At 42.8% G+C, this 57,671-nt stretch carries 48 protein-coding genes, 1 tRNA gene and 1 pseudogene (1 of these 50 running past the window's edge); 25 read left to right on the forward strand and 25 right to left on the reverse strand.

Going from position 1 to position 57,671, the window contains the following annotated elements:
* Positions 1–79 precede the first annotated feature (79 nt).
* Positions 80–565, forward strand: coding sequence for a ribosomal protein S18-alanine N-acetyltransferase (gene rimI / locus H2245_RS00005; protein ID WP_182404985.1), 486 nt, complete (start codon positions 80–82; stop codon positions 563–565).
* Between the two features lie 249 nt (positions 566–814).
* Here rimI and H2245_RS00010 read toward each other — a convergent pair whose 3' ends face one another.
* The 3 genes from H2245_RS00010 to trxB form a co-directional block, all read right to left on the reverse strand.
* Positions 815–1,258, reverse strand: coding sequence for a MerR family transcriptional regulator (locus H2245_RS00010; protein WP_182404986.1), 444 nt, complete (start codon positions 1,256–1,258; stop codon positions 815–817).
* Between the two features lie 66 nt (positions 1,259–1,324).
* The gene (gene aat / locus H2245_RS00015; protein WP_182405638.1) at positions 1,325–2,107 is read right to left on the reverse strand and encodes a leucyl/phenylalanyl-tRNA--protein transferase; all 783 of its coding nucleotides are present in this window, start codon (positions 2,105–2,107) and stop codon (positions 1,325–1,327) included.
* Positions 2,108–2,140: 33 nt separating this feature from the next.
* The gene (gene trxB, locus H2245_RS00020; RefSeq protein ID WP_182404987.1) at positions 2,141–3,169 is read right to left on the reverse strand and encodes a thioredoxin-disulfide reductase; all 1,029 of its coding nucleotides are present in this window, start codon (positions 3,167–3,169) and stop codon (positions 2,141–2,143) included.
* A gap of 822 nt (positions 3,170–3,991) precedes the next feature.
* On the opposite strand from trxB, the gene H2245_RS00025 reads away from it, so the two are divergent.
* Both H2245_RS00025 and H2245_RS00030 read left to right on the forward strand, forming a co-directional pair.
* Complete coding sequence (locus H2245_RS00025) at positions 3,992–7,381, forward strand: DNA translocase FtsK (RefSeq protein ID WP_182404988.1); 3,390 nt, start codon at positions 3,992–3,994, stop codon at positions 7,379–7,381.
* A 150-nt stretch (positions 7,382–7,531) separates the two neighbouring features.
* The gene (locus tag H2245_RS00030) at positions 7,532–9,028 is read left to right on the forward strand and encodes an amidase (RefSeq protein ID WP_259365013.1); all 1,497 of its coding nucleotides are present in this window, start codon (positions 7,532–7,534) and stop codon (positions 9,026–9,028) included.
* 61 nt (positions 9,029–9,089) lie between these two features.
* Here H2245_RS00030 and H2245_RS00035 read toward each other — a convergent pair whose 3' ends face one another.
* The 8 genes from H2245_RS00035 to dapC form a co-directional block, all read right to left on the reverse strand.
* Complete coding sequence (locus tag H2245_RS00035) at positions 9,090–9,992, reverse strand: DODA-type extradiol aromatic ring-opening family dioxygenase (protein WP_404944636.1); 903 nt, start codon at positions 9,990–9,992, stop codon at positions 9,090–9,092.
* Between the two features lie 100 nt (positions 9,993–10,092).
* A complete protein-coding gene (gene rlmH, locus H2245_RS00040) occupies positions 10,093–10,581 on the reverse strand; it encodes a 23S rRNA (pseudouridine(1915)-N(3))-methyltransferase RlmH (RefSeq protein WP_182404989.1) in 489 nt (162 codons plus the stop codon).
* 129 nt (positions 10,582–10,710) lie between these two features.
* Positions 10,711–11,244, reverse strand: coding sequence for a DUF421 domain-containing protein (locus tag H2245_RS00045; RefSeq protein ID WP_182404990.1), 534 nt, complete (start codon positions 11,242–11,244; stop codon positions 10,711–10,713).
* A 191-nt stretch (positions 11,245–11,435) separates the two neighbouring features.
* The gene (locus H2245_RS00050) at positions 11,436–11,933 is read right to left on the reverse strand and encodes an ABZJ_00895 family protein (protein WP_182404991.1); all 498 of its coding nucleotides are present in this window, start codon (positions 11,931–11,933) and stop codon (positions 11,436–11,438) included.
* A gap of 118 nt (positions 11,934–12,051) precedes the next feature.
* Positions 12,052–14,064: a D-alanyl-D-alanine carboxypeptidase/D-alanyl-D-alanine-endopeptidase gene (locus tag H2245_RS00055; protein WP_182404992.1), complete on the reverse strand. Its 2,013-nt coding sequence runs from the start codon at positions 14,062–14,064 to the stop codon at positions 12,052–12,054.
* An 88-nt stretch (positions 14,065–14,152) separates the two neighbouring features.
* Positions 14,153–14,758 carry a 3'-5' exonuclease gene (locus H2245_RS00060; RefSeq protein WP_182404993.1) on the reverse strand — a complete coding sequence of 202 codons (606 nt, stop codon included), beginning with the start codon at positions 14,756–14,758 and terminating at the stop codon, positions 14,153–14,155.
* 112 nt (positions 14,759–14,870) lie between these two features.
* Positions 14,871–16,850 (reverse strand): DUF294 nucleotidyltransferase-like domain-containing protein, encoded by a 1,980-nt coding sequence (locus H2245_RS00065; protein ID WP_182404994.1) that lies wholly within the window; start codon positions 16,848–16,850, stop codon positions 14,871–14,873.
* A 186-nt stretch (positions 16,851–17,036) separates the two neighbouring features.
* Complete coding sequence (gene dapC, locus H2245_RS00070; protein ID WP_182404995.1) at positions 17,037–18,284, reverse strand: succinyldiaminopimelate transaminase; 1,248 nt, start codon at positions 18,282–18,284, stop codon at positions 17,037–17,039.
* A gap of 361 nt (positions 18,285–18,645) precedes the next feature.
* Between dapC and H2245_RS00075 the strand changes: the two genes are divergently transcribed.
* Positions 18,646–19,281 (forward strand): hypothetical protein, encoded by a 636-nt coding sequence (locus H2245_RS00075; protein WP_182404996.1) that lies wholly within the window; start codon positions 18,646–18,648, stop codon positions 19,279–19,281.
* Positions 19,282–19,314: 33 nt separating this feature from the next.
* Here H2245_RS00075 and glnD read toward each other — a convergent pair whose 3' ends face one another.
* Both glnD and map read right to left on the reverse strand, forming a co-directional pair.
* Positions 19,315–22,089 carry a [protein-PII] uridylyltransferase gene (glnD, locus tag H2245_RS00080; protein WP_182404997.1) on the reverse strand — a complete coding sequence of 925 codons (2,775 nt, stop codon included), beginning with the start codon at positions 22,087–22,089 and terminating at the stop codon, positions 19,315–19,317.
* Between the two features lie 234 nt (positions 22,090–22,323).
* Positions 22,324–23,115 carry a type I methionyl aminopeptidase gene (gene map, locus H2245_RS00085; RefSeq protein WP_182404998.1) on the reverse strand — a complete coding sequence of 264 codons (792 nt, stop codon included), beginning with the start codon at positions 23,113–23,115 and terminating at the stop codon, positions 22,324–22,326.
* Positions 23,116–23,838: 723 nt separating this feature from the next.
* Between map and H2245_RS00090 the strand changes: the two genes are divergently transcribed.
* The 5 genes from H2245_RS00090 (at position 23,839) to H2245_RS00110 (ending at position 26,537) form a co-directional block, all read left to right on the forward strand.
* Positions 23,839–24,345, forward strand: a complete 507-nt coding sequence (locus H2245_RS00090) for an META domain-containing protein (RefSeq protein WP_182404999.1) — start codon at positions 23,839–23,841, stop codon at positions 24,343–24,345.
* A 276-nt stretch (positions 24,346–24,621) separates the two neighbouring features.
* Complete coding sequence (locus H2245_RS00095) at positions 24,622–25,593, forward strand: PD40 domain-containing protein (protein WP_182405000.1); 972 nt, start codon at positions 24,622–24,624, stop codon at positions 25,591–25,593.
* Between the two features lie 47 nt (positions 25,594–25,640).
* Positions 25,641–25,811, forward strand: a complete 171-nt coding sequence (locus H2245_RS00100) for a DUF2256 domain-containing protein (protein WP_182405001.1) — start codon at positions 25,641–25,643, stop codon at positions 25,809–25,811.
* Between the two features lie 50 nt (positions 25,812–25,861).
* Positions 25,862–26,038: a DUF2256 domain-containing protein gene (locus tag H2245_RS00105; protein WP_182405002.1), complete on the forward strand. Its 177-nt coding sequence runs from the start codon at positions 25,862–25,864 to the stop codon at positions 26,036–26,038.
* Positions 26,031–26,537 carry a hypothetical protein gene (locus H2245_RS00110; RefSeq protein ID WP_182405003.1) on the forward strand — a complete coding sequence of 169 codons (507 nt, stop codon included), beginning with the start codon at positions 26,031–26,033 and terminating at the stop codon, positions 26,535–26,537. Before H2245_RS00105 ends, H2245_RS00110 begins: the two co-directional genes overlap by 8 nt.
* 42 nt (positions 26,538–26,579) lie before the next feature.
* On the opposite strand, the pseudogene H2245_RS12195 reads toward H2245_RS00110, so the two are convergent.
* The 3 genes and pseudogenes from H2245_RS12195 to metH all read right to left on the reverse strand — a co-directional run.
* A pseudogene (locus H2245_RS12195) lies at positions 26,580–26,768 on the reverse strand (vitamin B12 dependent-methionine synthase activation domain-containing protein); the annotation flags it as partial.
* Between the two features lie 2 nt (positions 26,769–26,770).
* On the reverse strand, positions 26,771–27,700 hold the full coding sequence (locus tag H2245_RS00120) for a bile acid:sodium symporter family protein (RefSeq protein WP_182405004.1): 930 nt from the start codon (positions 27,698–27,700) through the stop codon (positions 26,771–26,773).
* Between the two features lie 199 nt (positions 27,701–27,899).
* Positions 27,900–31,586 carry a methionine synthase gene (gene metH, locus H2245_RS00125; RefSeq protein WP_220464352.1) on the reverse strand — a complete coding sequence of 1,229 codons (3,687 nt, stop codon included), beginning with the start codon at positions 31,584–31,586 and terminating at the stop codon, positions 27,900–27,902.
* 706 nt (positions 31,587–32,292) lie between these two features.
* On the opposite strand from metH, the gene H2245_RS00130 reads away from it, so the two are divergent.
* Together H2245_RS00130 and H2245_RS00135 are read left to right on the forward strand one after the other, a co-directional pair.
* Entirely contained in the window at positions 32,293–32,847 is a 555-nt protein-coding gene (locus H2245_RS00130) for a fasciclin domain-containing protein (protein ID WP_182405006.1), read from the forward strand.
* 366 nt (positions 32,848–33,213) lie between these two features.
* Entirely contained in the window at positions 33,214–33,831 is a 618-nt protein-coding gene (locus tag H2245_RS00135; protein ID WP_182405007.1) for a fasciclin domain-containing protein, read from the forward strand.
* A 256-nt stretch (positions 33,832–34,087) separates the two neighbouring features.
* Here the strand turns inward: H2245_RS00135 and H2245_RS00140 are convergent, their stop codons facing one another.
* Positions 34,088–35,638: a sodium:alanine symporter family protein gene (locus H2245_RS00140; RefSeq protein WP_182405008.1), complete on the reverse strand. Its 1,551-nt coding sequence runs from the start codon at positions 35,636–35,638 to the stop codon at positions 34,088–34,090.
* An 852-nt stretch (positions 35,639–36,490) separates the two neighbouring features.
* Between H2245_RS00140 and H2245_RS00145 the strand changes: the two genes are divergently transcribed.
* The 4 genes from H2245_RS00145 to H2245_RS00160 all read left to right on the forward strand — a co-directional run bounded on the left by H2245_RS00145 (position 36,491) and on the right by H2245_RS00160 (position 40,243).
* Positions 36,491–37,108 (forward strand): LemA family protein, encoded by a 618-nt coding sequence (locus H2245_RS00145; RefSeq protein WP_182405009.1) that lies wholly within the window; start codon positions 36,491–36,493, stop codon positions 37,106–37,108.
* A 143-nt stretch (positions 37,109–37,251) separates the two neighbouring features.
* Positions 37,252–38,472, forward strand: coding sequence for a YgcG family protein (locus H2245_RS00150; RefSeq protein ID WP_182405010.1), 1,221 nt, complete (start codon positions 37,252–37,254; stop codon positions 38,470–38,472).
* 169 nt (positions 38,473–38,641) lie between these two features.
* Complete coding sequence (locus tag H2245_RS00155) at positions 38,642–39,172, forward strand: TPM domain-containing protein (RefSeq protein ID WP_182405011.1); 531 nt, start codon at positions 38,642–38,644, stop codon at positions 39,170–39,172.
* 66 nt (positions 39,173–39,238) lie between these two features.
* Positions 39,239–40,243, forward strand: a complete 1,005-nt coding sequence (locus tag H2245_RS00160; protein WP_182405012.1) for an adenosine deaminase — start codon at positions 39,239–39,241, stop codon at positions 40,241–40,243.
* A gap of 68 nt (positions 40,244–40,311) precedes the next feature.
* Here the strand turns inward: H2245_RS00160 and H2245_RS00165 are convergent, their stop codons facing one another.
* A complete protein-coding gene (locus H2245_RS00165; RefSeq protein WP_182405013.1) occupies positions 40,312–41,127 on the reverse strand; it encodes an NAD-dependent deacylase in 816 nt (271 codons plus the stop codon).
* 35 nt (positions 41,128–41,162) lie between these two features.
* Between H2245_RS00165 and H2245_RS00170 the strand changes: the two genes are divergently transcribed.
* From H2245_RS00170 to H2245_RS00180, 3 genes are all read left to right on the forward strand, one after another.
* Positions 41,163–41,633 carry a hypothetical protein gene (locus H2245_RS00170; RefSeq protein ID WP_182405014.1) on the forward strand — a complete coding sequence of 157 codons (471 nt, stop codon included), beginning with the start codon at positions 41,163–41,165 and terminating at the stop codon, positions 41,631–41,633.
* Between the two features lie 292 nt (positions 41,634–41,925).
* Complete coding sequence (gene nhaC / locus H2245_RS00175; RefSeq protein ID WP_182405015.1) at positions 41,926–43,392, forward strand: Na+/H+ antiporter NhaC; 1,467 nt, start codon at positions 41,926–41,928, stop codon at positions 43,390–43,392.
* Between the two features lie 96 nt (positions 43,393–43,488).
* Positions 43,489–44,247, forward strand: a complete 759-nt coding sequence (locus H2245_RS00180) for a YggS family pyridoxal phosphate-dependent enzyme (RefSeq protein ID WP_182405016.1) — start codon at positions 43,489–43,491, stop codon at positions 44,245–44,247.
* Positions 44,248–44,495: 248 nt separating this feature from the next.
* Here H2245_RS00180 and H2245_RS00185 read toward each other — a convergent pair.
* Positions 44,496–44,572: transfer RNA gene (locus tag H2245_RS00185), tRNA-Arg, on the reverse strand.
* 384 nt (positions 44,573–44,956) lie between these two features.
* Here H2245_RS00185 and H2245_RS00190 point away from each other — a divergent pair.
* From H2245_RS00190 to queF, 4 genes are all read left to right on the forward strand, one after another.
* Positions 44,957–45,589: a cytochrome c5 family protein gene (locus tag H2245_RS00190; protein WP_182405017.1), complete on the forward strand. Its 633-nt coding sequence runs from the start codon at positions 44,957–44,959 to the stop codon at positions 45,587–45,589.
* Between the two features lie 321 nt (positions 45,590–45,910).
* Positions 45,911–46,873, forward strand: coding sequence for an ABC transporter ATP-binding protein (locus H2245_RS00195; protein ID WP_182405018.1), 963 nt, complete (start codon positions 45,911–45,913; stop codon positions 46,871–46,873).
* Between the two features lie 32 nt (positions 46,874–46,905).
* Entirely contained in the window at positions 46,906–47,679 is a 774-nt protein-coding gene (locus H2245_RS00200; RefSeq protein WP_182405641.1) for an ABC transporter permease, read from the forward strand.
* Between the two features lie 65 nt (positions 47,680–47,744).
* Positions 47,745–48,611, forward strand: a complete 867-nt coding sequence (gene queF / locus H2245_RS00205; protein WP_182405019.1) for an NADPH-dependent 7-cyano-7-deazaguanine reductase QueF — start codon at positions 47,745–47,747, stop codon at positions 48,609–48,611.
* A 121-nt stretch (positions 48,612–48,732) separates the two neighbouring features.
* Here queF and H2245_RS00210 read toward each other — a convergent pair whose 3' ends face one another.
* On the reverse strand, positions 48,733–50,451 hold the full coding sequence (locus tag H2245_RS00210; protein ID WP_182405020.1) for a proline--tRNA ligase: 1,719 nt from the start codon (positions 50,449–50,451) through the stop codon (positions 48,733–48,735).
* Positions 50,452–50,868: 417 nt separating this feature from the next.
* Here H2245_RS00210 and H2245_RS00215 point away from each other — a divergent pair, with 417 nt between their 5' ends.
* Positions 50,869–51,720: a DUF4230 domain-containing protein gene (locus H2245_RS00215; RefSeq protein WP_182405021.1), complete on the forward strand. Its 852-nt coding sequence runs from the start codon at positions 50,869–50,871 to the stop codon at positions 51,718–51,720.
* Positions 51,721–51,739: 19 nt separating this feature from the next.
* Here the strand turns inward: H2245_RS00215 and H2245_RS00220 are convergent, their stop codons facing one another.
* From H2245_RS00220 to ispZ, 5 genes are all read right to left on the reverse strand, one after another.
* Entirely contained in the window at positions 51,740–52,411 is a 672-nt protein-coding gene (locus H2245_RS00220; RefSeq protein WP_182405022.1) for a hypothetical protein, read from the reverse strand.
* Between the two features lie 83 nt (positions 52,412–52,494).
* Positions 52,495–54,510, reverse strand: coding sequence for a tRNA (5-methylaminomethyl-2-thiouridine)(34)-methyltransferase MnmD (gene mnmD, locus H2245_RS00225; RefSeq protein ID WP_404944639.1), 2,016 nt, complete (start codon positions 54,508–54,510; stop codon positions 52,495–52,497).
* Positions 54,511–54,792: 282 nt separating this feature from the next.
* Positions 54,793–55,236, reverse strand: coding sequence for a hypothetical protein (locus tag H2245_RS00230; protein WP_310734102.1), 444 nt, complete (start codon positions 55,234–55,236; stop codon positions 54,793–54,795).
* Complete coding sequence (locus H2245_RS00235; RefSeq protein WP_182405024.1) at positions 55,233–55,583, reverse strand: YciI family protein; 351 nt, start codon at positions 55,581–55,583, stop codon at positions 55,233–55,235. Before H2245_RS00235 ends, H2245_RS00230 begins: the two co-directional genes overlap by 4 nt.
* Positions 55,584–55,651: 68 nt before the next feature.
* Entirely contained in the window at positions 55,652–56,203 is a 552-nt protein-coding gene (gene ispZ, locus H2245_RS00240) for a septation protein IspZ (RefSeq protein WP_182405025.1), read from the reverse strand.
* Between the two features lie 189 nt (positions 56,204–56,392).
* Between ispZ and H2245_RS00245 the strand changes: the two genes are divergently transcribed.
* Positions 56,393–57,262, forward strand: coding sequence for a PHP domain-containing protein (locus H2245_RS00245; protein ID WP_182405026.1), 870 nt, complete (start codon positions 56,393–56,395; stop codon positions 57,260–57,262).
* A gap of 258 nt (positions 57,263–57,520) precedes the next feature.
* Positions 57,521–57,671, forward strand: the 5' portion of a protein-coding gene (locus tag H2245_RS00250; protein WP_182405027.1) for a diguanylate cyclase. It continues 1,382 nt past the right edge of the window; the window shows 151 of its 1,533 coding nt (coding positions 1–151); the start codon lies at positions 57,521–57,523; the stop codon falls past the right edge of the window.

A 57,671-nucleotide genomic window follows, 5' to 3' on the forward strand; every position in this document is an offset into this window, starting at 1 on the left:
AGTTTATATAAATAATAAAGCAAAGATAGCTCCCATTATAAAAATACGGTTAAGTAATTTTAAAAATAGAGGCAAGCTTATGTTAAGTGTAAAACACTTATCGAATGATGTAGCTGAACGTCAACAAGATATTCAGTCGGTGGCTGATATTGAAGCTATTATTCACCAGCAAGATATATGGACTTATGAGTCGCTTACTGGTTTGTTAACGCAAGACAGTGTAAAACTGCTCGTTGCTATTCATAAGACTAGTGAGAATCCAGGCGCAGTTGTTGGCTACTGTTTATATCAAGTAGTATTTGAGCAAGCAGAGATATTGCGTATCGGTACGCACCCTAACTATCAGCGTCAAGGTATCGCCTCGCAGTTATTCGCAACGCTTAATAATGAGTTGCAAGCTGATAAGATTGAGAGTTTGTTGTTAGAAGTACGTGCTGATAATGCGCCAGCAATAGCACTTTATCAGCAGCAAGGATTTGATGAGATTCACCGTCGCAAAGACTATTATCAACATTCACATAAACCAGCAATGGATGCACTTATTATGCAGCTTAGTTATGTTTAATAGCATTTGTTTAATGAGAATAATTTAGCAATAATAGGCTCATAATATTATAAATATTAAGTTATTAAGATTAGAGTGTTTATTGTGTTTATTGTGATGACTGTGATGACTGTGATGACTGTGATGACTGTGATGACTGTGATGACTGTGATGACTGTGATGACTGTGATGACTGTGATGACTGTGATGACTGTGATGACTGTGATGACTGTGATGACTGTGAATGACAGGATATATGAAAAAGGGCGATTAAAGGGGGGGCATGGAAGAGGAAGAAGGTTTGCAATCCTCAACGTTATGGATATAAGAGCTGTCTGTTTTCATACGTTTAAGAATATCAATACGCTGAGTTAATAACTCAACCATAAGGTTGATATTGGCTTGCTGTTTTTTAACTTGTTCTAGTTTTTGCTCAGTGACATAAAGCTGCTCACTAATATCGAGCTGCCCATCGTAATAATCATTCAAGCTGTCTTTAATTTCAGTTAACGTAAAGCCGATCGCCTGAGCACTCTTAATCAACTCAATGCGTTCGATACATTCTGGATGAAATTCAGTATATAGACGCGAACCCGCTTGGCGTTTACGAGATTTTAGCAGCCCAAGCTGATCATAATGGCGCACTGTATCTTTAGTAGTATTGGCTTGGTTTGCAAGTGCACCGATGAGCAAAAATGATGTATCTGGTATCATACAATAACCTCATAATTGCAAAAAAAATTTAAATTCGATAAAAATTGAGGTTGGTGGTAGTTTATTTTAAAGCTTATCGTTCTTTAGCTTCCAAGGCGCTAGTGTGTCTAAAAGGGCAACTGCCAGTGACTGATGAGAATTAGCCCGCCACTTTTCTGAACTGCTACCAATCAAAAGGTTTAGTTGCGCTAGAAAGTCCGCACGCAGTAAGGTAGTCGCGCCTAAGCTCATTAAATGCTCGTTAGGCAATTGACAATCCACTAACGCAACCTTACTTTGTTCGCATAAATGCATCAGACCCCAAAATGCTAATTTTGACGCATTGGAAGCACGATGAAACATCGACTCGCCAAAATAAATTTGACCTATTTTAAGCCCATATAAACCGCCTATGAGCTGCTTGTTCTCATCCCAGACTTCAATGCTATGAGCAAACCCGTAAGCATGCAGTTGAGTATAAGCATCGATCATCTCATCATGAATCCATGTATGTTCGCCTTCAGGTAGCTCATTGCTACGTGGCAAGCTACAGGCATGGATGACTTCATTGAACGCTTGGTCAAGTGTCAATTGCCAGCGTTCGCGTTTGGCTTGACGACGGAGCGATTTGCTTGGCAGATAGTCAGCTGGGACTATGACACACCGTGGTTCAGGGCACCACCATGCGATAGGCTCATCTTCATTAAACCATGGGAAGAGCCCTTGCGCATAGGCTGAAATCAAAGTTTCAGGCGATAAATCACCACCGACAGCCACCACACCGATACCATCGGGATCGACGGTATCAGGGTTCGGGAATTGATAGTGCCCAAGACTTCTCAACGTATTGCGAGCTGTCTCAGGCGCCATATCAGTAGTTAGAATGTCAGATAAGTTGTGCACCTATGCTTCTTTATCAGCAGTCAATGTTGAAGCGTAAGTATGATCTTGAGCAATGGTTTCGCCGATAGCATCCAAATATTTTTCAGCGTCGAGCGCTGCCATACAGCCCGTACCGGCAGAAGTAATGGCTTGGCGGTATACGTGGTCGGCGACGTCACCTGCAGCAAATACGCCTTCGATACTGGTCTGGGTAGCGTTACCGTTAAGACCACTATTGACGACGAGATAACCATCTTTCATTTCTAGTTGACCATCAAACAACGCAGTATTGGGTTTATGACCGATCGCGACAAACATACCAAATACGTCTAATTGCTTAGTGCTGCCATCAATCATAGATTCGATAACAACGCCATTAACGCCCATGTCGTCGCCAACCACTTCTTTCACGCTGTGGTTCCACTCAATTTTAACATTACCATTTTTGGCTTTTTCAAACAGTTTGTCTTGCAGGATTTTTTCAGAGCGTAAGCTGTCGCGGCGATGGACTAAGGTGACTTCGGCTGCGATATTAGACAAGTAAAGTGCTTCTTCAACAGCGGTATTGCCGCCGCCGATAACCGCCACTTTTTGGTCTTTATAAAAGAAGCCATCACAAGTTGCACAAGCAGAAACGCCCAAACCTCTAAATTTGGTCTCTGACTCTAATCCTAAATACTGGGCTGATGCGCCTGTTGAGATAATTAGGGCATCACAAGTATAGCTGCCATTATTACCCGTTAATTCAAAAGGACGCACATTTAAATTAACCGCATTGATATGATCATAAACGAGTTCTGTACCAAAGCGCTCAGCATGGGCTTTCATGCGATCCATTAATGCTGGACCCGTTAAATCATGCGCATCGCCCGGCCAGTTGTCCACTTCAGTGGTGGTGGTGAGCTGTCCGCCTACTTCCATACCGGTGACCATAACAGGTTTGAGGTTGGCGCGCGCCGCATAGACAGCTGCTGAATACCCAGCAGGTCCTGAGCCTAAGATAATAAGTTTTTCGTGACGTGGAGTAGCATTTGTAGTTACAGTGCTCATGGAGCTTCCTTATTAACAAGCAAAAGGTAAAGGGAAAAAGATCAGTGCTAGAATAATTAGTGCTAAAACAATCTGCGCTAAAATAAATTAATATTTGCTATTAATGACATCGCTGTTATAAATGCGAATATTATTGTAATACAGCGATAAATAGGGCAGTTGCTCATGCTAAGTGATACTAACATAAGGGCTTGGGGCAAAAAGTACAAGTTTGCTAAAATAAACATGGGTATCACTAGAACTAAAGTACGAGCGTCCATATGGTGGTATTAGGCAATAACGTGAGGGTTTCAATATGATGGTTTCAACGTTTTATCGCTTCAATGTATCAGTGTTTGAGTGCTGTTTTGGTCAATTTAAAGCGGTCTATATACGCCCATACCATTAACTGACTTGTTAACGTGTTTATTCAAAACACAGTCGCCACTTTCGCTGGGTATTTGTTATCATAAGTCGCGCAAGCGCTAGGCAGTGTCAATATCTATTATCCGCTGTCATATAACAGGTTAATGATGATAATAGTGATGTAGTATGACAGCGATATTAGCAAAGTATCGTTAGGAATTAATGTTCGTAAACTGTAGTGTGCTGCCGATGATTTTAAAACGACAATCTGTGCCGTGCGGTTGCTATATTTTACGCTATAATCCGCTGGCGATATACCTTGATGTTCGCTTAATAAGAGCTGGATAGCTATGTCATAATAGGCACATTCCCACCCTTGTAAAACAAGCATGTTATGTTGGCATGATTGGGCTTAATCATGCCCTGATGACCATTAAGTATTGATAATTTAGTGTTAAATAATGAGGCAGATCTTACGTGATATCAGCACCGCTTATTGAGTATTTAAAAAAGGGCGTATTTACCATCTTAGGGTTAATGCTGGCCGTCTATTTGTTTGTGATTTTGCTGACCTATACCAGTAATGATCCCAGTTGGTCGCATATCAGCAGCGATATGACCACAGTTAATAATACCGGTGGGGCAATGGGCGCGTGGCTGTCGGATTTACTCTATAGCTTTTTTGGCTTTGGCGCATGGTGGTTGCTGGCGTTTTTGATTTATGAGTCTATCTTAATATGGTGGGATAATAAACCGGCATTTTGGGTGTTACGTTTGGTGGCTTATGTATTTTTATTATTAAGTGCCAGCGCGCTTATTGCTCAGTTTATGACCGTCTTGCAACCGAGTGCAGAGACCGTCAGCACAGGAATTAAGGGTTTGACGGGTGGCGTGATTGGCACTGAGTTACAAGTGCGCTTGGCTCAACTCTTGACTGCGTGGGGAAGCTTGTTGTTTTTAACGCTATTTGTGGTGATTACGGCAACTTTTGCCTTTAACATCCATTGGACAATTTTTTATCAAAAACTCACCACCTTGTCATGGCTGGGTTCTGGGATTAAAAATGATGCACAAGATGTGCTCAGTACTGGTGCAAAATCTAGCCGTCAGCCAAGTGCTAAAAGCAGACGCTCACGGGTGCAAGATGGTAAAGATTTAATCATTAGTAAAATAACTCAAAAACGCCCTGACTATGGACAGTTGCCGTTAGAGCTACAGCCTGATGCAAATGGTTCATCCCAAGGTAGCTTACTTCATGACAGCAATAATGGTCAATCAGCGGACAGTCAAGCGCGATTTAGTGGTGTGCTTACTGACTTTTTAACCCAGTCTGGACTGGGTGAGAGTGTAAAGGCGTCTGTACAACAGGCCTCAGACCGAGCAAAAGCCGCGATAAATCAGGAATCGGCAGAAGCCCTCAAGCCTAGTTACAATAGTAATCGCGCTGCTAATAACCAGAACGCGCATAACGCGGACAACTATACGGTGAATGCTGGTGTTAAAACTAATCCTAACACTAGCCACAATACTGTCTCTAGCACCAGCGTCGCCCGTAAGGTTGAGCCCAGCTTTGCGTGGAATGATGCCAGTACTGTTGAGGACTTATTAGCCCAAGAAGCTGTTGTTGCCCATGGTCACTCCCATCCGCTTCCTGCCTCTAGCGATGAGGAAAAACTTGCTCAATCCATAACTGATAAGCCTGCAACGACTGAGCCTAGAGCCACAGAACCTAAAGCTACCGCGCCTATTAATAGTACAGTGGTAGCGCCTAAACCATCAAATGACTTATCAGCGGCTATAGAAACGCCCGTTGTTGAAAGCCGTACTGAGTTTACAAATACGACGACAGATAACACAAAGCCGCCGAGCAAAAATGTTGATGGTTTAGCAGCAACAGGGCTTACAGAGCATGAGTCAGTTTCAGCACCAACTACATTAGAAACGTCGTTTACAGCTGATACACCGCGCTCTAGGGTCAAAGCTGCTGAACCAACAGCGCCAGTAGTTAATGAACGTTTAACGCATGAGCCAGCAGATACCGAAGCGGATACACCAGATGTCTTTGCGGCTATGGTATCGCAAACCTCTATTCCACAAGATATGACACCGACCAATACGCCACCTGCCAATCCAAAAGCAACACTAACGGCAACGGATGCGCTTGTTAATGACGCTCTTATTAATGAGAACAAAGATAATTCATTGGTAACTTCAAAACCTAGCATCAGCTTTGCCGTGCCAGAGGGCAACAGTAGCAATCATATTACCGATATGATGCCTGACGAGACAGATGATGAGTTAGATGCCCCAGTCATGCCGGAGATCCATGATGATACCGCATTTTCTCAGCGCTCCCGTTCCATGCAAACGGCAGCGTACCGCGCGCAGTTAACGCCGATTCCTGCCTTATCTATCTTAGATAAGCCTGACCCCAATCATCAGCCAAGCTATACTACCGTTGAACTTGAGCAGTTATCAGAATTACTGGAAATTAAACTACAAGAATTTAACGTTAAAGCAAACGTGGTCAATGCGATTCCTGGGCCAGTGGTTACAAGATTTGAAGTTGAGCTTGCGCCTGGGGTAAAAGCCAGTAAGGTTACTGGTATCTCACGTGATTTGGCGCGCTCCTTGTCGATGGCGTCTTTGCGCGTGGTTGAGGTCATTCCCGGTAAGCCGTATATTGGTATTGAAGTGCCGAACAAACAGCGTGAAATGGTGCGCTTAATTGAGCTGCTGGATACCGAGAAATTCAAAGATACTAAATCGCAAATTAGTATCGCCATGGGTAAAGATATCGGTGGCAAGCCCATCATTAGTGACCTTGCCCGCGCGCCACATATGTTGGTTGCCGGAACGACCGGTTCTGGTAAGTCGGTACTGGTCAATTCCATGTTGTTATCCATGTTACTAAAATACACGCCTGAACAACTGCGTCTTATTTTGATTGACCCTAAGCAGCTTGAGTTGGCGAATTATAACGACATTCCGCATTTGCTCACGCCTGTGGTCACCGATATGACCGAGGCTGCAAGTAGTTTGTCGTGGTGTGTGGCAGAGATGGAGCGTCGTTATTTTCTGATGAGTGTGCTCAAAGTGCGTAAATTGAGCGACTTTAATAGAAAAGTACGCGCCGCTGAAAAATCCGGTAATCCAATACTCGACCCATTATGGAAACCCAATGACAGCGTTAGTATCAGCCAAGCGCCCAAGATGAAAACCTTACCGATGATTGTGATTGTCGCTGACGAATTTGCCGATATGATTATGCAAGTCGGTAAGCAGGCAGAGGAGTTAATCACCCGCCTTGCACAAAAATCACGAGCGGCAGGGATTCATTTAATATTAGCCACTCAGCGTCCCTCAGTTGATGTGATTACCGGATTAATTAAAGCCAATATCCCTGTCCGTGCCGCGCTACGCGTGAACTCAAAAGTTGACTCGCGCACGATTTTGGACAGTGGCGGTGCCGAAGATATGCTGGGCAATGGCGATATGCTGTTCTTAGGACCGGGACAAATTGAACCGGACCGTGTGCATGGCGCGTATGTTAGCGATGAAGAAGTGAATAGCGTGTGTGATGCGTGGCGAGAGCGTGGCGCGCCCGATTATATTGACAATATGGCAGGTAATTTTGAGCTGTCCAGTATCGGCAGCGGCAGTACGGGCAGTCCGTCTGGTGAAGACGATGATCTTTATAACGAAGCGGTTGGCTTTATTATGGAAACCCGTAAAGTCTCCGCATCAAGCATTCAGCGCAAATTTAGCATTGGTTACAACCGTGCAGCGCGTATTGTTGACTCAATGGAAGAAGCAGGAATCGTCAGTCCGATGGGAAAAAGTGGCAAGCGTGAGTTGCTGATGTGATGTAAAGAGCGATTGCTTATTGTTGTAAAAGCGAATCATGAGAGTGGTTCGCTTTTTTATGAGAGTTTAAAAAGCTATTTATAAATATTTAAAGAGTTATGATAATGCTAAACGCTAAACTATGAATATCGCTAAATATAAAAGGAAATTATGGCTATGTTTAAAGAATATACGCATTATGATGCGCTAGGATTAGCAGAATTAGTCAAGTCAAAACAAGTCAGCGCTAAAGAGTTGTTGGACGCTGCCATTCATCAAGCCAATAAAATTAATCCAACATTAAACGCTATTATCCACCGTTTCGATGAGCGCGCTTATCTGGCAGCGCAACAAGGATTGCCACAAGGAGCATTTACTGGCGTCCCTTATTTACTCAAAGACTTGTCGTTCTATTTTGCAGACGAGCCGTTAACCATGGGCAGCCGCAGTATTCATATTGTCCCAAGTCAAGACAGCGAAATTGTCAAACGTATGAAAGCCACAGGATTGAACACCTTTGGCAAAACCAATACGCCGGAATTTGGGTTAATCATTACCACGGAACCCAAAGCGCATGGCGCAACGCAAAACCCGTTTAAAAAGGGCTATAGCTCTGGCGGGTCATCTGGTGGTAGTGCTGCTGCTGTGGCAAGTGGTATTGTACCGATGGCAGGTGCGGGTGATGGTGGCGGCTCAATTCGCTTTCCTGCGGCGTGGTGCGGGGAATTTGGATTTAAGCCCAGTCGTGGGCGCAATCCTATAGGACCATCATTTGGTGAAGGCTGGGATGGCGCGATTGCCGACCATGTGATTAGTCGCAGTGTGCGTGACAGCGCTGCCATGCTGGATGCCACAAGCGGTTCTGAAGTGGGTGCGCCTTATGTAATAGCTCCGCCTGAAGGCACCTTTTTACAGGCAGCCATGCGCGCACCACGGCGGTTGACTATTGCCTTACATCAACAGCCATTGGTTGCCGATACGCTCGTAGATAAAGAAGTGCTTGCTGTGCTTGAGCGAACCGCTGCGCAACTCGAAGCCATGGGTCATCGTGTAATTCCTGCTGAACCGGCTATTAATATTGACAAATTTTGGCATGATTTTATGGTGGTTATCTGTGCCCATACTGCCTTTACCATTGATAATATTGAACGCTGTTTTGGCACTGCACATATCAGTAATCTCGAACCGCAAACTTATAATATGGCGTTGCTTGGACGCTCATTATCAGCCGTTGACTTGGTGCATGCTAAGCAAGGCTGGCATGATAGTCAGTATCAAACGGGCAAATTGCTTGAGCAATACGATATGATTTTGTGCCCGACTATACCAACGCCTGCGGTTAAACATGGTGTCTTGCCACCCAGCTATTTGGACGAGTTATTAATGCGTAGTGCTGGCGTGGTTAATAAAGGATTTAGTATTGGCAAATACGCTTTTAGTTCAGGATTGATTGAACAGTTAAGTCATCCCGTTTTTAGTAAAATGGCATTTACCTTATTAGGCAATGTTACTGGATTGCCAGCCATGTCTGTGCCAGTCGGTATGAGTAAAAAAGGCTTGCCCATTGGGATGCAGCTGATTGGAAGAATGAATGATGAGACCACATTATTTAGCGTAGCAGGAGAGATGGAGCGCGCCGGAATGTTTACCAAACCAGCTTTTAGTTGATAACAAAGTAAAAAACAACAAGATAACAATTAAAAATAATGGGATGCTTAATTAAGCATTCCTAATCAAAACGATAAATATCCATACCCAAGCTATGATGTGCCATGCTTTCATGAATGACAGATACGCGCTGACCAGCACCTAATGCAAAAAATAGCGGTAATAAGTGTTCATCACTTGGATGGATATGTTGATAATTGGGATATTGCTGCCAATCTAAAGCCGTTGGAATATCAGTTTTGAGCTGTCGTAGTAGCCATACTTTAAACTCTTTTGCTGCTTCATCAATGCTCTCTGCTTGCCAACGTAATGCTTGTAAATTATGAGTGATATTCCCTGAGCCAATAATCAAAATCTGCTGTTCACGAAGCTGTGCAAGTTGCGCCCCCAACTGATAACAGGCAACACTGTCATAATGCTGTGGCAAGGATATCTGCACGATAGGAATGTCAGCGTCTGGATAGACATGCCGAAGGGGTGCCCACACTCCATGATCACAGACCCGTACCGGATTGATACTGCAACGAATACCGCGCGCGCTTAGCTGCTGCGCCAAGGATTCGGCAAGGGCTGGTTGCCCTGATACAGGATATTGTAATTGATACAGCTCGCTATCAAAGCCTGAAAAATCATGCCAAGTCTTCGGTTTAGGGTTACTACTGACTTCAAGCTTGGCAGATAACCAATGTGCGGACATGATGACGATTGCCTTTGGTTTGGGCAAATTATATCCGATTCGGGTAAGGGCATGAGTGGTTGCGGAGTCTTCTATAGCCAGCGTTGGCGCGCCATGCGAGATAAAAATCGCGGGTAGCCGCGCAGCATTGGTCAGCCCAATGGGCATATCTGCCCATGCAACTGCGCCAGTAATAGGTGCATCAGTTTTTGCCGTATCATGATGGTTGTCATGATAAGAATCACGATACTGGGAAAGAATAGATTTTATTGGTTTTGAATGGCTCATATGCCCTGTATTAGGGCATAGGCTGGTTTTTCAATCTCTTTTACGCGCGATATTTTATGAATGTTTACTTGCCACATATTTTATCTAATAGTGCTATTTATCAATTGCCACGGTGATAAGGGTGGTTGTGATTGATACTCATGGCTCGATATAATTGTTCCATTAATACCACGCGCACTAACGGATGCGGTAACGTCAGCGCAGACAACGACCATTTTACATCTGCCGCTGCCAACACTTCGGGCGACACGCCATCGGCACCGCCAATTACCAAGGCAATATCATCGCCTTGCTGCATCGCATCGGCAAGCTTTTCTGCCAAGCCTTCAGTCGATAGCATTTTACCTTTAACATCCAATACCCACAGCTGCTCCCGTCCAGCGGTCGCATGAGCGGCAAGTATTACTTGACCTTCCTGTTCGCGGTATTGGGCTAAATTTGCATCCGATGGATTCTTGGCGCGTTTGGCTGCGGTAAGCTCCACAATCTCAGTACTAAGCATCGGCTGGATACGTTTATAATATTCATTAAAGCCAGTTTGCACCCAGCTTGGCATCTTATTACCAACGGTTAAGAGACGTACTTTCATGACCAATTATCCTTGCTATTTATTCTTAGAAGCTTTTACTTATCATCAATATTATGATGAAAATGGCACTTATTCTACGTAAATAAAGTCAATACGTCTCACTTTTTTCTTGTCTTGCAAAAGCATTAGTTATGAATCCGTTAATGGCAATAGCGTTTCGGAAACCGTATCGTTATAAGCGGCTTTTGCATTTTTGGTAATAATGGTCAAAGTTGCATCTGACTCAAAAACAATGGCTTCAATCTCGTTTAAATTGCGGATACCTTCTGCTCGCATAGCGCTTTCAAGCTCTTGTTGGGTCAAGCGTTCTGCACGCATGGCATCAGACAAGTATTGCCCTTGATAAAACACAATACGCGGTTCAGATAAAATCACACTGCTAAATGGCGCTGAGATAGAGGCATATTTAGTCACTAAAAACTGTAAGACATACAGCACCACAATGGCTGAACCGCCTTCGACAAAAGGAATATCCTCGAGCAAAATAGTGCTGGCACCCAATGAGCCAATCATGACGGTCACAATCCAATCAAAATTATTGAGCTGTGAGGTCGAGCGCTTGCCAGAAATCTTGGTGATAAGGACGATAAGAATATAGACCATCACCGCAGTAATGATGATGCGTCCAAGGTTGTCGATATTGTCAAAAAATAACATATCCATAATACTGTCTCCTCATAATCATGTCGCGCTATGAATACAGTCTGTTCTTATGTTGCTAGTTTTTATACGGTCAATTTTTATACTGCGAGTTTTAGACTATAACAACAGCGTAACGGATTTTTGGAAACAATGGTGCAACAAATTTGTAGCGTGTCTGGCGAAAAAAGCATAATGAGTCGCTGAGCTTTTATCTATGAAGCAGTACTGGGCGCTAATACGCGATTAAATATCCAAATGCCCAAACGCGCGCTTACCAGAGTCAGCACCACGATCATCATTAGCGCACCCAGTAATGGTAAAGGCTGCTGTTGAGTCATCTCCAAAAGTACCTCACGGCTAACCGCATCAAAGAGCCAAAACCACAGTATCAATAAATAAATCCCAGTCAGTAACCAGACAACGCCGACACTCGCCACGGTCAGTCGGTTGATTTCACTACGATTTAAAGCGCGGTGCTGATGCTTCGTAAACTTAAGAACGGCGATATATGCTCCGACCAAAATAGACAGCACGGTGACCAGTTGGGCGCTAAGAGCAATTTTGCTCTGTATTAACATAAATATAGAGGTAGCAAGAATATAACCAATGGCAAAAAAACGCACAGAAGGCGTTAATGTAGGCATTTTTGACGCTGTATGAGACTCTGAGGTTGTACTAGATTTATTAATATTAAGTGGTGTGCGTGACATAAGCTAACCTGTGTTGGGATTAAATATAATAAATGTTAAGGCAATGAAAGCGCGTTTTACTAATGTAGACATTTACTAATGAAGCAGTTTGACCGTTAAGTGGTGTATAAACAATGCATCACTGCTGCGCCGTCCAATCAAGGAGCGCGTCTAATACCGGTCTGGCGGTATAGGCATTTAAAGACTGTTCAGTATTAATAATACCAACTACCGCATAATCTTGCCCCGATTGACCTTTGACATACCCTGCCATTGAAGTAACGTTATCTAATGTACCTGTTTTTATCCACGCGCGTCCAATCGCTGCTGACTCAGGCAAGCGCTCGCTATGAGCTGCAATGGTTCCGCTAACCCCAGCGAGACCTAGCGAGCTGACGTAAGCGCCAAAGCTTGGATGATCGTAAGCGTAGGTTAATAACTCGTTAAGGTTAGCAGCGGTAACGGTGCACTCGCGGCACAGCCCTGAGCCATTGGTCATTATCGGTGGCGCAGTGGTTAAATGGGTTTGCCACCAGTCATTTAGGGTGGCTAGTGCTTGAGAATAATCCGTAGATTTTGGCATACCAAATTGATATAAGCTGGTAGATTTATCAGCGACATTATTTGGCGTATTGGTTGATTTTGGCGTATCAGCTTTGATGGTTGCGGCTTTACGATACGCATCTATTGATAGGGCTACTTGCTCGGTCATAACATTATTGGAAAAATGGTTGATATCATAAATTTGTTCAGTCAGCGTTAATGATGGGTAGCTGACAATCGGTAATGGTGATACGGGCAAGGCGGCTAAGCCACGCTTCGCTTGTGCATTATTGGCAGTTTTTAGAGTATTGCGTGCCTGATAGGGTTTCTCTTGAGCAATCACATTGCCGCTTAACGTATTGCCAATTGCTTGCCATTTTTCAGCAATAACACGGACGGCGAAGTCTTTGGCGTCAGGATAGGCAACATAAAAGATATGCTCACCGCAGCTTTCAGGCAAATTGGCATTAAAAGTTAATTTATCGGTCTGCCATTGCGGTGCTAAGCTGTAGCTGGCTTGTGAACAGGCAGCCGTTCGAGTATCAATCACGCTAGGCATCTGATAATTTGCCAGTTTTGGGGTATAAGTCAGCTGTGCTTGCCCGCTATCCAGTGGATAACTGTGAATACCCATACTGCTAAAATTGACTAAAAAGCCGTCAGGACTGGCGTTATAGGGTCGTAGCGGCGCGTTGTCAAAAGCAGCAGGATTTTTGCTGACACTATGGAAAATAGCGCTATCGACAATAATATTACCCTCAATATGTTGAATACCGGCTTTTTGTACACGGTAAAGCAGTTGCTGCACGCGCTCATGGGTCATTTTTGGGTCACCACTGCCTTGAATAATCAGGTCACCAAGCAACTTGTTACCAATAATCATACCTGAATGATATACCCGCGTTTGCCAGACAAAATCAGCACCTAGCGTATCAAGTGCAATGAAACTGGGAATAAGTTTCATAGTGCTGGCAGGTGTTCGGGAAACATCAGGCTGATATTTAATAAGCGATTTTAGATTGGCTTTAGGGGCAGGCTTGGTATCATTTGGACTGGTTTGATGGGGGATAACAAGTGTTGGTAAAACAGGCGGTGGGTTTTCAATACTTTGATAAGTATAAGTATCATCGGTATAACTATGAAGTTTGCGCTCTTGCTTGACGATGTCTTTTTTATCAATAACGATGGCTGTTGGCTGAGTGATTTTGTTATTATTTTGCTTGTCATTACTCGATGCATTACTTTTAGGCACTGCGTTTTTATGAGTTGCATTGGTAGCTGGGGTAATAGTTGTATCTGCTTGCAAATCAGTACTACTGATTTGAGTTGCGCCATCATTTTTAGTATCAATTACTTTAATAATGGGCGGTAAACGACTGGCAGTTTTTTCACCCACTGGAGTGACAATAATACTGATATCCGTAGGTTTCAAAGCCGCGCGGGTTAATGCCGCTTGAATGGTATCGGGCAAAACTGCATGCGCACTCACAGAGGCGAGAGTCGTCACAGCGCCTAATAAGCTGAGCTTGAATAACTGCCCGTGCTGAGCCTGCAAAGATGATACAAGGTTTAGTGAACGCGAATAAAGGGTCGTAGAAAGGATACGCATAGAATATCTGTCGTCAGCTGGCAAAAAGCATCTATAGTACCATGAGAGACATAGTTGGCGTAGTGGATAGACCAAACCTTCCTAGACATTAGCGCAAATGCAAAAACGCCATAGCAGTCATTACCGCATCATTATAAGCATCATGTGTGCCCAGCTCAGGGATGTCATAATGCGCTAAAATATTGGTCAAATGCTGCGATGGATTGGGTGCGCTTTGGTCAGGATTGCCCATACGCCGACTATATAATTCGCGTACATCAATCACGTCATTAGGTAGCGACGTGCCCATATAGCGCTTAACTAAAGGGTTTAAAAAAGCGGTATCTATCTGCGGACAAAATCCAACGATAGGTCGATTATTGATAAAAGGCAGTAGTATCGCAAGCATCTCATCGTAACTCATACCATGCTCAACGTCAGCGGTTCGCAGACCATGAATGACAATGGTATCGCGATTCGGCATAACGGGTGGTCGGCAGACCAAATGCAGACCATTACCTGTGTCAATCGTATCGCCATTTACATGAATGGCGGCAACAGACAGTAGGTGATGTTTACGCGGATTTAAGCCGGTCATTTCACAGTCGATTGCAACCCATTGCCCAGGCAGTGGCAGTGCAAACATTGATGCCAGCTCTGGACGCTGCAATTGCGTCTTTTGCCATGAAGACGATAACTGTTTTAGCCAGCTCATAAGTAATCTCCCCTTATGTTTATTGACTTTTAACCATACATTTTAAAATATTATTTTTAAAAGAGAGCCTTTAAAGCACAGTCTTTAAAATAGAGCCTTTAGAATATAGCTTTTAAATTACCTCAAGCCGATAATGGTGAAGCAACTGGTTTTTAAAGCTTTTTACTACGGACAGACACTCTTTTAATGCATCGCGTTCAAGAGCAGATAAAGTCGTGGGGTTCACTTGCCGTGCGTGTTTATCTTCTGTCACCAGCGCCACAGTTAAGCGCTGAGCCATAAAAAATTCTAACGCTTCACCTAAGGTATCGGCGCGCTCTTGGCTTAAGGCATGCGCTTGTACCAATCCTTTTAGCCGATTTTTAGTACTGGGCACTTGCAAAATATTATGCTCCAATGCTAGCGCTCGAATTCCATGAACGATGGGAAATATACCGGCTTTTTTAAGGTCGATATCAGACGAGCTGGTCTTACCTAATAGTGGGACAAATTTTTGCCACCATTGATTTATATCACCAAATTGTAAAGCGGCACGAACAAAGTGACGCACGAACATAGGCTCTGCCAGCTGATGGGAAATGATAAGATGCGCGCGTAACTGAGAGAGTAATTGCTTATCACCACACACATAGTCGCCATCTAATATTGCAGAGATGTATATGCTATGCATGGGGTCAGTATTTTTAAACCATAGACTAATTTGCGCGTTGAACTGCTGGAGTGGTTGTCGCCACATCGGATTGGTCATCATCATATTGCCATCGCACAATGGATAACCGAGCGTTGCCAGATGTTGATTAAAGGTTTCTGCGAACTGTGCTAAATCTGGATGCGAAAAACCATCTTTAATAATAAGCGCATTGTCTTGATCGGTACGCATGATTTGCTCACCGCGACCCTCTGACCCCATCACAATGACGCAGGTATTTTTCATTACCTCATCTGGCACGATCAGTTGCCAAAGTTTAGTAAAAACTTGCGCATTTAGCATTTGTACCATACGGCTAATAATACTGATTTTTACACCATTTTGATGCTGTGCGCGGATATAACGTCCTATTAAATCGACTGCCTTATGTAGGCTAATCAAGTCGTCTGCTTGCTCAATTTGGAGACTAATCAGCTGGGAATGATGCCCAATATGAGCAAGCAAATCGCTTTGTGCCAATATACCAGTCACTTTCCCCGTATCATCGATGACAGGCAGCCGATGAATGCGGTAGCGAGTCATGGTTAGTAGCGCCTCGCCAATGTCATCCTTACTATCAATGGTGTGCAAATTAAAGCTAGCATAATGCTGGCATGGTGTAGTAGCAGAGTTTTGCGCTTCACTCACTGCGCGGCAAATGTCATTATCCGTTAAAATGCCAAGTGTACTTGCTACCGTATCTTGCTCTGCAATGGCAGTTGGGCGTACCAAGACATGTTTTAGCCCAGCATCGGTCATGAGGCGCGCGGCTTGCTGTAAACTGCTATCAGCATCAATCATCCGAACGGGTAACAAGGCAACATCGGTCACCGGTTGCAGCATAATTTGCTGCACTTCTTGCTGAGCCGTATACTGAGTAAGTCCTAAAGAGGGATTTGGAGAATGGCGTCGCTGCTCTAACGCTTTTAGACGCTCTGATAAATTATCGGATAATAATTGACGGAGCAAATGGTTTTGGGCGCTGACTTTATTCAGCGCGCTGCCATCGACTTGTAATAACAACGTGTCTTCTATCGCGTGATAGTGATACGTTGCTCCATTTAGCTCATCAGCGTTACTTATAGGGGAGTGTGACAAATCAGCATCTACTGCACTAGTAGTGCTTAACTGAATATCAGAAGTTTTAGGCAACCGCCGACTGTCGAACCAATCATTATTATTGAGTTGTTCAGAATGATTGCCACCCAAATAAGAAGCAACAAATTCACCATTAAGGGTTTGCTGAATATGACCTTTTAATACCACAAAAAAATATTGAAAATCTTCGATAGGCAACGTTTCATTGGTGGCAAGATAGCGCACCTGGGTATGTTTTTTAAGGCTTAGGCGCTCAGCAGGGGTTAAGATATCAAAAGGTGGCTGAGCAAAATCAAGATGGGGCATGGCATCATCCTTGATAACTGTATAAGACGTAAATGGCGACTATTAATATAGCAATATCTCACTATAGCACTATCTGCGCCTTGCTTAGGCCTTTATCCCTAATCAAAGAAAGGTTATTGCTTTAGTTATGGTTTTTTGTAGATAAAGTTACTTTGTCGATTGGATTGATGGCATTTCTTAAGTTAATTAGATGTTTTGGGCATTTAGCATCTTACGTATGCGGCTAATTGCCTCGCGGCTCTCCTCAACACTAGCGACAAGAGCAACACGTATGTAGCCTTTACCCGGATTATCACCATTCACTTCACGAGATAAATAGCGACCGGCCAAGGCATGAATATTGGCTTGCTCATATAAAGCTTTGACAAAAACCTCATCATCGCCATCAAACTGCTCTGGCACTTTTATCCAAAAATAAAATCCTGCTTCCGGCATCCGTAAGTCTAGTAGGTCGCCAAGCTCGGTCATCCATAAGGCAAACTTTTCTTGATACAGCGTACGATTTTGCGCCACATGCTTTTCATCTTGCCATGCAGCAATAGAGGCAAGTTGGTGTGGGACGGGCATCGCACAGCCTTGATAGGTACGATATTGCAGATAAGATTTTAAAATAGACGCATCACCAGCAACGAATCCTGAGCGTAGCCCCGGTAGGTTTGAGCGTTTTGATAATGAATGAAAGACCACACAATTTTTAAAGTCATGACGACCTAGGTTGGCACATGCTTGTAACAAGCCAATCGGTGGTTCTTTAAAATACAGCTCGCTATAACATTCGTCACTGGCGATAATAAAATTGTATTTATCAGACAGGCGAATGAGCATTTCCCAATCGTCCATAGTCATGACTGCGCCCGTTGGATTATTTGGGCTACAGATAAATAACAGCTGCGTTTGTGCCCAAATCTCGTTGGGTACAGCGCGGTAATCACCTTTAAATCCATTAGTTGCAGTACAGGGTACAAAGTAAGGCATGGCTTGTGCCAATATTGCCGCGCCTTCATAGATTTGATAAAACGGATTGGGCATGACAACAAATGGTGGCTGCTTATCTTTTAAGGTATTTATAGATGTGCTTTGCTCCACCGTATCGTCATGATTGACTACTGCTTGTACAAAGCTAAAAATCGCCTCGCGAGTGCCCATAACTGGCAGTACTTCGGTATTAGCATTGACATGATGCAGGAAAAATCGACGCTCTAGCCAATGGGCTATGGTTTGGCGCAGCTCAAACAGACCGTTGGTAGTTGGATATTGGCATAATTTGTCCAAGTTTTCTCGTAGTACGTCCAGAGCAAATTCAGGCGGCGCGTGTTTTGGCTCGCCGATACCAAGCTTGATCTCATGATAGGCATGGGCTGGGGTGCTATTTTCTAGTAAGGTCGCCATCTTGGCAAAAGGATAGGGATGCAGATAAGATAAGTTGTGATTCATAGGGTGGCTAACTATAATGAACGAATGATAATAAAATTATAACGAAAAATTACATTTAAGCAGTGTAGCACTTCTCATATTTTTTGTCTTTTTCTTCTTCTCTATATTGGTAGCGACAGCGCTGTTATGAGCACCATGCCTTTTATAGTCTTCATGTTATAACCTTTATAAATCAGTTACGATCAGTCAATGATTTCGACTGCTATGGCTTTATCTATAGTTATGAGCTTGTAATTATAAACTCGTCGTCATTTCTTATAGATGTAGAGCAGAGATACTGTGCAACGCTACAGCATATCAATATAATAACTGCCCTTTTAGCCAGCGGGTTATTTCACAAGTTATTTCAAGGATAACGAACATGCCCATTTTTTCTAATAATGGTGAGCGGCGTACTTCATTTTATCAAGAGTTACAACGACGCGAGCAGCAGTGGTGGCAAGCGCGCCATCGCTTGATTACCCTGCAAGAGCGCGAGATGTTTTGGTTTGGGGAAAACAGTCTGATTATGTGGCTAATGTGGCAACTGGTCAGTTATGTGGGGGTCGCGCTGGCGCTCATGCTGCTGAGTAAGCTGTTCGAGGTACATTTATACCTCTGGCAATATATAACAGTATTTGGGGTACAAACGGCATTTTTTATTCTGATGTTTGTAATGAAAGGGCGACTTGCCAATCTGATGCAAGACAATATTCATAAGGCGGATTTGGTTCGTGAACAGATGCTTAATGAGATGGTCATTTTGGCATCCGATAGTATTTTCCCAGACATTCACGCGCAATCGCCTATTTCACTTCAGCATATTCATGAGCGGTATGATGCGCAATTGCGGTTGGCAAGCCTGCAATGTCTGCTACAAAAAGAAATTGATGCCGGACGGTTGCTTCTATCGCAGCACGAGATAGAAGCGCGAATATTACCGCCTGAGCTTGCGGACGCTGAGTTATCGCCGCATGCCAGTGGTATGATATATAAAAGCCTGTTACAAATGCAGTAATTCTAGCCTTCACTTATACTTGATGATTCAATATTACTTTGCCATATTATCTGGAGGTATGATTAGGACATCTATTAATGTCTTTTTCAGGGTGGCAAGCTTCGTCTCTGACAAGGGTTTATCCTGCTGATCGCTGATATAAAACATGTCTTCTGCGCGCTCACCTAATGTGGTGATGCGCGCTGCGTGTACCTCAATCTCTTGCTGCAAAAATACTTGCCCAACGCGCGCCAATAACCCCGGTTGGTCAAGGGTTTGTAAGCTCATAATATGCTGATTTGATGCCTCATTAAATTCAAAATGAATGACGGTTGGCACATGAAAGTGTCTTAGATGCCGTGGTATACGTTTGGTAGTCAGCTTAGGCACGGTTGGATTCTTAAAGGCATCAATCAAGCGCTGAATCAGCTCTTGCTGACTGTCTTTATCAACCAGTAACGTGCCGCTACGATCCAATAATACATAAGAATCCAAAGCAAAATTACGCGTGGCAGTAATAATACGTGCATCTAAAACGTCCAAATTCATCTGGTCAAAAACTGCCATCGTGACGGCAAATAAATTGGCTTGGTCTTGAGTGTAAACAAACACTTGTACCGCATCAAGCGCCAGCTCGCGATGTTCACGCAGGACTATTAACGGCGCACTGTCAGCATCAGAGGCGCGCCCAATCGGGGGATGGTTTAATATAGCGCGGGTATGCCATAAGATATCGGTTGCAATCTCCCGCAAAAAATACTCATCGCCCAAGTCATCCCATAATCTCAGCACCTCGTCACGATTCATCTGCGTGCCATCTATATTGCTTTCTTCGACACTCGATTTATCAATTCCTTTATCAACACTGTCGAGCAGCGCCAAAGCTTGCTTGCGTGTGGCGCTAATCATGTCTTGCCGATTGGTCGGCGCATCAATATCGGCACGCAAAATGCGCCGCGTTTGCGAGTATAGCTGTTTGAGTAAGGTGGCGCGCCAGCTGTTCCAAAGCTGTGGATTAGTGGCATTCATATCCGCAACCGTCAACACGTATAAGTGATTTAAATGGGTAACGTTGCCCATTAAATTGGCAAAAATCGTTACTACTTCTGGGTCGGAGATATCCTTTTTCTGTGCAGTCGTCGACATTAATAAATGATGACGGGTAAGCCAACCTACAAGTTGCGCATCTGCATCGCTCATCCCATGAGTAAGACAAAACTCAATTGCTTCTGTCTCCCCAAGCTGACTGTGATTGCCGCCACGACCTTTGGCAATATCATGGAACATTGCCGCCAGTACCAAAATCTCTTTACGTTCAATACGCTGATAAATGGCACTGACTAGCGGAAACTCCTGCTGCAAACTTGGGTCAGTAAAGCGATGTAAAATCCGTATTAAAAATAAAGTATGCGCATCGACCGTATAACGATGGAATAAATCGTATTGCATCAGCCCCGTTACATGCGCGAACGAGGGAATATAATTTCCCAAAACCCCATAACGATTCATGGTACGCAGACGGTGAAATAAGTAATTTTGCTCTTTAATATTGGCTAAAAATAACGCTTGATGTTCGGGATTATCGCGATAATTTTGGTCAATACCGCGCGCGGCAATCTTTAACGCCCGCAACGTTCGCGTCCGCACATTTTTAATGCCATATTGCCCCATTAGCAAAAACATCTCTAAAATGGCTTCAGGATGCTGAGCAAAAACCCTATGATGCGCAATAGCAATATGCTCACCCACCTGACTAAAATGCGCATTTAAGGGGCGTTTAATTGGGCGCTCATCATCAGGCAGACTTGGTTCTATAATCGTCTCATAATAATGATTGGTTAGCATCTCAGACAATGTCGATATCTGCATGGCACAGCGATAATAATCGCGCATAAAACGCTCTACTGCTGCATTGGGTGCATCATCTGGCTGAATCTCATAGCCCATGCGCTCACCAATATCACGCTGATAATCAAAAAGTAGCCGATTCTCATTACGTCCGGTTAATTCGTGCAAATAGTGACGAATTTGCCATAAAAAGTTTTCGGCAAAGGTCAGCTCATCGAACTCTTTTTCGGTCAAAAATCCTTGTTGCACCAAATCATAGAGCTTATCCACGCGAAAATAACGCTTGGTCACCCAACCAATAATATGAATATCGCGTAGACCACCGGGTGCAGATTTGATATTCGGTTCAAGATTGTATTCGGTCGCATTGTGGCGCAGATAGCGCGATTTGGCTTCAGCAATTTTTACCTCAAAAAAATCTCGCTGCGACCAGAGTTGATTCACGATATCAGTAGGTACATTTTGCAAAGTCTCATTACCGACCAATAAGCGCGCTTCTAATAAGGTACTGGCAACGGTATGATCTTGCGCTGCCTCCAGACATTCAGGCACAGTGCGCACTGCCAATGCAGGCTCAAGTCCGGTATCCCACAGTAGCGCCACTAAACTGTCAATCTTGGCACGCATCACAGGCGAAATCGTATCAGGTGCGAGTAATAATATATCCACATCGGAATACAACGACAGCTCACCACGACCATAGCCACCCGTAGCAAATAGCGCCAAATCAGTTTTATCGAGCTCAAAGCAGGTAAATAAAGCAACCAGCAGCTCATCAATCGCACACGCACGTGCCGTCACTAATTGGCGAATCGCCAGCCCACGCTCAAGTGCTCGGCTGATATCTTCATTAATTTGTGATAGCCAGCCTCTAATAACCAGCAATAAATGCTCTTTAGCATCTGGGGTTAACGTGCCGTGCTCTGCCGGTAACAGTGGCAAAGGCATCAGATGAATGGCTGCGACATCACAAGTGAACATGAGCGTTATCCGATTAAAGAATGAGAATAAAAATGCAAATGCAAAATATAACGGTACTAAGTTATAACGGTACTAAGTATAGCGGTGACTAAATAGCAAATTCAATTTAAGCTATGTATCAACAATCCCAAAGATTCAACCTAAGTGATTCAAAATAGGTATCCACTCACGAACATACAACCATTATCATAAATATAACGCAAAAAAAAGACCGCCGAAGCGATCTTTATAATTTTACTGAGTCAAAAAGCTTAAATCTTCTTCTGGACGGGCAGTAAATACCTCACAACCATTGTCAGTCACCACCAAGGTGTGCTCCCACTGCGCTGACAGCTTACGGTCTTTGGTGATTGCCGTCCACTCATCCGGCAAGATTTTGGTTTGCCATTTACCTTCATTAATCATCGGTTCAATGGTCAACGTCATGCCTGTTTTTAGCTCAAAGCCCGTGCCTTTTTTACCATAATGCATCACTTGCGGCTCATGGTGAAACTCATTACTGATACCGTGACCACAGAACTCACGCACGATACTAAAACGCTCAGGCTCAACCACCGCTTGAATTGCCGCACCCACATCACCCAAGCGCGCGCCATTTTTGACCACACTCAAACCCGCATATAGTGCTTCTTGTGCCACTTTACAAATACGCTGCGCCATGATGGAGCCATTACCGACAATCCACATCTTAGACGTATCGCCGTAATAACCGTCCTTAATCACCGTCACATCGATGTTAATAATGTCACCATCTTTAAGGATTTTACTTTCACTCGGAATACCGTGGCAGACCACATGGTTCACTGATGTACAGATAGATTTTGGAAAGCCATTATAGTTCAGCGGTGCTGGAATCGCGTCTTGCACATTAACGATATAGTCATGGGCGATTTGGTTTAATGCTTCGGTACTGATGCCCACTTTAACATGCTCATCAAGCATTACCAACAATTCGCTGGCAAGCTTACCGGCAACACGCATTTTTTCTATGGCTTCAGGAGACTGAATTAAGGATTTTTTAGTCATGATGATTGTACTTATCGTTATGAAATTTGGTTATAGCATTAAAGTAAGCAAATTATATCATAAATGCGCGCCAGTCGTTTTTGTGCGCTTGCTTTCCTCTTGTTACAAAGACGAGATTATCTTATAAACATGAACTGTTAGCAGGTCACCTTAGAACTATCAAGGTTCAGTAGCAAAACACGTATACGACTATACAAAAAAAATGAAAAGGGCATACATAACACAGCATGATATCAGCTGCATGAATGTTCATAATAGCGTCACTGTTTCGACAGCTTTACCGCTAATTAAAAATCAATAGTGATAAAATGCTTAACTCATATTACTAAAGCTGTGGTTAACATGATGATAAACGTTACTTGTTTTACCATTGTTTGTTTAGTTGAAGGTGTTAAAAGCTTTTTCAAAAGGTTTCAAGCTTATTAGCGTTAATTGCTAATAACGATAAAGTAGGCGATAATGGAATAAGTAACAACAAAATAAGAATAAAGGCTTATAATAAATAAAAATACTAAAGACCCTCATTATCATAGCAACATAAGCCCGTTATAATAAGATATGCACAGATATTTCTATAATATGTGGCGATCTCAGTGATTTAGAAATACTGATTATAGCCACAATTTTTTATTATAGTGACTGCAAATGCAGAAAACAGCTTACAACCGTTTTACCGAATGACCATAATAATTGAAATTTAATATTACCCTTTTAGGAGCAACTATGAAAAACATGACTAAAGTAATGATGGCAAGTGTACTAGCAGTAGGTACATTGGCTGCCGGTTGTCAGACCACAACGACCCCGGAAGCGCCTACCACACCTACACAAGCTATTACTACTAGCACGCTAGAAGCTTTCAACTGGCAATTGGTTGATGCCACGCGCAGCAACGGTCAAAAAGTATCGCAATTATTCTTTAATCCAGCGAAGCCTTTAACCCTAAACTTTATGAATGTAAACGGTGAACACCGCGTTACCTTTATGAATACTTGTAATAATATGGGTGCACAATACCAAATCGCGAATGGCAATGTGCAGTTGAATAACGTACTTAGCACCATGATGGCATGCCCTGAGCCACAAGCTAGCTTTGACACTGCCACTATGGCAACCGTTCAAGGTAAATACAGCTTAAGCAAAGGCGCTAATAACGTGCCTATGCTAACGATTACCAACGCTAACCAAGTCGCAAACTTTAAAGCCGTATCTAAGCAAATGATTAAGTAAGTAATTCATTATCCAATTAATTAATCAGTATCTTTTCAAAAAGTACCGTTTATAACGGTCACGATAAAAAAGCCTCACAACTTAGTGGGGCTTTTTTGTGGATGATGCTTTTTATAGATGAGGTTTAATAAGTGGTAGTAATAGGCGGCAAACAACGGTAAGTAATGCTACTTTATTAAAAAGCGCATCGCTAATTACGCTACACTGTCAGCCTTAAATATATCGTTTATAAGCTATTGATTGGCGTGTTGCCTTTCTTTAATTGAGTTTTATTTTATGATGATTACCACTGTCTATAAAGGCGCTATTATTACAGCGCTAATGGGTACGTTAAGTGTATTAAATGCTTGTAGTACTTTACCCACTCAAAACTCCAATAATACCAGCAATATGATAGTAAATCCGCTAACGGCAACCATGTCAGAGATTGATCGTCAAGGTCGTATTGCCTATGTTGAAGAACAAGGATTAGGTGCAGCAAAAATATCATCGCTGTATATTATTCGTCCTGATGGCAGTGAGCGCCAGTTGATAGACCAGCTCAATGGCTATATCTATGCGCCCGCGTGGTCAGCCGATGGCAAGCAGTTAACATATAGCAAGCAAGCGCAACGCCAGCCACCCAAAATATATGTCTATGACACGCTCACCCATGCCCAGACGTTGGTGATTGGTGGAAAAGGCAGTCACTTGTCAGCAACATTTTCGCCAGATGGACAAAAGCTGCTTTATAGCTCGACAGCGAGCGGCAATGCTGATATCTATGAGCTGCGTTTAAGTGATGGTAGCAGCAGCCAACTGACCACGGTTCCCAGTACTGAAGTACAGCCAAGCTACGCGCCTGATGGACAGAGCTTCGTTTACGTCAGTGATAAAAGTCGCGCTGGTCGTCCGCGCATTTATCGTTATAATTTTGCTACCAAGAAATCTCAGCTAATCGCAACCAGTGGTTATGCCACAAGTCCGCAGCTCAGTTTAGACGGTCAGCGCATGGCTTATCTGAATGGACGCCAAGCTGCAGTGATGACCTTGGCAACTGGGCAAGTGATTAATTTAGCGGAGACGGGACTGGATGAACCCGCACGCTTATCACCAAGTGGCAGCTATGCCGTATACCCGATGCAAAACACACAACATAGCGGGCAAAAGGGCAGTAGCCTTGTGATTCGCGCGCTTTCAGGTGGCGCAAGCTACACCATCAGCAGTAAATCAGGCGGACTAGCGCGCTCGCCTGTATGGGGACGTTAAGCAGTTAGTAGTAAACCTTCAAATCATCAATAAATAGGCTAAGTAATATGGCGCACAAAAAAAAGAACGTCCGCAAAAAAGAATGTCCTATCTGCCAACGCGAGTTTAGCTGGAGTAAAAAATTGGATAAAAACTGGGAGAGCATGGTCTATTGCTCAGACCAGTGTCGCCGCGTGAAAAAGTATGAAGGGTTGGAACATCAAAAAGAAGATAAATAAGCGTTAATAATTAACTACAATATTAGATATATGGCAAAAGGGAGCAGATGATGGCGCATAAAAAAGTAAACTTACCGCAAAAAATCTGCCCCGTGTGCCAGCGTCCGTTTAGCTGGCGCAAGAAATGGGAAAAGGATTGGGAGCAGGTGATTTATTGTTCTGAGAAGTGTCGGCGAGGGAAGATAGTAAACTCAATTACTCCAAATATTAAGGAAAATTATGAGTAAACATTTTGAATATTCAAGCTTTCGAGAAAAACTCATTGAGCACTTATTTATTGGTGAAATGCTAAAGTTATCGTGGTTAAAGGATAACTGTCAATTGGAGGTCATGAAACCCGAAGTTGATAATGTAGGTTGTGATGTTGTCCTTGAAGACAATAATATTATTCGTCATATTCAACTAAAAACTTCGAAATTAGGTGCTAAAGTATCAGGTCAAAAAGTCAATATTCGCTTAGCGAGTAAGCCTTCAGGATGTATCGTCTGGATAGTATTTAATGAAGATACATTAGAACTATGCTCATTTTATTTTTTTGGCGCAGAAGCAGGCAAGCCATTAACTGGAATGGAAAACGCTAAAGTTACAAAGCATACTAAAGCTAATGCTGATGGTTTGAAAGCGGAACGACCTAATATACGCACGATTAATAAAGGACAGTTTACTCGATACGATGATATTGAGACTTTATATAACGTTTTGTTTTTTCCGCAGAATAGGAGGTAGTTCGATTCAAACCTTAGTCTGAATCGAAAATTCTATAGACTTTTAAAAATAGTAGCTTATTGATTTTAAGAAGAACACAACCAAATTATTAACATACAAATTCGGATTCAACCACTTTTCAGCAGTTTTCATATCCCAATCTTTACGCTCAACATAACTCTCTAACTGATCGGTACTGATTTTACCAACGTTAAAATAGACACTGTCAGGATGCGAACAATAGAAATTACTATTTAACTAGCATCCCTTTTAGCAAAAATATTTGCAACTAATGCGCCGCTAAAGTTATGCCACACACTAAATATTGCACTCGGCAGAGCAGCGACAGGATTGAAATAAGTCGCAGCAAGGGCAGCGCCAAGACCAGAGTTTTGCATCCCCACTTCTATCATAATGGCGCGGCGTTGCTTTTCAGTAAAGCCGGACAAGCGAGCGATTAAATATCCTAAGGTATAACCCAGCATATTATGTAATGCCACTACGATGAATACGATAGCGCCACTCTCTAAAATAGTTGCCTTAGAAACCGCGACAACAGCAGCTATAATAATTGAGATACCCAACACCGAAATCATCGGCAATATCTCAACTGCAAATTCGATTTTTTTACCCAAAAACTTGTGGAAAATAACCCCTAACAATATCGGTAAAATAACGATTTTAGTAATAGTTAGCATCATACTAGCTAAATCAATATCAATGAGCTGACCTGCAAACACATTTAATAAAATTGGGGTCAGAAATGGCGCAAGCAGAGTCGATATAGAAGTAATCGCCACACTTAAAGCTACATCACCCTTGGATAAAAAAGTAATCACATTACTAGACGTGCCACCGGGGCAACAACCAACCAAAATAACTCCGACAGCGATTAAAGGATCAAGGTTGAAAACTATCGTCAAACAGTAGGCAATCAATGGCATTAGGGTGAATTGCGCTAACAGTCCTACCAGTACAGGTTTGGGTCGCTTGACGATTTCTACGAAGTCTTCAGCCTTCAAAGTCATACCCATGCCAAACATGATAATACCCAGTATAGGTACGATTAAAAAAGCTAAAGATGCAAAGAATTCAGGGAAAATAAATCCTAGAACAGCACTGACTAATGCCCAAATTGCAAAAGTTTTGCCAATCCAACTGGAAATTAATGCAAGCTGATTCATAACCTTTCTCAACATAATAAAGTAGATGATAATTTATCACGTATACCGTTAGAAAATGATAAAAGTATTTTGCTATCAAGGTAGCGATAAGTTTGCTTATGTACGGTAAGTTATTATTTTATAAAAAACGGCGTACTCATTTAATTGAGCACGCCGTAATATTTTTAAATTATCGATGAATTAATCAGGTTTGATGCGTTTACAAATTCGGATTCAACCATTTTTCAGCAGTCTTCATATCCCAGCCTTTACGCTCAGCATAGCTTTCTAACTGATCGGTGCTGATTTTACCAACGTTAAAGTACTCACTATCAGGGTGCGAGTAGTAGAAACCGCTGACTGAAGACGCAGGCCACATCGCATAGCTTTCCGTCAATATCGTACCGATAGCGTCGCCCGTACCAATCCATTCAAACAGTTTGCCTTTTTCGGTATGCTCAGGGCAGGCAGGGTAGCCAGGTGCTGGGCGGATACCAACATATTTTTCTTTAATCATCTCATCATTGCTAAGTTTTTCTTCTGGCTGATAGCCCCAATATTCTTTACGAATCAGCTCATGTAGATGCTCGGCAAAGGCTTCGGCTAATCGATCAGATAATGCTTGGACCATAATTGCGTTATAGTCGTCGCCAGCCGCTTTATACTTCTCAGCAAGCGCTTCTGTACCAACGATTGAAACGGTAAAACCACCCAGATAATCAGTATGCGTGTCCGATGGCGAGATAAAGTCCGCCAAGCTAAAGTTAGGCTTGCCGCTGGCTTTGTCACTTTGTTGGCGTAGATGCTCAAATTGATATTCTGCTGTGCCGCCATCATTCGGCGCTTTGTCATAGACAGTGACGGTATCTGCGCCAGTACGACGAGCCGGCATCAGTTTAAAGACACCTTTGGCGACGATTAATTTTTCATCAATCATCTTTTGCATCAAGTCATTGGCATTATCGAACAAATCACGTGCTGCTTCACCAACCACATCATCTTGTAAGATTTTTGGATATTTACCGGCTAGACCCCAAGAGATAAAGAAGGGTGTCCAGTCGATGTAAGGGAGCAGGTTGGTAATAGGATAATCGTCAAGTATTACTTGTCCTAGTTTATTAGGAGTGGGTGGGACGTAGTTATCCCAGTCATCTTTAAAGCCGATCTCGATTGATTCAGCATAAGATATCTTAGCAGCTTTTGGTTGACGTTTAGCCAAGCGTTCACGTACTTTGATGTACTCTTCGCGCGTCTCATCAATCAAACCTTGGCGATGTTCTTTTGATAGTAGCTTAGTTACTACGCCGACTGAGCGTGAAGCGTCCGCCACATAGATGACGCCATTGTTTTGGTATTGCGGTTCAACTTTGACAGCAGTATGTGCTTTCGATGTCGTTGCGCCACCAATCATCAAGGGTAGCGTTATGCCGCGCTCTTGCATTTGCTTGGCGACATAGACCATCTCATCAAGACTTGGGGTAATCAAACCTGATAGCCCGATAATATCGACTTCTTCAGCAATCGCGGTATCGAGGATTTTTTCACACGGTACCATGACGCCCAAATCTACAATATCATAGCCGTTACAGCCAAGTACCACGCCGACGATATTTTTACCGATATCGTGGACGTCACCTTTGACCGTCGCCATCAGGATTTTACCTTTCTTTTCGCCTTCCACTTTTTCCGCTTCGATATATGGGTTTAGCCAAGCGACTGACTGCTTCATCACGCGCGCAGATTTCACCACCTGTGGTAAAAACATTTTACCCGCACCAAATAAATCACCGACGATATTCATACCGTCCATGAGTGGACCCTCGATGACCTCTAGTGGACGCGGATATTTCTCCCACGCTTCTTTGGTATCCGCTTCGATAAATGTGGTGATACCTTTCACTAAAGCATGAGCAATACGTTCTTCAACGGTGCCTTCACGCCATGTCATATCGACGGTGCTGTCTTTTTTCTTACCACCGTCTTGGTAGCTTTCAGCGATGGTCATTAGACGTTCGGTGGCATCTTGACCAGATTCGCCTTGATTGCGATTAAGCATGACATCTTCGATGGCGTCGCGTGCTTCCTTTGGAATATCATCATATAACTCAAGCATGGCAGGGTTAACAATACCCATCGTTAAGCCATTTTGAATCGCATGATAAAGGAATACAGAGTTAATGGCTTCACGAATCGGGTTACCACGGAAACTAAATGAGACGTTGGAGACGCCACCCGATACCATTGCATTTGGTAGGTTTTCCGTAATCCATTTAGTCGCGTTGATAAAGTCCGCACCATAATTGTTGTGCTCGGTGATACCAGTGGCGACCGCAAAGATATTAGGGTCAAAAATAATATCTTCAGACGGGAAGCCTACTTCATTAACTAAAACGTCATAGCTGCGTTTACAAATCTGAGTTTTACGCTCAAAAGTATCCGCCTGTCCATCTTCATCAAATGCCATGACGATAATAGCAGCACCGTAACGCATACAGAGTTTGGCGCGTTCAACAAACTCAGCGTGACCTTCTTTTAGTGAGATAGAATTGACGACACATTTACCTTGGGTACGTTTAAGCCCTTCTTCGATAATGTCCCATTTTGATGAATCTAGCATCAATGGCACACGGCTGATATCAGGCTCACCAGACACGAGATTAACGAAGTGAATCATCGCTTGCTTGGAGTCAAGCATCCCTTCGTCCATGTTGATGTCGACGATTTGCGCGCCGCCTTCAACTTGGTCACGGGCGACATCGAGCGCTTCGGTATAAGCCTCAGTTTTAATCAAACGTAAGAATTTCTTAGAGCCGGTAACGTTGGTACGTTCACCGACGTTGACGAATAGACTGTCTTTGTTGATAGTAAATGGCTCAAGTCCCGATAAACGGCAAGCAGGTGCAATCTCAGGAATCACACGCGGTGGATAATTGGCCACCATATTGGCGATTTGGCGAATGTGCTCGGGTGTGGTACCACAACAGCCGCCGACGATATTTAAGATACCGGCTTTGGCAAAGCCTTCAAGCAGTGCTGTGGTTTCCTTGGCAGATTCATCGTATTCGCCAAACTCATTAGGTAGACCAGCGTTTGGATGCGCGGACACATAAGTATTAGCGATATTTGATAGCGTTTGGATATGTGGACGTAGCGCGTCAGCACCCAAGGCACAGTTAAAGCCAACCGATAACGGCTTGGCATGACGAATCGAGTTATAAAAGGCTTCAGCCGTTTGCCCAGATAATGTCCGACCTGACGCATCGGTAATCGTACCCGAAATCATAATCGGTAACTCAAAGCCGATATCATCAAATACACCTGTGACCGCAAATATCGCCGCTTTAGCATTTAGCGTATCAAAAATCGTCTCAATCAAGATAATATCAACGCCGCCTTCCATTAGCGCTAGCGTTGCTTCACGGTAATTGAGTACCAATTCATCAAAGGTAATATTACGAAATGCGGGGTCATTCACATCAGGCGATAATGAGCAAGTACGTGATGTTGGACCAATCACCCCAGCGACGAAGCGCGGCTTATCTGGATTTTTCGTAGTGTATTCGTCAGCGGCTTCACGGGCAATCTTAGCAGCGGTTTTATTCAACTCTGGCACTAGATACTGCATATCATAGTCTGCCATTGATAGACGCGTACCGTTAAAGCTATTGGTCTCAATGATATCGGCACCAGATTCCAAATGCGCCAGATGAATCTCTTTAATCATATGCGGTTGCGACAGTACCAATAAATCGTTATTGCCACGTACATCCTGTTTAATATCAGCAAAGCGCTCACCGCGATAGTCCGCTTCCTCTAACTTATAGTTCTGAATGTGCGTACCCATTGCACCATCTAACATCAAAATTCGTGATGCCATTTGTTCAGTGATACGTGCACGCGCCGTCAGTTGCTGCGCCTTATACGGGAACACCTGAGGTGGTGTCAATATAAAATCATTAGAATTGGCATTTGGATTACTGTTATTTGAAATATTGGTTGCTTGAGAAGGGGTAGTTGAAGTCATAGGAAGCTACTTATATCGTTAATGTATAGAATCAAGATAAAAAAGGGCGTAAAACAAGGTTTCAAAATATAAGGTTATAAAATAAGTATTAGGAATTATTTAATCAAAGAGGTAAGCAAATAGTTTTTAATATTTTAGCACGAAAAACGCTTTATTCTAGCCTATGCGCTTAGACACTGAACGGCAACTATGAGCACTTTATGATGTCATCGACAATGTCTGATTTTGGTATGTAAATTAGAGGAACAAAAGTCGATTACAAAAAGTAGCGCAATAATAAATGGCTATTAGAACAATATATGTTAATTTGAATTTATAAGTTGTGAGACTTTATAAGCTCACCTAATGAATATTTAACAGTCGTGGTTTTTCTCTATCTGTTTATTATCCGTAACTCTTTTTAAATAAAACACTATTTAGAAGAGAGATGTTTTAATAAGTATCAAGGTTAAAGACAAGCTATCAGCTTGTAGTTATTTAGATTGTAGTTGTTGGCTTTTAAAATCGCTCAATCGAAGTATGAATTGATAAATATCACTTAGTATTTCAAACAATAATTTAGCATGACTTTATTATCAAGGATGTTACTATGGAAATGACTAAAATTGCGGCTATTAGTGTGCTTGCTGTCTCACTAGCAGGTCTAAGTGCATGTAATAATATGATGCCACAAAAGCATACATCGATGCCTACACCCACTCATACTCAGCCTATTACAGCCATGAATGTGGTGCAAATTGCTCAAAGCAATCCTGAATTTTCAATATTGGTAGAAGCAGTGCAAGCGGCTGGGCTGGTAAATACCTTATCTAACCCAAATGCTCACTTTACTATATTTGCGCCAACTAATGATGCCTTTATGCAGGTGCTAACAGAGACCGGAATGACCAAAGCGCAACTGTTTGCCAATAAAGCGCTTTTAACTAAAATTTTAGGCTACCACGTTATTAATGGTGCCATGCCAATTTATGCCAAAGATGTAAAGCCTGGTAATATTATTATGTTGAGTAATGATACCTTAATGGTCACCACACAAGGCAAACTTATGGATGAAAGTGGACGCGAAATTACGTTATTAAAAACGGATCTTGCCGCCACTAATGGTGTCGTTCATGTAATCGACAGAGTGTTATTACCGAAGTAGGGTAAATCAAATAAATTAAAGTACGTTTTATTTTAACCACAGTATAGCTTAGGTGCGTCAATCGTGTCTAAGCCTTCCCTATATATGGATTGCTAAATTTATTTATTATTACTTAGTTCTAGTTTGTTCATTTATTCTAGTTATATAGGCTGACTGATCCACCTAATTTATATATAAATAGTACAAATTTTGACAACTCATATCAAAACTTCTCTCTAATAACTAGTAAGGTATTACCTCAATGGTCATTTAACGAGCTTTTTTTAGCCATTCAGTATTAATTCCTTATTTGTATGTTTTCCTTTGTTTTATCTTTATCAATTAATTTTACCAACTTCTATTTTTATAACCAACAGGAACTGTATTATGTTAAAAAAGTCATTACTATCAGTAGCAATTCTTAGCACAGCATTCTCATTAGTCGCTTGTAACGATAAAAAAGCAGTAGAACCAGTTGATGAAACTGTGACTGTTGTTGAACCAGAAGCCACGACTGAACCAGCTGTTGACCCTATGGCTGAAGCAACCCCTGCCGTTGATCCTATGGCTGAAACTGCTGCTACACAAAGTATCGGTGAAATTGCAGCTGCAAATCCTGATTTGACAATATTGACAGCAGCACTAAAAGCAGCTGGTCTTGATACGATGATGATGGATGCAGGCACATACACTGTATTTGCACCTACTGACGAAGCATTTGCTGCTTTACTGACCAAACTGAACGTTACTAAAGAAGAATTATTGGCAAATACAGATTTGCTAAAAACTGTTCTTCCATATCACGTCGTTCCTATGACTGTGAAAGCAGCTGATATCCCTTACGGTCAAGAAATTAAGACTGTAAATGGTCAGTCATTCACTATTAGTGATGCTAATGTGATCACTGATGCTAGCGGTAACACTGCTAATATCGTTGGAACAGATGTTATGGCAACCAATGGCGTTGTCCACGTCATCGATACTGTATTATTACCAAAAGAATAAGCTACCAAAAGAACAATCTTACTTTAATAAGATTTAATCATTAGCAATACCTAGAAGCTCAGCCATTGGCGCTGGGCTTTTTTGTGGGTGAAAATAAGGTAGATAAAAAAATGCAGATATAAATATGACTTGCAATCCAAAGAGTAGTGAATAAAAGCAGGGTCATTAAAACGGTTCAGATGCTAAAAAGCCCGTGACACATGCCACGGGCTTTTCTGAATTAACTTATTTTTATTGATTGTCTGAGCTTGAAGCCCTAAAGCTTAGGTTCTTTATTCAGAGAATCGCGCTTAAGTGCTGCTTGCTCTCTTAAATGACGCTCTTCCCAATATGGTGCGTTTTTGATACCGAATTTGGCAGGGTCGAAGGTATATTTTTTCACGCCAGCTTTACGCTGTGCTTCGTAGTCTTTGAGTATCGTTAAAGTTGGTTTTGCTACAAAGAAGATGACTAAGATACCAACGATATTGAGCCAAGCCATCAGACCAACACCAATATCACCAATCGCCCAAATATAACCTGCTGAGTTAAGTCCACCGTAGGCAACCATGGCCATGATTAAGATTTTAACTAAGAATACGCCTTTCTTATGAGCACCGCGGCTGATAAAGCGCGTGAGATAAGCTACGTTAACTTCAGCGATATAGTAATAAGCTAGAATAGTCGTAAAGGCAAAGAAGAATACAGCAACGGCAATAAAGGTATTACCATAAACACCGTAGACTGATTCCATCGCCATTTGGGTAAATGCTGGCGAGTTGATTTCAGTAGTAGCGGCAACATTTTGGACGATAAACTGACCGTCAGGTAGTGTACCTTGAATGTTATAAGTACCCATCGTGATAATCATAAACGCGGTAGCAGAACAGACTAATAAGGTATCAACATACACTGAGAATGCTTGTACCAAACCTTGCTGTGCAGGATGCTCAACTTCAGCGGCAGCAGCAGCGTGAGGACCTGTACCTTGACCCGCTTCGTTAGAGTAAATACCACGTTTAACACCCCAACCGATTGCAGCACCAAAGCCTGCTTGTGCCGTAAATGCGTCGCCAACGATAGTACCAAAGACTTGTGGAATCATCTCGTAGTTCGTAAACATGATAACTAAAGCTAAACCAATATAGCCAATAGCCATAAAGGGTACAGCGAACTCAGTGAAGGTTGCAATACGCTTAATACCACCGAAAATGATGATACCTAATACCACTAGGATGATAGCTAGCGCCAATAAACGCATAGAGCCGACTTCTAAGCCTGCGACATTCATCATCGAGCCTTCGCCCATGACCTGTGCAAAGGCACTGATAACACCATTTGCCTGAACACCCGGTAAGAACATACCACAAGCGAAAATAGAGGCAACCGCAAAGACAATACCGTACCAACGTTGTCCAAGCGCGCGCTCAAAGTAGTACGCAGGACCACCACGATATTCGCCAGTCACCACGTCTTTTTCTTTATAAATCTGCGCCAGTGTCGATTCGACATAAGCGGTTGATGCACCTAAGAATGCTACAATCCACATCCAAAATACCGCACCGGGTCCACCGAAGCCGATAGCTGCTGCTACCCCTGCGATGTTACCCATACCCACTCGACCAGCAAGTGAGACGGCAAGTGCCTGAAACGACGAAATACCTTGGTCACTTGATTTACCTGAGAACAATAGCTTTATCATTTCTCCAAAGAGACGCACTTGCACAAAGCGTGTCATGATGGAGTAAAAAAGACCTGCGCCCAAGCATAAATAGATTAACGCTGGGCTCCAAATAATTCCGTTTACTAAATTGACTAAACCTTCCATATCTATATTCCTCGAACTTTCTCAAAGTGTTACGGTTAAGAGCTATTGGTTGAACATTAACTGCAATAAGCTAAAGTTCATAAGCGCTAAGTCGAACACTGAGTATGGATTGTAGTTGTCTGTATTTATCCGCTTGACGTATCATCAACACCTCCACAATACGGTCAGTGTTGATAAAAAATTCGTGGCGGTCGCAAATCCTTTTGCCTTATTGGTTGCTGCAGTATGATGGCGTCACACAGTCAGAGTAAAATAAATAACGAATAATCCAGCGGATAAAACCGGCGATGATATAACTAAATATTAACCTATTTATAAACAACCGTTATGGATTTTTTATTTGACAGCAAAGTTGCATCAAATTCTTTATTAAATACAATCAGTTAACACGAGTGAAGAATAATTCCACTACCAAATGTATTCAAACCATACGGCTACGTAACTGCAATTTGCCACAGTTTTAGGCGAATTACTAGGAGTTTCTCAAAATGCTCACTGTTTCTATGCTATTGCTAGACGCGTTAAAATAGATGGTAGGATTCACTAATTAACTTGTATAGAACAATCAATAGATAAATAGATAGAATATCTGTATAGCAGAGCAAGCTAAAGCGATTAATGATTAGTGGTCGTAAGCTACGATTAAGTATGGTTTTGCGGTTGTGTTTTGGTAACGGTCAATTGTAATATTAGTAATATAACGCCATTATTGGCAACACAGACAATGACCATACTTACAGTTATAGATAACTGAGTTGTAATGAATCATGCGATAAGTCTTTTAATGACTGTCATATTTATGATTCGTAACCCAAACTATTTTTATTTTAATGATTTTCAGGAGACATCACTATGGTGCGTCACTCTATTGTAAAACCTATGATATTAGCCGCCGTATTAGCAACGTCGACCGTTGGCTTATCTGGCTGTGGTTATAACAACCTACAAGCGCAAGATGAACAAGTAACTGCGTCGTGGTCAGAGGTAGTCAACCAATACCAACGTCGTAGCGATTTGGTGCCAAACTTGGTAAAAGTTGTGCAGCAGTATGCCGACCAAGAAAAAGATGTCTTTACTCAAGTTGCAGAAGCGCGCTCACGAGCGGGAGGTATTACGATAACGCCAGAAGTGCTCAATGACCCCCAAGCCATGGAGCGTTATGCTGAAGCGCAAGCGCAAATGGGCAGTGCATTATCACGATTAATGGCAGTATCTGAGCGTTATCCTGAGCTAAAATCTGACGCGTTATTTCAAGATTTGCAAGCGCAATTAGAAGGTACGGAAAACCGTATCACTGTTGCCCGTAATCGCTATATTCAAGAAGTGCAAAGTTACAATACGACGGTACGCCAGTTCCCAACCAATATCACTGCAAAGGTTTTTGGCATGCAAGCCAAACCAAACTTTAACGTTGCAAACGAAAAAGAGATTTCTACTGCGCCAACTGTTGATTTTGGTGACAAAAAATAGGATAGCAATTACTGAATCATCATTTAAGTAGTGACTTATATTTAGTAATTGATATTTAAAGATAGGATAGGCAAAAATATCTTCCTATAAAGAAGGTGTTTTTGCCTATCAGTATGGACAGCACTTGAGGTAGTAATAGTCAGATGAAAAATTCTAAAGCAATCGTATCAGCCTTATTGTTGACGCTCAGCTCATTCGCGGTCACAGCGCTGAATGCGGCGCCAAATGAAGGCGCAGTTGCTGCTGATAGTGCTGCGACTACTGGCACAGCCTCTAATAGTGCTATCAAACAAAACCGTAGCGTTGATGATTTGGTTGCTATTGCCAAAGCAGGTGAGGGCAATGAGGCAATTAATGATGCTGTGCTAGGCAATGAAGCCATCAACGGTGCCATCTTTGGCAATGATGCGCTTAACCCCAATGCTAGCAACAGTGCTAACAGCGCCAACAGTACTAATAACGGCACTGCGTCAACCAATAAAAATCTACCGCCTATTAATTCTAGTGCAGCCAGTGTCGACGCGGATAAACTTATCTTAAATTCACCTGTGGTAGATCAGGCAAATCTATTAAATCCTCAGCAAAAACAAGCGTTGACCGAACAGTTGCACAGTATATATCGTCAAGGCTTAGCACAAGCGGCGTTGGTGATTGTGCCAACAACGAATGGCATACCTATCTTTGACTATGCACTACAAGTTGCGGACAAATGGAAATTGGGCGAAGCCGATACCGATGATGGCTTGCTCATTGTTATGGCAGTGAATGACCGTACGATTTATATCTTGACTGGCTACGGTCTTGAAGGCGTCATGCCAGATGCCGCTTTGAATCGCATTATTCGTGATGATATCACCCCTTATTTTAAACAAAATGACTATGCTGCCGGTCTATCAGCGGGTATCAGTAGCCTTGAGGGACGCCTAAAAGCAGATCCTGAAGTGCTGGCGCGCGCAGATGCTCAAGCGGCTGAACGCACTGTCCAACAGGGTTCTGATGATAGCCCGTCATCGATCGTATTGTTTATTATTGCCATGGTATTTGGGCAATTTATCACCAGTATCTTTGGGCGTGTATTTGGTTCTGTATTGACCGCAGGTGGTTTTGTTGCAGGCTCACTGGCATTAGGCGGTGGCTTCTTTATGACCATCATCATGGCGATATTTATTTGGCTGTTTTTGATTGCCCGTGGTGGTGGCGGTGGACGAGGAGGTCGCGGCGGCGGTGGCGGCGGTATGGTATTTTTACCGGGCTTTGGTGGCGGTAGCAGTGGTGGCGGATTCGGCGGCGGTGGCTTTGGTGGAGGAGGTTTCGGCGGTGGCGGTGGCGGCTTTGGTGGTGGCGGCGCAGGCGGCTCATGGTAGATGATATATCTATCCGTAAAGCGTTAATGAATAAAATATCTGCTCAATAAATCAATCTGCTCACTAAAATATAAGCTATTGACATAAAAAACCCCGAACTGGTTTTAGTACTAATAATTAGTACTTGTAAGTGGTCCGATAGCAATCGCGTACTTGAGGAAATAAGATAATGGCACAAGACAGCTTACCTTCATCACAGCCGAGCTTTGCGCGCTGGTGGCGTCAAGTTTTATTCGTCCCCATGCTGCATAGCAATTGGCTCACCGCTGAGGTTAAAGCGCGCTTAACTGCCAAAGTGACATCAGTCGAGCGCGGTCATCGTGGTGAGGTGTTTTTAGTCATCGAGAACCATTTGCCCATTCAATCAGCATATAGTCTGAACTGCCGTGAGCGCGCGGTTGAGTTGTTCAGCAGTTATCGGGTTTGGGATACTGAAGAAAATACAGGCGTGTTGGTATACGTTAATATTTGCGAGCAAAGCTTAGAGATTGTTGCGGATCGCGGTATCAGTGCTCATGTTAGCCCAACCGTGTGGCGAGCAATGTGCGATAAAGCAGTGGCAGGTATCGCCAATCGCAAAGTTGAAGAAAGTCTTACTGATTTGTTAGACGAGATAGGGCAACTGTTAAGTCAATATTATCATTTAGAGCATGATCCTGCAGGTAATGAGCTGTCAGATACAGTTGTATTTTTAAAATAGCATTAAGCAATCGCCTGAAGTATTAATATAGCGCTGTTATTTTAATAGCCGTCTAACGAGAGCCACATGATTGATCTGATACAAAAACTGCCAAAAGCTGAGCTGCATCTACATATTGAAGGCTCGCTTGAGCCTGAGCTGATGTTTCGACTGGCGCAAAAAAATAACATTACCATTCCTTATAAAGATATTGAAGATGTGCGCAAGGCTTATAATTTTACCAACCTGCAAACCTTTTTAGATATTTATTATGCCGGTGCCAATGTCCTGATTACCAAAGACGATTTTTATGATTTAACGTGGGCGTATATTCTTAAATGTGTGGAAGATAATGTTATCCATACCGAGATATTTTTTGATCCGCAAACGCATACGGCACGAGGCGTTGCTTTTGAGACAGTGATAACAGGTATTAAAGAAGCGCTGGCTGATGCGAAAACAAAATATGGCATTACTTCTTGCATTATCATGTGTTTTTTACGGCATTTATCTCAAGACGACGCCTTTGCAATGTTAGAGGAAGCCATGCCCTTTCAAGACGATATCATTGGTGTCGGACTTGATTCCTCAGAAATCGGCAACCCACCGTCGAAGTTTAAAGAGGTCTTTCAAAAAGCTAAAGAGGCAGGCTTTAAATTGGTCGCTCATGCGGGCGAAGAAGCAGATTTTACCTATATTTATGAAGCGCTTGATATGTTAAGTATCAGTAGAATTGACCATGGTGTGCAGTCGATTCAAAGTCCAGAACTGATGCAGCGGCTTAAAGACGAGCAAATGCCACTTACCGTTTGCCCCAACTCAAACATTGAGTTAAAAGTATTCGACAGTTATCAAGAGCATAATATCAAAGACTTATTAGATTATGGTTTAAATGTCAGTGTCAACTCTGATGACCCTGCTTATTTTAAGGGCTACATCAATCAGAATTTTATTAATTTATACGAGAATTTATCTTTATCTGAAGACGATATTGTTACCTTGGTGAAAAACTCGTTCCGCTCAGCGTTTATAGATGAGAGCTTAAAACAAGACTATTTAGCAAGAGTGGAGCAAGCGCGCCAAGCCGTCTAATAAGCTAAGTAACAAGCTAAATATGCAATGGTAGCCCTGATGTCGTATTTAATCGCCTACTTTGAAGACTAATCTTTGGGTGTTGGACAGGAATCGATAATACCTTGGAGAAGGGCTGGCATGACCACGCCCGCAGCCGCCGCTAAAGTGATATTGACAATCGTATTCGGAGTTGGATTAGGGTTGACTTCAATAAGCGTCGCACCGTTTTTTTGCGCCAGATGTGCCAATCCTGCTGCCGGGTAAACAAGGCTTGACGTACCAATGCTTATAAAGATGTCGCAGTTTGCTGCGGCATCTTCTGCGGTTTGCCAAGCGTTAACTGGGAGTGATTCGCCAAACCAAACAATGTCGGGACGGATATAACCGCCGCACTGGTCGCAATTTAGCAAATCAATACTGAAATTTACTTGGTCAGCAGCAGATAAGGTAGGCACAATATAAGGCGTGTCACATTGGCTACAACGGTTACGCCCTAAATGTCCATGTAAATGTGTTACGGTACTGCCTGCTTGCTCATGTAAATCATCTACATTTTGGGTAATTAACGTTAGTTGTTGTGCGGATTGAGATAACGTAATGTATTCTTGCCATTGCGCTAACGCATAATGCGCTGGATTGGGCTTTTTATCTTGTACTAATTGCCTACGCCACTGGTACCATGACCATACCAATTGTGGATTTTGGGTAAAAGCGTCAGGACTGGCTAGATCTTCGGCACGATATTGTGACCATAAGCCTGTTTGTTTATCTCGAAACGTAGGAATACCACTTTCCGCCGACACTCCAGCGCCAGTTAAAATACAAACTCGCTGAGCCGTACGTAATAATGTTGTCGCGTGCTGCACATGAACGATTAACTCTGGCGGCAATTCTGCTAACATGGCTTAACCCTTATTGATAATGGACGTATACTTTCATGATAGACGGAATTTGGTGGCTTGTCATACTGTTGGCAGTGGTGGTTGCGCTATGGTTATTAGCAAAGGCGCGCGGTGGTAAAGACGATAGTGCAAATCAAGGCTTTGCTGTTAATAAGTCAGTCACTAAGCCATCAGTAAATAAGCCATCATTTTCTAAGAAACGGATGTCTAAGCAGACAACATCCAAAGAACCTGCCACCAAAAATACAACATCGTTATGGGCAAAATTGTTCCCTAGTGATGCCTTGCAAAAAACAGCTGCACTTCTTAAGCAATACTTTCCTGAGTACCAAGTGGCGCGTAAAAGTAAGCATTTGCTGATTAGTAAGCAAGGAAAAAAAGTTGCCATGATAACGGTTGATAAAAAAATAGCCGTCGGTCAGCGCCGTTTAGGAGATATTCCGGTCATTAATTATCATCGTGCGCCCAGTCGCGCTCAGTTAGTTGCCACGCTAAAACAGGCGTAATCATAGCCACTCCCTATATTTAAATTCAAAATATAATGCACCTAATTACTGTCTAACATACAATCCTCATAATCATCCATAGGATCAGCTTTGACAGAAAAAAATAGATAACTTTCTGTTCATTTTAAATTTAGGTTTGATTGATGGTTGGATGTAGTCACCGCTTTTTTAGTCACGTTAAACTTATTTTCGAGTGATTAAGTGACCGAGTTTGTCTCTACGGTTTATTCAGTATGGCTAAAATATGATAAATTCATAATTTGTATATAACTAAAACAAAGAGCAATTGCAAATGAAAGGCTACGGGAAAACTCAGGGATTTAAAAAGCCATCTTTTAAGTTGGCAGCGCTGGCGTTATTGTCAGTCATTTTCAGCCTAGTTCTATGTATCATGATCTTTAAAACCGTATCAATACAAGTAGGTTTACTGCTCGGTATGGTCTTTGTCACCTTAATCTCAAGAACCTTGGGCTATAGATTTAATGATTTAATGGTGCTGATTCAAAAAAGCATTGGAGAATCAACTTTTGGCTTATGGTTTTTTATTGCTATCGGCGCAATCATTGCTGCATGGATGGCAGCGGGGACCGTTCCGGCTATTATTTATTATGGCCTAGGGTTTATCTCACCCACTGTTTTTCTGCCAGCGGGGTTTATATTATGTACGATAACAGCGCTGTGTACTGGGACATCGTGGGGGACAGTAGGCACGGTAGGTATTGCCCTTATAGGTATCGGTCAGGGTTTGGGCATTCCGCTTCCCATTACCGCAGGTATGATTATATCTGGTGCGATTACCGGAGATAAAATGTCTCCTGTTTCTGATACGCCAAATCTTACCTCTATGTCGGCAGGTGCTGATCTGTATGAAACGCTCAAAGCTATGCTGCAAACGATAGCGCCTGCTTTTTTTATTACTTTAGCGTTGTTCGTATACTTAGGTTTCCAGTATGGGTCAGATGACGCGAATCTGAGTATTATTAATGAAACGCGGAAGGTATTAGCAGACAATTTCAATTTGAACCCCATCGTTATGCTACCGATAGTCATTCTTTTGACCTTAAATGTGATTAAGTTTCCCTCTCTACCATCTATGACCATAGCAGTAATTAGCGGTTTGGTAGTCGCGGTCGTCTTTCAGGGTGCCAGTGTGCCTGACACGTTAGAGTTTTTAAACTCAGGGTTTGAGATCTCTACAGGTTCGGCTTATGTGGATCCCATATTAAATCGTGGCGGCATCCAAAGTATGATGTGGACATTCTCTGTGGCATTTATGGCGTTGTCATTGGGAGGTGTTTTAAGTAAAGTGGGCTATATGGAGGTCTTGGTTGCTGGGCTGGTAGGTAGAGCCAAAACGGTGGGTTCACTGACCTTACTGACTATGATGTCCTCAATGACCTCAACGGCTGCGTTCGGTGAGGCGTATATGTCCTTTATTTTAAATGGTGAGCTTTTTAAAGAGCAGTTTGATAAGGTTGGGCTAAGTCGAGCGATGCTGGCGCGTATCGTGAGCGAAGGTGGATTGATGATGGCACCGGTCATGCCATGGACCACATTTGGCGCATTTGTAGTCGCAACATTGGGTATTAGCGGCTTTGAGTTTGCGCCGTATGCCTTTATGAGCTTTTTAAGCCCTATATTATCCGTGCTCATGACTTATTTAGGTTTAGCCGTCGTATGGAACAACAAAAAGAACAAAGGTATTAAAAATTTCAAAGATGTCGATCTTTCTGATGAGCCAGTATTTACTACAAAATAGTAAAGTGCCGTATAGTCATTAAAATATGGTAATAAAGATAATGTAGGCCTACTATATATGAGCTACCTTTATTAGTTAATAATGGAGTAAATTACAGTGATACCTAGACCTCCGTACAAAAGAGCTGAAACCATTGAAGAGCTATCTGCCAACTTTGCAGACATAGAACAGAGAATTCAGTTGGCATGCCACCGTGCGAATAGAAATGTCGATTCCGTTCGTCTACTGCCAGTGACGAAGACCGTTGATGAACAAGTGATGCGAATGGCTTTTGAGCTTGGTTTCAATTACTTTGGTGAAAATAAAGTACAAGAAGCGCTTGAGAAGTCTGACTCAATGGTTGATTTGCCTATTGAGTGGTCTGTTATCGGTCATCTGCAAACCAATAAAGTCAAATATATCGCTCGATTTGCAACTGAGTTTCAGGCGCTAGATAGCTTGAAAGTCGCAGAAAAACTACAGGAAAGGTTGGAAGTTGAAGATCGAAGCATGAATGTATTAATTCAAGTTAATACGTCGAATGAGGATAGTAAGTACGGTCTGCATCCCACAGAGGTTTCTGAATTTATTGAGCGGATTAAGAGTTTTGATAGATTGCAAGTTAAATGGCTTATGACGCTAGCATTACTGTCAAATAATACCGAAAAAGTTAGAGATTGCTTTATTTTACTGCGACAGTTAAGAGATGGATTAAAAGAAAACCTACCTTCTCATATGAGTATGGATGAATTGTCTATGGGGATGTCAGGGGATTTTGAGATTGCTATTGAAGAAGGTGCAACTATCGTCCGTATTGGTCAAGCCTTATTTGGTGCAAGAACGCTACCTGACAGTTACTATTGGCCAGAAAAATAACCACACTTTATAAATATTTAGCTAAAACAGAGGCAGAGGTAAGCTCATCTTTGTTATAAGCGTTTCCGTTTAGTTAACCTCAGGCCTTAAAAGCTGACTATTATAAATGTTGTATATGTACAACAAATTTAACAACGTTGTAATGGTGCTATTATGTAATAGTAAGTGATAGGTAAAGACGTAGAATGATGATATTAAAGGGATATAGCGGTATGAGGTAGTGTGAGGAAATGGCGAAATACAATGATTGGTGCGCTCGGCGGGAATCGAACCCACGACCCTCGGCTTCGGAGACCGATACTCTATCCAACTGAGCTACGAGCGCATATTGTGTCTATTCAAAATGGCTTTATTCTGAAAAGACAATATTCTAAAAAAAGTAACAAATTCTCATTTATCTCAAAAGCTGCCGATAAATAAAGACCGCCTAGTCTAACAAAAAAAAGTGTAAAAGCCAATGCGTGAAGCCCGCTATTGAGTTTGTTTAATAAAAAACAAGCGAGTGGGCAAACAAGCATGGCAATTTGCCCGTCTTTTCCCTTATAATGATAGGGAAAATTACCAATGATAATCACCGATGCCAAGGGTGTGCGCTAATTTGAGGTCTATTTGTCGTTATAAATGTGTTTATTAACAGTATTTTAATAATGACAAGTAGACGACACAAACCATGCCAGCCTCTTGTATACGTAATAAGAGAACGTGACGAATGAGAAAAGTAGTGATGTTATCGGCAGCTGCCATTCTAGGAATCGCTAGTATCGCGGTGAGCCAAGCTGAAGATATTGCAGATACTCCTGTGACTATTTCTGATGTGGCAGAAGCAAAGGATGTCGTCGCTGACGCTCCTCAAAAGCTGGGTGACGACACACAGGCTGCAGCTGATACCACAGACGGCGCCGCTCCTGCTGAAGAAATGGCAAAAGCTGCACCTGCTGCTGCCGAAGAGCCTGTCCCTGAAGATACGCCTCAAGTACAAAAACTGATTGCCCTATACCCTAATCTGATTGCGCGTATTCAGCCGGTTGCGACTGTCTGTTTTGAGGGCGGTGATCCGTGTGATGTGACAGCGCGCTCTTCTGGTCCTGCAGCCGGTGACGGACCTCGTGACGGTGAAGCGGTATATAATGCCGTATGTCATACCTGTCACGCAACAGGCTTGCTTGGCTCGCCTATGCTAGGTGATGCTGGTGCTTGGGGTGCACGTATTTCTAAGGGTAAAGAGACTTTATATACCCACGCTATCAACGGCTTTAATGCGATGCCTGCCAAAGGTGGCGCGGATATCGTTGATGAAGAAGTACAAAACGCTGTTGATTATATGATTACTAAAGCCAGCTAGTTTATTACATAGCTAGTATCAGCATACCGCTTGTTATTGAGCTAAGTTACTATGTTAGAGTTATCATTAGATTGAAATGGCTGTTTTGAATAGTGACGGTAAATATTTAGTTTAATGATTAAGTGGTGAGAGCGCCTATTTCAGCTAATGAGATGGGCGCTTTTTTATGGCAGTAAGGTTTATCTGCCGATTAATCATGTCTTAGCGTTGAAATTCTTGACAATTAGCCTCACATTAAAGCACTACATAATCCATTTATATATTATTTGATACGAGATATCCTAATATCATATCGTGTTATCAATAAGCATAGAGGTCTGCATGTCTGAGGTACCCGCACTTTCGATTCAAAATTTATCCAAAACTTACGATAATGGCTTTTCGGCATTGAAAAATGTCAGCTTAACCGTACCGCAAGGCGGATTTTTTGCGCTATTGGGACCAAATGGTGCGGGCAAATCGACGATGATTGGCATTATCAGCTCCTTATTTAAGCCGTCCAACGGCAGCGTGCATATTTTTGGCACTGATTTGTTGGCAAATCCATCTGTTGCCAAGCAATATTTGGGCGTAGTGCCGCAAGAGTTTAATTTTAATCAGTTCGAGAAAGTTCAAGATATTTTGATTACTCAAGCAGGTTATTTTGGTATTTCTGCTAAAGAATCCAAGCCACGTGCTGAGCGTTTGCTCAAAGCGTTGGGGCTGTGGGATAAGCGCAATAATATGTCGCGCGAGCTGTCAGGTGGTATGAAACGCCGTTTGATGATTGCACGGGCATTGATTCATAAGCCCAAACTTCTTATCCTTGATGAGCCGACCGCTGGGGTTGATATTGAGCTGCGCCGCTCAATGTGGGAATTTATGCAGCAAATTAATATCGAAGAAAACACCACAATTATCCTAACCACCCATTATTTGGAAGAGGCGGAGCAGCTGTGTAAGCGTATAGCAATTTTAGATCATGGGGAAATCCGCATTGATACAGAAATGAAAGACTTGCTTGCCCAATTGTCGGTTGAGACATTTGTATTAGATTTAACCAAGCCGCTATCCCAGCCTTTAGTGATTGATAATGTGACTGCCATTGAGCAGCCTGATTCTTTGACGCTAGAGGTGACATTAAGTGAAGGTGAGTCGCTAAACTGTGTGTTTGAGCAGCTCACTAAGCTTGGTATTGAGGTCGGTAGTATGCGTAATAAATCCAATCGCCTAGAAGAGCTGTTTATGCGGCTGGTGGATAAAAATATTCAGAGCGAGGACAGCATGAAAGAGGCGGGATTATGAGACAAGTTATTAAGGTCAATCCAAATGAAACCATGTCATTTGCTAAAAAGTGGATTGCGTTTCGTACGATTTTACTCAAAGAAATCCGCCGCATTTTACGTATTTGGCCACAGACATTGTTACCACCAGTGATTACTATGGCGTTGTACTTTGTCATCTTTGGTAAGATGATTGGCGGGCGTGTTGGGGATATGGGCGGTGTGCCCTATATGCAGTTTATCGTACCCGGTTTGATTATGATGGCGGTGATTACCAATAGTTATTCTAACGTGGTCTCAAGCTTTTTTAGTGCCAAATTTACCGCCAGTATTGAAGAGCTCTTAGTGTCTCCGGTCTCTAAGCATGCCATCTTGATGGGCTATATCAGTGGTGGTATCTTTCGCGGCTTAATTATTGCGCTTATTGTCTCTATTGTGGCGCTATTCTTTACTAAGCTTGGCATTGAGCATTTATTTGTGACGATATTTACCGTACTTGGCACGTCTATTTTGTTTTCCTTAGGCGGCTTTATTAATGCGGTCTATGCGCGCTCATTTGACGATATTTCTATTATTCCAAGCTTTGTGCTGACACCGCTGACCTTTCTTGGCGGTGTATTTTATTCAATGGAGAATTTATCGCCATTTTGGCACAATATCTCACTGCTAAATCCGATTGTCTATATGGTGAACTCGTTCCGTTACGGCATTCTTGGTCATTCTGATGTCAATGTCTGGTATTCGATGAGCGCTATTTTTGCCTTTTGCGTTATTTTTTATGTGATTTCCTATCGCTTATTAAGTAATGGCTCGCGTATCCGCTTGTAGGTAAACGGTTAATATTAGTAATGATACGATTAAAAATAATGACCGCTATAACATAGGGAAAATAAATGAGTATTCATGGTATTTTAGGCGAGCAGACAACGGATTATCCGACCCAATATAGTCCAGAGACTTTATATCCTATTGCTCGTAGCATCGGGCGTGATGCGATTGGCTGGCAGGCAGATAAGCTCACAGTTGGCGTTGATTGGTGGCATGCCTTTGAGATGTCATGGCTCAATCCTCAAGGTATCTCGCAAGTGGCGATGGCGCGCTTGACCGTTCCTGCCAGCGCACCGTTTATTATTGAGTCTAAATCACTAAAGCTGTATTTTAATAGCTTAAATTTTACAGAATTTGCCAGCTGGCAAGATGTCCAAGCGTTGATTGCTCGGGACTTATCTGCGTGCTTACAAGCAGAGGTGAGCGTTGATTTATTGGCGCTAGAAGATGAGCAGTCTGACTTACTAATTACCCAGCCTGAGGGTATTTGTATTGATAATGCGCTAGCAGATTGTAGCGATAAAGTTGTATTAAGCGCGCATCATGATGCTTCATTACTGAGTAATAATGTGGGCAGCCATACAGATGTTGAAGAATGTAATAGCCAGACATATCGTTTTTATTCTAATCTACTCCGTAGTAATTGTCCGGTGACCAATCAGCCAGATTGGGGCACTTTGGCGGTGTCGATGACGTCTAAAAAAGCAGTCAATCAAGCCAATATGTTGCGTTATATTTTAAGCTTTCGTCAGCACAATGGCTTTCATGAGCAGTGTGTGGAGCAGATATTTGCCGATTTAAGTGAGCATTATCAGCCCAGCTCATTGATAGTACGTGCTTGGTATACACGTCGCGGCGGTATTGATATCAATCCTTGTCGTGTGAGTGATATCGCATTATTGCCAGCACCTAGTCGCTTAATTCGTCAGTAATGAAAGCACTGTGAATAGTTTTTAAATAAATTTTTAAGTATAAAAAAAGCGCCTATCGTATTCAATACAATAGGCACTTTTTATTGGACATTTTTTATCTTTAAACTATTTAATCTTCAGACTATTTAGCAGTCAGTTTTGCCAATAACTCGTCACGGCTAAGTAGTTGTTTTTCGCTATCACGGCGATTGACGTATTCGTACTTATCTTCTGCTAAGTTACGGTCAGACACTACGATACGATGCGGAATACCAATCAATTCAAGATCGGCAAACTTCACGCCCGGACGCTCGTTACGGTCATCAAGCAACACATTAATGCCTTGCGCTTTAAGCTCTTCATATAGTGCCGTTGCCGTTTCCATGACGGTGTCTTCTTTCGACTTCATCGGCACGATTGCAACTTCAAATGGCGCCAGTGAATCGCTAACGTTTGGCGTTGGTGGCCACATAATGCCGTTTTCATCATTGTTCTGCTCGATAGCCGCAGCAATAATACGGCTCACACCGATACCATAACAGCCCATCATAAGCGTTACCGGTTTGCCATTTTCACCAGACACATTGCAGTTCATGGCTTGTGAGTATTTATCACCCAATTGGAAAATATGACCGACTTCGATACCGCGTTTGATTTGTAGCGTGCCTCTGCCGTCAGGTGACGGGTCGCCTTCATTGACGTTGCGAATATCAACCACACGGGTGATACGCGCATCACGTTCCCAATTCATGCCGATAGTATGTTTATTGACTACATTGGCACCAGAGACGAAATCAGATAAGGTAGCGGCAGCACGATCGACAAATACGGGCATGTCTAGCTCAACGCCAATGTAGCCTTTATGCAAACCAGCTGCTTTGAGTTCTTCTTCAGTTGCCATGGTGAGTGGTACATTGGCTTCTTCGATTTTTTCAGCTTTAATGGTATTAAGCGTATGGTCACCGCGCAAGACGACGGCGATAAGCTGTGGCTCACCTTCAGCGGTATGCCCTTGCACAATCAAGGTCTTAGCCGTGGTCGCCAGTGGAACATTAAGATAATCAGCCACCGCTTCACAGGTTGGCATATTTTCAGTGAGCACATCTTCACGTGGCTTGGTCGCCGGCTGACGCTCAGCGGTGCTGATAGACTCGGCAAGCTCAACGTTCGCAGCATAATCAGACGAATCTGAAAAGGCGATATCGTCTTCACCGCTATCCGCTAGAACGTGAAACTCATGTGAGGCAAAACCACCAATCGAACCGGTATCCGCTTGTACCGCACGGAAATCAAGACCCAAACGGGTAAAGATGCGTGTATAAGCGTCATACATTTCGTGATAGGTTTTGGCTAATGATGCTTGGTCAACATGAAAGGAATACGCATCTTTCATGGTAAATTCACGCGCGCGCATCACCCCAAAACGTGGACGAATCTCATCACGGAATTTGTTTTGAATCTGAAAAAAAGTAATTGGCAACTGCTTATAACTGCGTAATTCACCTTGTGCCAGATTGGTAATCACTTCTTCATGGGTTGGACCTAATACAAAATCACGGTCGTGACGGTCTTTAAAACGCAACAGCTCAGGACCATAATCGTTAAAACGTCCGGTCATTTGCCAAAGCTCAGCAGGCTGAGTCATCGGCATGAGCACTTCTTGTGCGCCAATATTTTGCATCTCTTCGCGAACGATACGCTCGACTTTTTGCAACACGCGCAATCCCATAGGCAACCAGATATACAATCCAGATGCGATTTTACGAATCAAACCGGCACGCACCATCAATTGGCTTGAGGCGATATCGGCATCACTAGGGGTTTCTTTGAGCGTGGCAAATAAAAATTGACTGGCTTTCATAAATAAAGCATAACCTTATCAACGAGCAAATAAAAATAAACAGTAGAACGGTGAGCATTTGGCTGGAGATATCTGTTTGCCGTAAGCGCACCTTTATAGCTACTGTTTATAGCTGCAACAACAATGGGATAAACCGTAATGGACGTATGAATAATTGACCTATTTACGGTCTGCAAGCCTAAAAATAAATTTATGTCGAAATTTTATCGATACAATCGGACTATGTTAGGTAAACTTCGCTTAAGACGCAATCCCTTTTTGCGATTTAGACGTATACAGCGCCCAAACCCATTACTCAAACCCATGATCTAAAGCCACATTAAGTGTAGACAATAGGTAGCGATACCTTGAAGTGAATACCGAGTAGACGCATTAATCGCTTATTGTAAAAGCTAACAACACAGTGAAATTATCGCCATGAAAACCAATGATAAGAAAAATGTCGCCAAGAAAACCAATAACAGCAATAACGCAAATATTCATAATAAAGGTGACTCAATAGACGTTAGTAGCCCGTTGACTAAACAGCTAAAAAGTACACAATCGGTTTCAAAATCGACATGGGTAGTCTTATTGCTCAGTTTTTTAGCGCTTGCTTATACCTTTTATAATATGCAAAATCGGGCGGTAGAAGAACCGATTGAGACTATTACCCGTGAAGGCGTGGTGACACAAATTCAGCAACTTAATCGTTTGCAAACGGTGGCTTTTAGTGTAGATACCGTGATTACCAGTCAAAAACAAGGGAGCTGGATGAAGCTGTGGCAAGATGAGCAAAAGGGCTTATTTATTGCTCATGGTCGGGTAGAAGCGGGCATTGATTTAAGCGCATTGACGCCTGATATGGTGCAAGTGGTGCAGCCAGCAGATATTGAAAAGGCTAAGAACCCTAAAAATGTAGATAATGATATGCCCATTGCTGAAGGCGCAAGCCCTATTGCTACCATGCCGCAAATTAATATTACCTTGCCACCATCAGAGATATTTTCCGTTTATCTCGATAATATCGAAATTTATGATTGGCAAACAGGTGCTTTTGGACTTATGAAAGTCGATCCGAAAATATTGCAACAAGCCCAAAGTATGGCAAAAAAAGAAGTGCTTGAGCGCGCTTGTCGCGGTGATGTGATGGATATGGCACTAAAAAATGCCCAAACGCAGCTACAGCATTTATTTTCTTTAACGGGTGCAGTGGTGACGGTGACCACTCAAGGGGCTGGCGCGTGTCAAATGCCCTTAGTAAAAAAACCTAACGTCAAGACATCTTAAGATTAGCTTTTTATTCATATTAGGTTTGAGTGATAACTTCCGCTTCAGCGCTAACAGCAGTAAAGCTGGTCACAGTATCATTACGAATCAGATCTATGACCGTACCTCCTTGATGGCTGACCAGCTCTATTTTGCCATCGACTGAACGATAAGTGGGATTGTTGCCTTGTCCTTCAGGCGCACTTAGGGTCATTTTGGTGTCATTGGATAAGGTGATGACCGCATTCAAAATGCCAGTCGCTGACGTTTGAAAGACTACGGTTAGGGTCTCGCCTGCTGCACTGCGGTAATGGACGTCAGTGACTTGAGTGCCTCGAGGTTGTTGATTACTAAGCGGCATAGTTTCAGGATTAGGCGTAATATCGGTGCCATTAGTAGGCGCATTTTCTAATGGGGTTGATGTGCTGTTTTGAGCTTCATTAGCTGATATATTATTACTCGGCTCAAGATTCGGCTCATTAACAACGGCTGCATTTTGCGTATTATTATCAATAGTAATCGCATTGGACTCCGCCGTGGGTTCTGCTTGGATATCAGGGGATTTTTGACAGGCGCTTAGCATTAGAGTTAAACCCATCATCGCTATTATTGCTGCGTTACCATAGTATTGAGCAAGGCAGTATTGAGCAACACGCTGCGGCTTTTTATATGATGATTGTGAAGTAAATATGGACGATAAAGGATAAGACATAAGGTCAGCTCCTTAGCTGAAAAGCAAAAATGAACAGAGTCGCGTCATATAGAAAAAGTGCGTAATAGGTTATATGAGTTTGGCTATATGGGGTTCTTGTGTATGCGTGCCCGATTTGGTGATATTTTTGTCAACATATTCGCTGATAAAGGGGGAAATGTTCCTAACATCATATCCCCTAATGTTTCCGCACATAGCGGCGCGATGGCATATCCTTTTGCACCCATTGCCGATAGCGTCCATATGCGCTGACTGCCTACCAATAATCCAACTAAAGGATGATAATCAATGGTTTGGGTACGAATGCCTGCGCGCGCCTGCCAATTACCGGTATCGTTTGGCAAGATACTATCAAGCTCTGGAATATCGGCAATCAATTTATCACGGTTTTGCTGATTTTCCTCCGAGCGAATACGTGTGTCTTTATCGGTATCTATAAAGCTTGCACCCAGTAAAAACTGCGCTTGTCCTTCCGTCATATTGTTTAGTGTGGCATCGCCACTTTGTGCAACAAAGGGTGCACAGTAGCCGCTATATTTTAGGGGCAGTTTTGGTAAGTCAGCGCGCTGCTCAATAGTGGGGGTAAACCAAGATAGCTGCCCGCGAATGGTACGACAATTAGCAATTCGACTATCTAATTTACGACCTTCGTAAGCGGCACAAATAACCACATTATCGGCTTCGATAGTTTTAATAATAATGTCACTTTTCTTATTATTGCTATCGTTGTTCAGGTTATTATCTTGAACATTGTTAGTCTTATCAATGTAACCACTAATGCGAACATTATCAGCAGTTTCATCTATTTGAGTCACGACTAACGATTTAAAAGTAATTAACGGATGACGGAGTATCTCGTTCTTTAAGGCTTGTGGATTGACCAGACCGGATTTAGGTAAATATAAGTTTTCGAATAAATCGAGCGCGCTAAGCCCCGTTATTGTTTTAGCTTGGTTGTTAGGTAAAGTGGTAGCCATCGCATTGGGGTAATCGCAAATCTCCTTGATAGTGACATTAGACTTGACTAACAATTCAAGCGCTCCAGTAGTCTCAAGTATAGGTGGCGTATTATAAATAGCTGCTTGCTCATTTAAGTAACGATAAAATCGGCTGGTATACAGATAACTGATGGTATGCAGATGCTCATCAACATGATGAATCGGAGTCATCTTAGGCGCGAGTAGGGCACGTGGGTTGCCGGATGCGCCTGAAAGCGGCGCGTCTTTGTCTAGTAAAGTCACTTTAATACCGCGATTTGCCAGCGACCAAGCCGTCATCAAGCCGGCAACGCCTGCGCCGATAACCACACTATGGGTCGGTCGGTAGATGATTTTTTGTGGTTCTATTGACGGATTATCCTCTGCTATCGCCGCATTCACCATAACTGCCGTTAACATCTCGCGTTTTCGCCCAAATCCTGCGACTTTTTCAATCTTAAAACCACTGCCCTGCAAGTCTCGTTTTACGATACCTGCGCAGCTATAAGTAGCAGCAGTCGTGCCTCTTTGTGATAAACGCTGTATTTGGGTAAATATACTATCCGCCCACAATGATTCATTGCAAGATGGTGCAAAACCGTCTAAGAACCACGCATCAATATGGGACGTAGACTGGTCATCAGGATTCTTATGTAATTTTGCCAAACTATGAGCGGCGTCACCTAGCCAAATATCAAGCGTAAGGTTATCACTGATAAAGTTTAGGCGATGGCAGCCAGCAATCAAAGGTGGATAATCGGCTAATAATGGCTCAATCAGTTCGGCTAATTCAGGCGCGCGTTGTGCCCATAAGCTCAGTATCTGAGTTAAGTCGGGTAGCGGTATCGGGTGTAATTCAGTGCTAATAAAATGCAGGCGTGCCGTACGCAAATGAGGATGTGAAGCGCGTAGTTTCTGCCATAGCTGCCATGAGGCAAGGAAATTTAGCCCAGTACCAAAGCCCAGTTCAGCAATGGTAAAGCACTGATATGGTGCTAATATTGCCAAACGCTCCGGCAACTGATTGCCATTAAGAAACACATGGCGCGATTCTGCCAAGCCATCTGCATGGGAGAAATACACATCGCCAAATTCACCCGAAATAGGCACTTGATTGCCCATATCATCGGTCTGCCAATCGATCTTAGCTGGGGTGATGACGTTGGGGTGCTCAGATGGCTTTAGAGCCAGTTGCTCCGCTTGTTTTCTGAACCGACGTGGAACATTACTAAAGGTAGAATCGATAGGTTGAGACATAAAAGCTCACATCAGATAAGGGAACAAGCAAGGCGTACAGGTATTAGAATATTACCCATTGTTAGGCGAGTGATAAGGCTGACAGTAATGCCCGTTGCTATTAATTTAACCGCTACTAAGTCAGTTGCGGCTGATTTAATTGCAAAGCTACCAACGCGACCGGCGTCTAAATATCAGCCATGAAATGAACACGCCAAGCGCTAGACTAATCAGGGCGGTCATTGCGCCATACACAAAGAGCTGCCCTTTGCTCTCGTATATCAGTACATTCACTTGCGTTTGTAAGTCATCTACTTGCCGTTGCAGGCTGACATTTTCGGTGACTAATCTCTGATTGGCAGTGCTGAGGGCAGAAGGCGCGGGTTGGCGCTGCATGGCGAGCGTAGGCGTAAGCGCAGTTGAGCTTAAGGTCGTATCTATTTGACCATCTGTAGCGACGCTAGTATCTGGTTGGCTCGCTACAGCATCTGCTGGTGCTGCCTGCGCGCCCACTGCTGTCATGAGTGTTAACATGAGCAAAACCGTAGCTAGACTATAGCGGCGATGTAATGATTGCTTGCCGGGTTTTAACGGTATCGTCGATGCTCTCACGATGTCTTCGCCTCTATTCCCGTCTCTTTTTTATTTGCTGACAGGCTTTCTTCAGGTTTTGGTAACACATGAATAAAGGGCTTGATATCGACATGACTATATACCCCATCACGCAGATACGGTTCAGCGCTTGCCCACTCTTTCGCCGCATCTAGCGAATTAAATTTAGCAATGACAATACTGCCCGACATGGCACTTTGACCATGTTCAATGGGCGTTGGTCCAGCAACTAGCAAGCGCTGTTTCGCATCCAACACTTGCAGGCGGGCAAGGTGCTCAGTGCGAGTCAATTTACGCTGAGCGTCGCTATTGGCAATATCATGACCAATAATGGCAAATAAAGGCATGTCATATCCTTAATTAATAATAGTTTTTAGCTAATGTTTAAATTTTTTAATAAATAAACAGTAGTCTTTTATTTTACGGTTTTATCCGTCAAAGCTGGATTTAAATGCTTTTTTAACATCAAGAATTGAGCGACCACGAATACCAACATAATTGGAATCCAACCATAGGTTTTAAAGTTAATCCACGCCTCATCACTCATGGTAAATGCCGTGATATAATGAAGGACACCCATGAGCATAAAGAAAAATGCCCATGCCACGGTCAGCTTTTTCCAGCCACTCATAGATAGGTTAAAGACATCTTTCATTGCTAATTGCATCAGTGGCTTATTAATTGCCACACTAACCAATAAGGTTAGGGCAAAAATACCGTTGATAATGGGCGATTTCCAGCGCAGATAGATATCATCGCGTAGCAATAAGGTACCGCCACAGAAGACTACGGTTAATAGCAAGACGACCCATTGCTGTTTATCAAACTTACCCTTTTGCCGCACAAAATGAATCGCGTAGACAATGAGGGTAGTAACTAATAACGCCCCTGCTGCTGCCAAAATACCATGGGTGCGTGCGGCAATAAAAAAGGCAATCAGGGGAATGAAGTCTAATAAGGCTTTCATATCAGGTAGGATGTCCATCAAAAACGTAGAGGCTAGTTTACACGTGTCCTGTGCTAAAAAAAAGCCGACAAGTCACAATCATTAAAGCCACACCTATTTAAGCCATACCTATTTAAGTCACAATCATTAAAGCGCGCCCATCTCACGAACACGATTTACCCCCATTCATAAAATTGCTAAGGTTCTCCCATGAAAATCGACTTACATTGTCACAGTACCTACTCCGATGGTACGTTTGCGCCAGCCGAGGTGATACAGCGCGCGCACAGTGCTGGGGTTACCGTGTTGGCATTGACCGATCACGATACGTTAAAGGGTATTGATGAAGCACGACTGGCAGCTACTGACTGCGGCATGCAATTGATTAATGGCGTTGAGATTAGCTGTGAGCATACTCTAGATGGCGGTTATGGCAAAAATAAATCCACCAATAAAATTGTGCACGTGCTTGGGCTAAATTTTACAGACCGTGAGCAAATGCACGCCACCTTGCAGCAGTTGCAAGACAGTCGCGCCACACGTGGGCAACGCATCACTGAAAAATTGAGCGCATTGTTAAAGGTTGATTATGATGAGCTATGGCAAGAGATTTGTGCCAAAGCCGGTAATAATCCACAAGCAGTGGGGCGTGCGCATATTGGGCAAGTCTTGTTTGAGCGCGGTTTGGTCAAAACGGTACAAAAAGCCTTTGATAAATATCTTGCTGACAATAAAGCCGCTTACGTCCCTATTGAGGCGCTTAGTATGGCGCATGGCATTGAGCTGATTCAGGCTTGCGGTGGCAAGGCAGTATTGGCACATCCGACCCGCTATCAGCTGTCAGCCACACGGGTGCGCAAACTGATTGCCGAATTTGCCGAGCTGGGTGGTGATGGTTGTGAGTTGCCAGCAAATAGTGAACCGCTAAGTACACGCCGCATGGTCGATCGGACAATTGCTGAACATGAATTAGCCGTTTCTATTGGCAGTGACTTTCATGGTAGCAACATGCCATGGCGGCGTATTGGTGATGTTCCAACAGTCAATCCTGAACAGCAGGGAGTTTGGGAACAGTTCTGACTCATACCAAATATAATAAGCCCGTAAATAGTCCTATTCGGTATATTAATAATCATTAATTTGCTATTTCAATCGTCTCAATTTAAGTCAATAATAAACGTATCCCTGCCAAAATTTATTCTGTTTCATCGTTACATATATCCTCAGTTTATGGGCGTAAACAGATAGAAAGCGATTGCTAATTTCCGTGAAAATTGCCACACTGGATGTAACAAAGCTGCAATATAACGACACAGAAACGCATGTGGTGGCAAATTTATGGCGGTATCGATTTACCAACTGGCCTATAAAAAGCTTACTCGAATCATCTTTGAGTGGCAAGCGGCTGATAAGGCCTCGCTATTGGCGCTGTTCATTGTCATGGAAGTCTCATTACATTGGTTATGGTGCTTATATGTGTGGTTACGAA

The organism is Psychrobacter sp. GP33, assembly GCF_014119005.1.
GTDB lineage: Bacteria > Pseudomonadota > Gammaproteobacteria > Pseudomonadales > Moraxellaceae > Psychrobacter.

What these genes read in the sequence shown, in the direction of transcription:
- H2245_RS00035 (WP_404944636.1), bottom strand. Translation starts at nt 9,992, where the DNA reads ATGAGCCATTCAAAACCAATAAAATCTATTCTTTCCCAGTATCGTGAT.
- H2245_RS00160 (WP_182405012.1), top strand. Translation starts at nt 39,239, where the DNA reads ATGATTGATCTGATACAAAAACTGCCAAAAGCTGAGCTGCATCTACAT.
- H2245_RS00170 (WP_182405014.1), top strand. Translation starts at nt 41,163, where the DNA reads ATGATAGACGGAATTTGGTGGCTTGTCATACTGTTGGCAGTGGTGGTT.
- H2245_RS00140 (WP_182405008.1), bottom strand. Translation starts at nt 35,638, where the DNA reads ATGGAAGGTTTAGTCAATTTAGTAAACGGAATTATTTGGAGCCCAGCG.
- rimI (WP_182404985.1), top strand. Translation starts at nt 80, where the DNA reads ATGTTAAGTGTAAAACACTTATCGAATGATGTAGCTGAACGTCAACAA.
- H2245_RS00065 (WP_182404994.1), bottom strand. Translation starts at nt 16,850, where the DNA reads ATGCCCCATCTTGATTTTGCTCAGCCACCTTTTGATATCTTAACCCCT.
- H2245_RS00050 (WP_182404991.1), bottom strand. Translation starts at nt 11,933, where the DNA reads ATGTCACGCACACCACTTAATATTAATAAATCTAGTACAACCTCAGAG.
- dapC (WP_182404995.1), bottom strand. Translation starts at nt 18,284, where the DNA reads ATGAATCACAACTTATCTTATCTGCATCCCTATCCTTTTGCCAAGATG.
- H2245_RS00075 (WP_182404996.1), top strand. Translation starts at nt 18,646, where the DNA reads ATGCCCATTTTTTCTAATAATGGTGAGCGGCGTACTTCATTTTATCAA.
- ispZ (WP_182405025.1), bottom strand. Translation starts at nt 56,203, where the DNA reads ATGAAAGCCTTATTAGACTTCATTCCCCTGATTGCCTTTTTTATTGCC.
- H2245_RS00100 (WP_182405001.1), top strand. Translation starts at nt 25,641, where the DNA reads ATGGCGCACAAAAAAAAGAACGTCCGCAAAAAAGAATGTCCTATCTGC.
- H2245_RS00105 (WP_182405002.1), top strand. Translation starts at nt 25,862, where the DNA reads ATGGCGCATAAAAAAGTAAACTTACCGCAAAAAATCTGCCCCGTGTGC.
- H2245_RS00235 (WP_182405024.1), bottom strand. Translation starts at nt 55,583, where the DNA reads ATGCCTTTATTTGCCATTATTGGTCATGATATTGCCAATAGCGACGCT.
- H2245_RS00130 (WP_182405006.1), top strand. Translation starts at nt 32,293, where the DNA reads ATGGAAATGACTAAAATTGCGGCTATTAGTGTGCTTGCTGTCTCACTA.
- H2245_RS00110 (WP_182405003.1), top strand. Translation starts at nt 26,031, where the DNA reads ATGAGTAAACATTTTGAATATTCAAGCTTTCGAGAAAAACTCATTGAG.
- H2245_RS00165 (WP_182405013.1), bottom strand. Translation starts at nt 41,127, where the DNA reads ATGTTAGCAGAATTGCCGCCAGAGTTAATCGTTCATGTGCAGCACGCG.
- H2245_RS00030 (WP_259365013.1), top strand. Translation starts at nt 7,532, where the DNA reads ATGGCTATGTTTAAAGAATATACGCATTATGATGCGCTAGGATTAGCA.
- aat (WP_182405638.1), bottom strand. Translation starts at nt 2,107, where the DNA reads ATGGCGCCTGAGACAGCTCGCAATACGTTGAGAAGTCTTGGGCACTAT.
- H2245_RS00150 (WP_182405010.1), top strand. Translation starts at nt 37,252, where the DNA reads ATGAAAAATTCTAAAGCAATCGTATCAGCCTTATTGTTGACGCTCAGC.
- H2245_RS00190 (WP_182405017.1), top strand. Translation starts at nt 44,957, where the DNA reads ATGAGAAAAGTAGTGATGTTATCGGCAGCTGCCATTCTAGGAATCGCT.
- H2245_RS00220 (WP_182405022.1), bottom strand. Translation starts at nt 52,411, where the DNA reads ATGTCTTATCCTTTATCGTCCATATTTACTTCACAATCATCATATAAA.
- H2245_RS00135 (WP_182405007.1), top strand. Translation starts at nt 33,214, where the DNA reads ATGTTAAAAAAGTCATTACTATCAGTAGCAATTCTTAGCACAGCATTC.
- H2245_RS00045 (WP_182404990.1), bottom strand. Translation starts at nt 11,244, where the DNA reads ATGGATATGTTATTTTTTGACAATATCGACAACCTTGGACGCATCATC.
- H2245_RS00195 (WP_182405018.1), top strand. Translation starts at nt 45,911, where the DNA reads ATGTCTGAGGTACCCGCACTTTCGATTCAAAATTTATCCAAAACTTAC.
- H2245_RS00155 (WP_182405011.1), top strand. Translation starts at nt 38,642, where the DNA reads ATGGCACAAGACAGCTTACCTTCATCACAGCCGAGCTTTGCGCGCTGG.
- H2245_RS00145 (WP_182405009.1), top strand. Translation starts at nt 36,491, where the DNA reads ATGGTGCGTCACTCTATTGTAAAACCTATGATATTAGCCGCCGTATTA.
- mnmD (WP_404944639.1), bottom strand. Translation starts at nt 54,510, where the DNA reads ATGGGCAATCAAGTGCCTATTTCGGGTGAATTTGGCGATGTGTATTTC.
- H2245_RS00060 (WP_182404993.1), bottom strand. Translation starts at nt 14,758, where the DNA reads ATGAGCTGGCTAAAACAGTTATCGTCTTCATGGCAAAAGACGCAATTG.
- map (WP_182404998.1), bottom strand. Translation starts at nt 23,115, where the DNA reads ATGACTAAAAAATCCTTAATTCAGTCTCCTGAAGCCATAGAAAAAATG.
- H2245_RS00120 (WP_182405004.1), bottom strand. Translation starts at nt 27,700, where the DNA reads ATGAATCAGCTTGCATTAATTTCCAGTTGGATTGGCAAAACTTTTGCA.
- rlmH (WP_182404989.1), bottom strand. Translation starts at nt 10,581, where the DNA reads ATGAAAGTACGTCTCTTAACCGTTGGTAATAAGATGCCAAGCTGGGTG.
- H2245_RS00200 (WP_182405641.1), top strand. Translation starts at nt 46,906, where the DNA reads ATGTCATTTGCTAAAAAGTGGATTGCGTTTCGTACGATTTTACTCAAA.
- trxB (WP_182404987.1), bottom strand. Translation starts at nt 3,169, where the DNA reads ATGAGCACTGTAACTACAAATGCTACTCCACGTCACGAAAAACTTATT.
- H2245_RS00210 (WP_182405020.1), bottom strand. Translation starts at nt 50,451, where the DNA reads ATGAAAGCCAGTCAATTTTTATTTGCCACGCTCAAAGAAACCCCTAGT.
- H2245_RS00090 (WP_182404999.1), top strand. Translation starts at nt 23,839, where the DNA reads ATGAAAAACATGACTAAAGTAATGATGGCAAGTGTACTAGCAGTAGGT.
- glnD (WP_182404997.1), bottom strand. Translation starts at nt 22,089, where the DNA reads ATGTTCACTTGTGATGTCGCAGCCATTCATCTGATGCCTTTGCCACTG.
- H2245_RS00215 (WP_182405021.1), top strand. Translation starts at nt 50,869, where the DNA reads ATGAAAACCAATGATAAGAAAAATGTCGCCAAGAAAACCAATAACAGC.
- H2245_RS00095 (WP_182405000.1), top strand. Translation starts at nt 24,622, where the DNA reads ATGATGATTACCACTGTCTATAAAGGCGCTATTATTACAGCGCTAATG.
- queF (WP_182405019.1), top strand. Translation starts at nt 47,745, where the DNA reads ATGAGTATTCATGGTATTTTAGGCGAGCAGACAACGGATTATCCGACC.
- H2245_RS00010 (WP_182404986.1), bottom strand. Translation starts at nt 1,258, where the DNA reads ATGATACCAGATACATCATTTTTGCTCATCGGTGCACTTGCAAACCAA.
- H2245_RS00055 (WP_182404992.1), bottom strand. Translation starts at nt 14,064, where the DNA reads ATGCGTATCCTTTCTACGACCCTTTATTCGCGTTCACTAAACCTTGTA.
- nhaC (WP_182405015.1), top strand. Translation starts at nt 41,926, where the DNA reads ATGAAAGGCTACGGGAAAACTCAGGGATTTAAAAAGCCATCTTTTAAG.
- H2245_RS00245 (WP_182405026.1), top strand. Translation starts at nt 56,393, where the DNA reads ATGAAAATCGACTTACATTGTCACAGTACCTACTCCGATGGTACGTTT.